Origin of the sequence: Algoriphagus sediminis (assembly GCF_030403435.1) — a bacterium.
Lineage (GTDB): Bacteria > Bacteroidota > Bacteroidia > Cytophagales > Cyclobacteriaceae > Algoriphagus > Algoriphagus sediminis.
In genome coordinates this window covers 288,358-346,028 of sequence record NZ_JAUEPH010000001.1, presented here as the reverse complement: position 1 = coordinate 346,028, position 57,671 = coordinate 288,358, and the positions used below count along the sequence as shown (strand labels likewise).

The following is a 57,671-nucleotide window of genomic DNA, read 5'->3' as shown; positions in this document are numbered from 1 at the left end:
CCCGAAAAATAAAATGGAATTCGCTGGTGTTAGGTATTTATCATTAACGGTCCCAAACCATTTTGGGAAAGACTGATCGAGCGCCAGAGCATAGGTGACCCGGGAGGCGCTAAACATGGCTCCGATCAGATTCGCGATTACGGAGGTAGTGACGCCCACCATCAGGAAAATAGCCCCGGGTTCCCCGAAAAGAGCAGCGGAAGCGTCCAATAGGGGAGTTTTTGTGGAGGCCAGATCGGGAACTGCAGCCTGAGAAACGAGTTGTATAGCCATATACAGAAAGACCACCACGGCGAGACCCAGAATTAAACCCAAAGGCATATCCCGTTCCGGGTTTTTAGCTTCTCCTGCAGGAACCACCGCGCCTTCGAATCCCACAAAGGCATAAATCAAGAGTAGGGTAGCTGCTCCTATATCCGAACCCATAGGAAGGGCTGAATCAAAACTTGGGATCACTTCAGGGCCCAGCATGATCACCCCGCTAAAAACGAGTCCGATCAGAACTGTGAACTTGATCAGGGTAAAGAGCCCCATGGATTTCATAGACTCCGAACTTCCTATGATATTAACCAGTGTCAGAATACCTATAATCAGTACAAGGGTCAGCAATCTTCCATTTCCTGCAGCGAGTGCAGGAAAGAAATAACCAATGCTATCCGTAAGGAGGACGGAGTTGGCAGAAAAGGAAATCAGTCGAGCCAGGTAATACAACCATCCTCCCTGAAAGCCAATAAAAGGCCCAAAGGCAGCGGTACCATACTTGGTGGGACCACCAGTTCCCTTAAAGTAACTACCCACTTCCGCAAAACTTAAAATCACCGGTAGCATCAGCAAGGCACAGATCACATAGATAAAGACACTATATTCTCCGGCCAAAGCAGCTGCCCCTGAGGGCAATCCGAAAATTCCGGCACCGATAAATCCATTGACTACGAGCATCCAGACTCCCCAGAGTCCAAGGTTTCTGGGAAGTTTTTCTTTGATTTCTTGAGGTAATGATTTGGGCAAGGGATGAATCTGGCTTGGGTGAATAAACGTGGAAGATAAGCCAAAAAACAGAAAGAAGACAAGCCGTTCGTCATTCCGGATGGAGTATTTCCCTAAAGAAAGCTATGGGAACAGATTTGGTGGGATGTCTTTTTGGAGAGCTGAACTACTACCCCTATTTTCGTCAAAAATCTGATTTCATTTTTCTATAAATTTTATGGCTTCAGGACTGATAGCACTTTTGGATGATGTGGCCACGTTGATGGACGATGTGTCCGTGATGAGTAAAGTGGCGGCTAAGAAAACCGCTGGCCTTTTGGGTGATGACCTGGCAGTGAATGCTGAGAAAGCTTCCGGCTTTGTGGCGGATCGGGAACTTCCGGTTCTTTGGGCCATTACCAAGGGCTCCTTGCTGAATAAGCTTATTATTCTCCCCCTTGCTTTTGTTCTTAGCGCATTCGTTCCTTCTGTGATCACCATGCTCTTGATTTTGGGAGGGTTTTATCTGGCTTATGAAGGAGCTGAAAAGATTTATGAGTATTTCTTTCCTCATACTCCTCTAAAGCAAAAAGACCATCTGATAGAATTGAGTGAGGAGCAATTGAAAAAGCTGGAAAAGAAAAAGATCAAGTCAGCGATTTTAACTGATTTTATCCTGTCGGTCGAGATTATTATCATAGCCTTAGGGACAGTCACCGAATCTGATTTGACCACACAAATCATTGTGGTTTCCGTCATTGCCCTAGTGGCCACAGTTGGGGTTTATGGACTGGTGGCACTTATCGTCCGTATGGATGAGTTTGGCCTGAGCTTAGTCAATCTAAATGAGCAAGATGATAGCTTCTCAGATAAGGTTGGTCGCTTTCTGATCAATGCTCTTCCTATGGTGATCAAGGGTCTGACCATTGTTGGGACCATTGCCTTGCTGCTCGTTTCCGGTGGGATTTTCAGCCATAATATTGACTTTTTCCATCATCTTTTGGAAAGCTGGCCAGCGATTTTACGGGACATGCTGATTGGTCTTGTGATGGGTTTTATCACGCTGTTTGTGATCAGTGGGGTGAAAAAGCTGTTTGGTAAAAAGAAAGCAGCCTAGGGCGTTTATTCTTCCTTTCGTTCCCCAACGAAGGTTCCGTTAGCCATTCCGGCAAGGTCTACTTTTCCCACGATCTTACCCTCTTCCAGCTTGCCAATGTACTTGATTGGATTTCCTTGCACACTGAAAGCGATATTGACAGAGCCGTCTTCTTCTATGGCTCCTTCTATTGGGGCTTCGCCCAAAGCTCCTTTGTAGGTTCCTGTGAGCCTGCCGGAGTCATCTTGTTCAATGATAAAAACCGGATTTCCTCCACCCATATCGGTTTGAACATTGAAAATCCAGGTGCCTGAAATGTCTTCCTGTGCCAAAGATGTGAAGCTAAAAAGGGCCAAAAGGCTGAGTAATAAGGTCGTCTTTTTCATAGTAAACTTGAGTTTAATTATTTGGTGGTTTCTTCTCCCATTTCAGTAAAAACTCGATCTATGGGTTCCCAAAGCTCGATTTTGTTTCCGTCTGCATCCATGATATGCACAAACTTTCCGTAGCTGTAGGTTTCTATTTCATCGCAAATGGTAACTCCATTTGCTTTTAAGTTTTCCACTAGTTTCTCGATGTGCTGAACCCGGTAGTTAATCATGAATTCCTTTTCGGAAGGATCGAAATAATCGCTGTCTTTGGAAAAAGGACTCCAGCTTAAGTAATTAAGCTCATCTGGTCGATGGGCATTTCGGAACTCGAAAGCCGATCCCCATTGATTCACGGCAAGTCCCAGATTTTCACTGTACCACTTTTTGGTGGCTTCAGGGTCTTTAGTTTTAAAAAAGACACCACCTATTCCGGTTACTTTTGGTTTTGAATCTTCCATAGCGTTTAGGGTTAAATCATTTTTGCGATAAGCTCTTTCATTAATTTATATCCCACCATAGCTGTCATGTCATTCAGATCTCTTTTGGGATTGTATTCCACTAAATCCGCCCCGATGGGTTTATGAGGGAGTCGGAGAATAAAATCTATGAGTTGTCGGGTGCTCAAACCTCCGGGTTCATGATGAGAGACTCCCGGAGCAAATGCCGGGTCCAGTACGTCGATGTCCAAAGAAATATAAAGAGGATCGGACAGCTCCCGGAGAAAAGCGTCATTTAGATCTCTCATTTCTATTTGCTTAACCCCGTATTTTTTGGCTTGCTCAATTTGATGTGTATTCAGCGTCCTTATTCCCACCTGGGTAAGGGAGGTAATTTTCCCTGTTTCCATAAGCCTTGCAAAAGGAGAGGCATGAGAAAATGTATTGTCATCAAAGTTTTCATATAAATCTCCATGCGCATCGAAATGCAAAATGTGGAGATTGGTATATCGCTCGGCATGAGCTTCGATGATTGGAAAGCTGACGGAGTGGTCTCCACCAATGCTCAGGAGGGGGTCGCCAGTTTCGATAAGAGCCTTGACCTGAGATTTGATATACTCGTAGACTTTCCTCGGTTCGATACTTGGAAAATCCAGATCCCCAAGATCAGTATAGGTTTGACCAGGAATGATCTCTGTGCCATTCTCGCTAAACCTATTGGCTGAACCTTCAGAATCCATTACCCTAATTCTGTCCGGTGCATATCCGGGTCCTCTTAAGAATGAGGAATTTAAATCGTAGGGTACGCCTAAAACTTTGATCATAAAAAGCTATTTGATAGGTATCCAGATTTCTTCTTCTGATTCGGCAGAACCTGGTTTGTATTTTTCACCCAGGATTTCAAAATGTGGCCGTTCATCCAATTGGAAAGGACAATTTTGTATCCAGGGTCCATAGATATATTGAAAAATGGAGGGATCACCCGGCATTCCCTGATAATAAAATACCGCGTATTTGCCTTCCTCTAAGTTAAATGTCTCCAAACCTTCCATTGAGGTTTCTTTTTCTACCTCCACGGCAGCCCATTTGGTAAATTGTTTTGTGGGGGAAAAGCTTTGATAGTAATCAGAAGGATAGACCTGAAGGGAATAGCGAAGCTGGTCTTTTCGATTAAGTATGCCCTTTATTTCCGGACCAAAGCTTTGCCAGAGTTCTCTAGTCTTGTTATCAGCCATACTCATCTCCAGATGCTTCCCGATCAGGAGTTTTTTCTCGATGGTTTTAATTTCTGGTTTTGGGTAATTCATGGCTTAGCGATATTCAGGATTATCAAAATTCCATCGAGTACCCTCATTCCAATCCTTGCTTGAGTTACCCAAATTTGGATATCCATTGTTTGACTTTAAGATGGAAGCCAGATGCATGAGATTATAAGTCATGAAGGTGGTATTTCGATTGGTAAAATCACTGTCTAGACCTACCGGGGTATCCAGCTTTTTCCCATCCCATTCGGTATCGCCATAACTCGGTCCCGGACCAATTTCACCCAGCCAGCCAGAATCCGCCTGTGGGGGGATGCTATATCCTACATGCTGGAGTGCATAAAGAATGCCCATGGCGCAATGTTTTGCTCCATCTTCATTTCCAGTGATCAGGCATCCTCCGACCTTTCCATAAAAAAGGTATTGCCCCTTATCATTGGTCTTTCCACTCATGGAGTAAAGCCTTTCAATTAGCTTTGTGGCAACGGAAGATTTTTCGCCTAGCCAGATAGGAGTGCCTATGATTAGAATATCTGAGGCAAAAATCCGCTTAAATATTTCCGGCCACTCATCCCTAAACCAGCCATGTTCAATCATATCTGGATAAACACCCGGAGGAACCTCATGATCGACTAATCTAATCTCATCTACCTCTACCCCTTCTCTTTTCATGATGCCTTTGGAAAGAGACATAAGAGTTTCTGTATGGCTGGGATCAGGTGACTTTTTCAATGTGCAGTTGATGTACATTGCTTTTAGTCCTTGGAATCTGGGGTTCATATAGTTGGCTTTTGGGTTAAATAAAAATTAGCGAATGCTTAAGCTTGAATAAAGAAGAATATAAGATTTTACCCTGAGAATGTGTAGGGCTTTAGCTTAAAAGACTTCCCTCAAACCAAATGCGCATTCAGGATTTCTCCATCGGAGACCCGCTTCAGGGCTGTGCGCATCCTTCCATCTTCACCCAATTCAATGACCCTATAGCTGGGGGAGGGATTACCCCAACTCCCTCCAAAATGCCCACTCCAGAAATAGGGTTTTTTACGATTCCACATGATCCCATCTACATCGTGATCATGTCCATGGAATGTGGCTTTAACATTATCATATTCAGAGATGGTGCTAAGAAAATCCTCACAAGCGATTCCATGTCGGGTCCAGTCATTTTGGGAAATATGGATAAATACCAGAATCGATTCCAGGGAACTGTATTGATATAACTTTGCTTGAAGATAGTCCAAATTCGCACAGAGGTAATCTCCGGCCTCGTTGGAGCAATTCAGAAGGATTACTCCAAACTTTTCATCATGAATAAATCCGGTGTCCTGATCCTGACCCCAAATGGCTTTCCATCGCATCGGGTCTACCCGATCATGATTTCCCTTGTTCACGTAATAGGGCATTTTTATGGAATCATAAACTTCTTTGACTTGCATCATAAACTGGGGCTCATCATGAATCAGGTCTCCATTGAACACGATGAAGTCAGTTGCCTTTTCTTTCCAGATGGCCTTCACCAGATCAGAATGACTCTTTTCATAGTCCGTGTCTGGTTGACCATAATGGCCATCTGAAGCCGTGATGATTTTATATTGCCCAGCAAAGTCATCATCTAACTGTCGATATTCTTTGGCTGTGAGGGTGGCAAATGAGTTTGCCGCAAAAAGTGAACCTCCAATAGCTCCAAGGCTCTTAATAAAGGGACGTCTTTTCATTTGATCTTTTATTATTTTCCTCCAAAATATAATTAACCTAACTATTCAAAACCATGCGGGGTCTTTTTATGAAAATCCGTTTTGGACTGAATTAAAGTACCCAGCTCCAACAATTTTTCTTCATCAAAAAGATTACCCAAAAGAGTTAGGCTGGTCGGGTGATTCGCAGAGTCCAAGCCGGTGGGAATGGCCAAGGCAGGATGGCCCGTGAGGTTGGTTACCATGAGCTGTTTAAAATTTCTTGTTGGGGTAAGAAGAACATCAAAACCCGAAATGGTCTGATGAAAATCTTCAATCAACAATCTTCGGTGTCTATTGGCCTGAAGATATTCCACAGCTGGAATAAATCGAGATTGCCGAAGCGAATTGGCTCGGGAGCTTTCTCCCTGTTCCACCAAAGAGGCACTCGATCCTGATAAGACCAATTCATCGAAAAAAGCTCCTGCCTCTGCTCTTAAAATTACGTCAAAAGCTCTGGGATAAATGGTTTTGGGTAATTCTACCTCTGTTAATTCATACCCTAATGCTCTAATTTCATCAAGTATTTCCAGATTATTGTCTCTTGAACTGGAGGAGTCTTCCTCAAAAAACTCCTTGAAGTATCCAATCTTCAGGTTTTCATTTTGCTTGGTGTTGTCATAGGAAAAAGGAGCTGGAATGGTCATCATATCCTTTGCATCCTTACCATACATCGCTTCGAAAATGAGGGCACAATCCTCTGCCGATCGAGCCATTGGTCCGATTTTATCCATGCTCCAGGATAAGGTCATGGCTCCATATCTGCTCACTCGCCCGTAGGTAGGACGAAGTCCTGTGATTCCATTTCTATTAGAAGGTGAGGTAATGGACCCTAAAGTCTCTGTGCCAATCGCAAACGGCACCAAGCCAGCGGCCGTTGCCGAACCTGAGCCCGCTGAGGAACCACTTGCTCCCTGGTTCAAGTCCCAGGGGTTTTTAGTCTTTCCTCCAAACCAGACATCTCCTCTCGCCAGCGAGCCGGAAACTAGCTTCGATACTAATACTGCACCTGCTTTATCCAGTTTTTCGATTACGGTGGCATTTTCATCAAAGTACTGATTTTTATAGGCTTCTGATCCCCAGGTGGTTGGGTAATCCTTTACCGCTAGCAAGTCTTTGGCACCGTAGGGGATTCCATGTAGAGGGCCCCGGTAATTTCCATTAGCCAGTTCTTCGTCCATTTTTCTGGCCTGCACCATTGCCCTTTCTTTAGTAATTGTAATTATGGCCTGAAGTTTTGGGTCAAACTTCCTGATTCTTTCCAGAAAGAATTCTGTAAGTTCCACTGATGAGATTTGCTTTGTCTTAATCAAGACGGACAAGTCCGCAACAGAATAAAAGGCCAGCTCATTTTTATCCTCCGGCATCCTAATATCCTCATTAAACTCAAACTCAAAAACAGAAGGAGATTCGCTGAATTCAAATCCCATGGGTAGGGGATCAAAGGTCATTGCTGGAATAACTTCAAAACCCAGAGGAGATAATCTCATTGAATCGTAACCCTGAAGGTTTGAGTTCAGGTATTCCTGCATGGTGGAAATTTGGGATGGGGTGAATTCCATTCCAAAAATATTCTGCGCATGCCTTATGTCAGATTTTGTGATTCTTTGTTTGCCACAGGCAAAGTTTAAAAGGATAAAAATTAACGATAGGATACCGAGTTTCTTCATGTAGCAGAGTAGTTGAAAAGTCTATTCATCATCGGGAATAGCCATGGTGTGATTGGATAGAAGATAGCATTTGCCCTCCACCTCCGTATAAGTTCGCATGAAATTATACTTTGTCGGTTTTGGGCCTCGATCTACCATAGTGTAACCATTCACTACCGCAGTATTTCCAAATATGAAAACCTTCACTTCATCCGAAATTCGAGAACGGGTATTATCGGAGCCGTTTGCCAGTTGGGCAGCTGCCCTTTTTAAAACATCACTTTTGGAATCAATAAGAGAGGCATGATTATGCACCCATACAAAGTCCTTCGCCAATAAACCGTTTAAGAAAGCCGTGTCTGCCTTCAAAAGTGCTTGTTCCCAGTCCAGGTCAGTCTGAAGCAAATTCTTTTCGGTAAGACAATTTGATTGAGCAAAGAGATAACCATTGCTGAAGAGGAGGAGGGTGATGAAAAATAACTTCATTTCGAAATAACTTAAATCCAATATAGAAGATAAAACCTTCAAATGAATAGGTTTCCCTTCACTGAAAGTAGGGGAGCCTATTTTAGGCTTGCCAGGGCAGTCTCAATATCCTCCAAGAAAATTTGATCAACCTGGGGACCGTAGGGATCAAAAAAGCTCAAACCATTCTCATACTTTTCTTTGGCTATCTCCAGATTTGATAAAGCATCCGCGGTTCTTCCCTGTGCCAGATAGACTCTTGCGAGATAAAATCTATTTTCTGCTAGATCATTTTCTTCCTGCTGGAGAAGTAGATATTTTTCTGCTTTCGCAAAGGACTTTTGTTCAAGATAAAGAACCCCAAGATGAACATAGAAGTATGGTCCATGAATGAATTCCGGATCATCAAGGCATGATTCAAAAATGGAAATGGCTTTGGCCTGCTGGCCAATCTGCTTATAACATAAAGCCCGAGTAGTTTGAAGATGGTAGTAGCCATTTTGTCCAAAACCTATATCGTAATCCGCCAGACTATCCAACCTCTCTATGTCTTCAATGGCCCCTTTATAATCTCTGAAAAATTGGAATCTACACCATCCGCGATAAAAGAGATGTGACTCAGGATCAAGCTCCACTGCTTTATCCATTAACTTTTTCCACTCTATAAAATTACCTGCCTTCAGATAGGCTGTGGATTTATATTTATAAGCATCCGAGAAGGTGGAATCTATGGCCAAAGCTTTATCAAGGGCATTTTGATATTCATAGCTAAATTGATAGTGGCCTGCCCTTTTTTCTGCTTCTTTACAAGCTTCGTACTTTAGGCTATCTCCCATGTATTTGTAAGCCTCACAGTTTACCTGAGCAAAAGTTCCAATCGAAATGAAGAAAGCTAAAAGGAATGTGAAAAGGGTTTTCATGGTAGAATTTCGAGGATTTTACCCTTATCCATTTTAAAAATAAGGTATTGATAATAGTCTATGGGGGTTTCAGTATTTGGTAGGATTTTCCATCCATCCATAGACTTTGTGATATCGAGGAGCTGATTTATAATCTGAGGGTCAAACTCCATTTCATTGTAATTTTCATCCGAGCTAAGTACCCGGAACCTTCCGGTTTCTCCTTTACAATTCACGATGAAACGAATCCTGATCCAACCACTTTGATCATTATCCACAGGAGTATAATTCTCCTCAAACATTCTGTAAATCTCAGGTCTTTCTCCCTCGTATTGGGTCCCGAAACCTAAATTAAAATACTGTTTGGTAGTGAGGTCTGAATAGCAAACTTCAAAAGAGGGGTTATCTAAATCTGGATTAGCTTGGATGTCATCCACCCAGCGATAAGGTTTTTCTTTTTTAGCTGCAATTGAAATGATTTTTTCCTCTTCCACTTTATTGCCTTGACAGCTAAGGAGAGTGAGAACCATCAAGATAGCCGCTTTTACACTTTTATTCATGAGTTGCTTTTAGCTTTAAGAAGCGAATTGGAATAAAGGTTTCTCACATTGAGCTTTTTAGATTCCAGTTTATGTTCATAAATCCAGTCCAGAAAGCTTTTCATTTTTTGTTCTGAAATCAATCCCCAATTGGACTTGTCTCCAAAATGAGGAGCAGTGATTTCAAGGCATTTTGCCAAATCCATATCTCTGTCTCTAGGGGGTAAATATTTTCTAAGAATTTGGATGGACTCCTCTGGATTACTTACAGAATGGAGAAAGCCTTTTTTACACCCCTGAATAAACCTTCGATAGGCATCCTCTCGATTTCGAAGGTTTTGTTCATCGGTAACCAAAATCGGTGAGTAGGAATAAGGGATGTCATAATCTGCTAATCTGAAGCTGCGTAAACTCACTCCCTTTTGCTCAGCTTCCACACCTTCCCAATTCAGAAATATCCAGGTTGAATCGAACTGCCCTTTGGTCACAGTTTCCCAGATTCCAAGTTTTTTCGGATAATGGAGTTCAAGTGCACCCATTCCACCATCTTTTATTATCATCTGACGAACGATCTCATCCTCATATCGTGCCTGATAGGAAGCATAACTTTTGCCATCCAAGTCTTTGGGAGACTGAATACCCGAATCACTGGAAACCACAATGGCGCTCAAATCTTCCTGAAGGATTGCACTGACGCCAATGAGTTTAAAAGTTTTTTTCTTGGTCTGGTAGCTTATGATGCTCTCGGTAGGACAGAGGGCAAAATCGGCAATACCCAACTCAACCTTCTTCGCGGGGGTAATGGCATAATTATCAAAAGAAGGATCGGAGATATGAACTTCTAAATCAAGTTCTGCGAAAAAGGCTTTATCCCGGGCTATGAAAAATCCGATGTGATTAATGTTTGGTGTCCAGTCCAAAGCTAGATTGATTCTATCCATGGTAAAAAGTTGATTTTGGGTTTCTTAATTATAATGTATCAGCGTCGGTTAGACTGTCAATTTTATGAATCTACGTTTCAGAATTGCTCAATGTTACTTTGAAGTAAACCAGGGAATAAAACAGTATTCAGTACATAGTATTAGGGTTAGCCGATTGCTTGGGGATTTTTTGGATGGAATCCCAGTGTTCACAAATCTTTCCGTTTGAATCAAATCTAAAAAAATCCATGGTGATGTATTCCTCATTTTTGGGCCAAATCTGATGAGTATGTAAAGCCACCAGATCGCATTCAGCTACGGCTCGTACAAATTCAATGCTTTTATCAGGATACTCCCTTTGCATTCGATCGAAATAATCGATGAAACCCTGTAATCCGTCCGCTACATCTGGATTATGCTGGATATATTCATCGCCAACATATTTTTCCACTGCCTCCGCTGGATTACCTTCAAATGCTAATTTATAAAAGGCAATTGCATTTTGTTTGTTCTTTTCGATTGACATCAGCTATTCATCTAATTCCTTAAGAATATTTTGCCGGAGGGATTCATTTCGGTTTTCAAGATTCTTGTAAAAATTTAATATGAATTCCCGGTTCAGTTTTATTTTCCAGAGGTAAGTCTTTATTAGGTTTTTTTCCTTGGAAGTAAGGTTTAGAGGGGTTTTGATTCCTGAGAGTTTTCCCTCAGAATTAAAAGAAAAATGGGGAGATAGAATGGAATTAATCTGGTGAAAGAAACTTTGAAAGAATTGCATTTCAAGATACTCCTCTTCCAGCTTTTTCAGGGAACTGTAATCATATTCATACAGCGAAATTATTTCTAGACGGAGGTTATCATTTTTGATTAACTCTAAGCCTTTTGACTTCAAAGTCTCATATCCCGCTACGTTTTGGATACTGATAAAATCTCTTAATAAGTAGTGAAAATAAATCCCTGTAGAGTCAGGATTTTCAACTTTATCCTCTAGTAAATCCAGAAAGAAAACCGCCGCTTTTATTCCATTTTCGTGTCCGGCCATATTGAGTCTGGTGTCCGATAGGTCGGCTTCCAATCCATTAGCTATTTCTTTTAATATTTTGGTTTCTGATTGGTTTTCCTGATTAGCGAGTCTCCAATTTTCTAAAGCAAATGCGGATATGACGGCGATAAAAATCGAAAGAAACTCTAGACCATATTTTCTCCAGCTTTTCTTTTTCCTGATGCTGGAGGATTTTTTATTTTCCCTTTCTTCCATCAGGCTAAATTACAATTTTCGCAACCTGATTAAAGTATATTTTTTCCTCAATTATTTCTAAACAAAAAATCCCCAGAATTGATCTCCGGGGATTTAATTTTAAGGTATGGGATTTTAACTGTGCTTTTCAACCCATTTTCGGGCATTTATAAATGCTTCCAACCAAGGAGTGAAATCATCAGAACGATCTGCAGGATAGTGCGGCCAGTTCCAGGGTTTTAGGCTTCGCTCGATATGAGGCATCATTGCCAGGTGTCTTCCATCCTTAGATGCAATTCCGGCGGTAGCATAATCGGATCCATTTGGATTTCCAGGGTAAGCCTCGTAACTGTAATTCATAGCAAAATTATAGTTTGACTTATCTCCGGGTAAAGAGAATTTTCCTTCTCCATGTGCTATCCAAACACCCAATCTCTGTCCAGAAAGATTTCCTAGCATCACAGAGTTATTTTCTGGAATGGTCACATTGACAAAAGCAGATTCAAACTTATGACTTTCATTATGAAGCATAGCCGGCTTCTCTGAAAGCTCAGGTGTGATTAAACCAAGTTCTGTCATCAACTGGCATCCGTTACAAACACCAAGGCTAAGAGTGTCTTCTCGAGCATAAAAGTTATCTAAAGCCTGCTTGGCTTTTTGATTGTAAAGGAAGGCACCTGCCCAGCCTTTGGCGGATCCGAGAACATCTGAGTTTGAGAAACCTCCCACAAAAACGATCATCTGAACATCCTCAAGGTTTTCCCTGCCTGAAATCAGATCAGTCATGTGAACATCCTTCACATCAAAACCTGCCAACCACAAGGCATAAGCCATTTCCCTGTCGCCATTTACTCCTTTCTCTCTTATGATTGCAGCTTTGGCTTTAGCCTCTGTTTTTCTAAAAGGATCGATTTCTGAACTCGCTAAATCTCCTTTCCAGCCTTTGGCAAAATAAAAGGATAGAGGTTGTTTTTTGTAGTTTTCGAATCGCTCCTTGGCAAGCACTTCTCCACTTTGCTTTCGGTCTAAAAGATAGCTGGACTTGAACCAAATATCTCTCATTTCTTCCACATCAAGTGAGAGATCCAGACCTTCAAAATCAATTCTTCCTGAATCAGTAACCGTCGCTAATTCCACATAATCAATAGCTGATTCTGCCAGTAATTCTTCAACAGCATGATCATCAGCTACCTGGATCAAAACTCCCGGATTTTCCGCAAATAGGGCCTTGGAAATATCACTCTCTCCAATTCTTTCGAGGTTCACTGAAAGACCCACTCCTTTGGAAGGAAAGCACATTTCTAACATTGCGGTAATCAATCCGCCAGCTGAAATATCATGCCCAGCAAGTACCCATGTTTGATCGATCAAATCTTGAATTTCTTCGAATGCTTCGGCAAAATAAATAGGGTCTTGAACGGTTGGTGGTTCATTCCCCACCTTATTTAAGACCTGGTAAAAACTTGAACCAGCGAGCTTAAATTCATCTCGGGACATATCAATGTACAGAATACGACTACCATAGGCGGGTTTCAGGGCTGTTTGAACTGTCTTTTTCACATCGGAGCACTCACCTACAGTGGAAATGATTACTGTTCCTGGGGAATAGACCGTTTTGCCATCTGGGTATTTTTGAGCCATTGACAATGAGTCCTTACCAGTTGGGATATTTACTCCCAATTCGATGGCAAATCTGGAAACCTCCTCCACAGCTCGATAAAGCCTGTCATTTTCGCCAGGATTTTTGGCTGGCCACATCCAGTTAGCGGACAATGAAATTCCAGCTAGTCCATCCTGAATGTGCGCAAAAACTAAATTGGTCAAAGCTTCGGCTATCGCAAGTCTGCTGCCCGCTTCAGGATTAGCCAAAGCGGCCACAGGAGCATGACCTATAGAAGTGGCTATCCCTTTTTCACCAGTAAAATCTAAAGCCATTACAGCAACGTCATTCAGAGGCAGCTGTATCTCTCCCACAGTTTGTTGGGTTGCTACCCGTCCAGTTACAGATCTATCCACTTTGTTGGTTAACCAATCCTTACAAGCCACAGCTTCAAGCTGAAGGACTTCTTTGATATAAGATTTGATTTGATTTCCATCGTATTCTGCATCCGAAAAATTGGGTTTTAGTGCTTTATCCTCCAGAATGGTTTTTGGCGAGGAGCCAAACATGTAAGCGAGATTCCAGTCTACAGGCTTTTCACCTGTTTTCTGGTTTTCGAATTTAAAGTGCATGTCCCCTGTGGTTTCTCCCACCACATAAAATGGAGCTCTTTCCCTTTCGGAGATCGTCTTAAGCTTGTCAATATCCTCTTCACCCACTACCAATCCCATTCTTTCCTGAGACTCATTACCCACTATTTCCTTTGCAGAAAGAGTGGGGTCCCCGACAGGTAGCTGGTCAATATGAATCGTACCTCCGGTAGTTTCTACCAGTTCAGAAAGACAATTTAAATGGCCACCCGCACCGTGATCGTGGATGGAGACGATTGGGTTGTTTTTGTTTTCGGCCATAGCCCGAATCACATTCGCTACTCTCTTTTGCATTTCCGGGTTAGAACGCTGAACTGCATTCAATTCCAGAGCATTGGAAAGCTCACCTGTGTTCAGGGAAGAAACTGCAGAGCCACCCATCCCGATTCTATAATTATCACCACCCATGATGATAATTTTATCTCCTGGTTTAGGGTTTTTCTTCTTTGTGTATTTAGCGTTGGTATAGCCAACACCCCCTGCCAGCATAATCACTTTGTCAAAGCCATGATGTTTGCCTTCTTCCTCATGCTCGAAAGTCAAAACTGACCCACAGATTAGTGGCTGACCAAACTTATTCCCAAAGTCTGAAGCTCCATTAGATGCTTTGATCAGAATATCCATTGGTGTTTGGTAAAGCCACTTTCTGGGCTTCAGATTCTTTTCCCAGCTTCTGCCTTCCTCGGTTCTGGCATAAGAAGTCATATAGATGGCTGTTCCAGCCAAAGGAATTGAGGCTGTACCTCCTGCCATTCTATCTCTGATTTCTCCACCCCCTCCAGTTGCCGCTCCATTAAATGGCTCCACTGTGGTGGGGAAGTTATGAGTTTCTGCCTTAAGGGAGATTACTGTGTCAATTTCATCGGTTTCGAAAAAATCTGCCTTATCCTGTGTTTTTGGAGCAAATTGCTGGGCTTTTGGTCCTTCTACGAACGCCACGTTATCTTTATAAGCAGAAGCGATCCGATTGGGGTTAAGTTTTGAAGTCTCCTTAATCATCTGAAAAAGGGTGCTGGGCTTTTCCTCTCCATCGATGATAAATGTTCCATTGAAGATTTTGTGACGACAATGCTCGGAATTGACCTGGGAAAATCCAAAAACTTCTGAATCAGTAAGCGGTCTCCCCAATTGCTTTGAAACATCGATTAAATAGTCAACTTCTTCCTGGCTCAGTGCGAGACCTTCCTTTTCATTATAGCTTGCTATGTCCTCGATATTTTTGATTGGCTCAGGATCAAGGTCAATTTTGAAGACTTCCTGATCTAGTCCTTCGTAAGCCTTTTGAAGCATGGGGTCGATTTCTTCACCTTCTTGAATGGGAAGAAATTCTTCAATTCTTAGGATTCCTTCTAATCCCATATTTCTGGTTATTTCCACTGCATTAGTGGACCAGGGAGTAATCATTTCTTTTCTGGGGCCAGAAAACTTTCCACCTACAGCTTCTGCTTTGATTTGCTGGGCCCCACCAAAGAGCCAAATAAGTTTTTCGAGGTCTTCCGGGGAAAATTCATTACCGGATTCTACAGCAAAAATTCGTTTTTCTAGGGATTCAAAGAAGAAAATCATGTGCCAGTTTTGATAAGTCGCAAAGGTAAGGATTTGTACCCTGAGATGGAAGAGCTAAAAAGAGGGATTTAAGCTATCTGTTTCCTGGTCATTTTCTAAGGTCTTCCGCCACGGCTTCAATCAAATCACCATGGCCAACAGGAAGAATTTTTAATTCTAGTTGTTGAATTTTCTTTGAGAATTTTTCTACGTTTGACAGGGTGATCATAGCGTCAAATTCCCCAATGAATAAATCAAAAGGCGTTTTTTTGGCTCTGGCTTCGCGGATGATTTTACCTATGTTCAATTGGATTCTGCCGAATACCTTCCACACAAAATAGACCTGTGCCCGTTTGGATCGGCTCTGCATTTGTGTGGTTACGAATTTGTAAATGCTTTTATCAAGTACTCCAACTTTTTTTAGGCCTTTGGTGATTGCAAAAACTCTTTGTGGTTTGAAAACCACTCTTTTGAGAGCAGGACTGAAAAAATCTGGATAACTGGACGTGTTGTACCACTTTCCTGTTTTAATTCCGTCAGGTCCAAGAAGTATCATTCTTTCGACCCGATTGGGAATTAATTCATAGGTGAGCAAGGAGAGCTTACCACCCATGCTAAAGCCAATTAGATTAAAACTTTTGGCCTCCAATTCCATCAATAGACTTTCGATTAAGATTTTCCACTTTTCCTTATCCAGAAGTACCTCGGAATTTTGCCAAATGGACCTGCCGTGGTAAAACATATCTATATAAATAAAGGAGTCTTTTTCTTTTCTGATTTTGTCCAAAGGAAGCATGTCTTTATGGGTTTGACCGAAACCATGGAAAATTAAGGTGATGTTTGGTCCTGAACCTTTCCTTAAGTAGTGAAGCTTACCCCAAGGGCTTGAATGAAAACTCATTTTCTAAAGTTAATTGAGTAGAAATTACTTCGCAATCGATTGCGAAGCAAAATTAAATTTTGGGAAATATGATATTTTAAAATATGAAAACTGCATTTCGAATAATTTTAATGTTAAGTCAATATAAAATTTCTGTAAAAAACTGAGGAAACTTTGAACTCTTCTTTAGTTTCCATAGTTTTGGCCTCGAAATTAGCGGAGATATGCGAGATAAAATATTGGAAACAGCCACGGATATGTTCACCCGATTAGGGGTTAGAAACGTGACCATGGATGATATTGCCAGGCAGGTAGGTATTTCGAAGAAGACTATTTATCAGGATTTCCAGGATAAAAAGGATTTGGTGAATTCAGCCTTCAAGAGGATGTTGGACCAAGATCACGAGCATCTTGAGAATATTCTGGACGGGGAAGATGGAGTGATTGAAAATCTGGTTTATACCTCCAAGGCTATGAGGGAAAGACTTACGAATATGAATCCCATGGTCATCCTTGAAATCCAAAAGTATTTTCCGCAAACCTGGGCAATCTTCCAAGATTTCAAAGAAAATGTAATTCGAAAAGATATTGTAAATGTTCTTGAGAAGGGGAAGAAGCTAGGTTATTTCAGGCCAGAAATTGATAGTGATATTCTCTCCAGAGTTCGAGTAAATCAAATCAATAGTGTATTTGAGTCTCGGGAATTTATGGAAGGAGATAAAAATATCGCAGATATTCAGCTTGAGATGATGGATCATTTTCTCCACGGAATATTTACCGAGAAAGGAAGGAAAGCCTACAAAAACCAAAAAGAGAACAACCCAACTACCACCGCTCTATGAAAAACCTTTTGACAACTTTAATTACACTTTTGATAGCAGGGGGAATTGCTTCTGCTCAAACAGATGTACTTCAGCTTAACCTGATGGAAAGTCTGGAATATGCCTTGGAGAATAATGTGGATGCAAAAAATGCCAAGCTTGAATTATTGGTATCCAAAGCAACTGTAAAAGAAACCATGGCTGATGGTCTTCCACAGATAAATGGCTCCTTTAATCTCAATTACAACCCGGAGATTCCTGTAGTTTTCTTACCTAATGAGCCGCCATTTGGAGACCCAAGTATTCCTAGTGATGTTATTCCTGCCAGATTTGGTGTGAATTATTCCTCCGGTCTGGGCGTGACGGTAAGTCAGATGATCTTCGACGGGTCTTTCTTTGTTGGTTTGAGAGCGGCAAAAACTCTAAATGAACTAACTCAGTTTGATCTCGAGAAAACTGAAAATGATGTAATCGAGGCCGTGAAAAAGGCTTACTATGGTGTTTTGGTGAACCAAAGACGGATTGAGCTTGCAGAGGCTAATTTGAATAGGTTGGATGATCTTCTGGCGGAGACCAAAGCATTAAATGAGGCTGGATTCTCGGAAAAAATAGATGTGACCAGAATTCAGGTTCAAAGGAATAATACATCTTCCAGTTTAGCTAGAGCCCAAACGGCCTATGAAATCAGCAAGCAACTCTTAAAACTTAATATGGGTCTTCCTAAGGAATATGACATTGAAATCACTGAGACCCTTCAAGAATTAAATCCAGAGGAAGAGCTAAACACGCTTTTGGCCATGGAAGGTATGAGACGTGTGGAGGAAGATCAGCTACAGAAAAATCTTGAGCTGACCAGGCTTGACTTTAAGAATAATCACGCCCAGTACATGCCGAAGATTACATTCAATGGTAATTATCAGAGAAGTGGTGCAGGTAATTCACTCAGTGGTACATATAATTCAATTAATTGGTTCAGCAGTTCTTTGCTAGGTGTGACCATGAGTATTCCGATTTTTGATGGCCTTGCGAAAAGCGCTAGAATCCAGAAAAATCGAATTCAAATGCAGCAACTTGAGAACCAGCAATTCTTTTTACAGGATAACATCGCATTAGAGATTTATCAGGCTAAACAAAACCTTCGAAATGATATAGAAATCCTTCGAGTTCAAAATGAAAACATGAAGCTGGCTCAGGAGGTTTTCGATATAGCACAGATCAAGTACAATGAAGGTGTAGGAAGCAATCTTGAGTTAGTAGATGCTGACGCAGCGCTAAAAGATGCCGAAATAAACTATTTATCATCACTTTATGACGGCTTGATCGCTAAGGTAGACCTAGAAAGAGCTTTGGGAATACTTCAAACCGACTTAAACTTTTAACCAACCAACAATTGAAATTGACTTTCATATCCAAGAATATAAATATTATGAAAACGACCTTAAAAACCTTACCTATTTTAGCTCTGACAGGCTTAATTTATGCCTGCGGAGGCGCGGCTGAGGAGAGCCCAGTCGAAACCAAGGTTGCTGAACTGGCTGAACTTAGAAACCAGGCCAGTGAACTGCAGATGCAGATTCAAGAGCTGGAAAAAGAGATTTCCACTTTAGACCCTGATTTTGCTCAAGCTAACAAGAAGTCAATTCTGATCACTACCGCTGAAGTTAAGCAAGGGAAATTCCAGCATTTCGTTGAGCTTACAGGATCGGTACTTTCCAAGAAAAACGTAAGTATAAGCTCCGAAAGTCAGGGAACGATTCTGGAAATTCCAGTAACTGAAGGGATGCGAGTGAATCGTGGCCAACTATTGGCAAGGATTGACTCCGAGGTCATTCAGAAAAACATTGATGAATTAGAAACAACCTTGGATTTGGCGACCACTCTATACGAGAAGCAGGCAAGACTTTGGGAGCAAGAGATCGGGACTGAAATTCAATATTTGGAAGCTAAGAACAGAAAAGAAAGTCTGGAAAGAAGCCTAGCTTCTCTTGAGACTCAGCTATCAAAAACAATGATTCGGGCACCTTTTACTGGGACGATCGAGACAGTGAACGTAAGACTCGGAGAATTGGTACAGCCAGGAGCCCCAATGTTCCAATTCATCGGGGAAAGTGATCTTTACATTGAGGCTGATGTGTCAGAAACCTACATAGGGGTAATCGATAAGGGTGACTCTGTGAATGTGTATTTCCCAAATTTAGATAAGAAAATAGCCACTAAAGTTTCATCGGTAGGAGCGGTAATCAATCCGAATAACAGGACCTTTAAAGTAGAGGTGTTTTTGCCAAATATGGCAAACATTAAGCCCAATATGATCTCAGTGCTTGAGGTTAGGGATTATGAAAACGAGGACGCAATAGTAGTTCCAAGTCATTTGATCCTAAGCGACAATCGGGGTGATTATGTCTACGCCGTAGAAGATGGAATAGCAAAGAAGAAATACGTAGATCGTGGTCAAACGTATGATATGGAGACAGAGATTCTGTCAGGTTTGAATGCTGGTGAAGTTCTTGTTGACAAAGGCTTTAGGGAAGTAGGAGACAATTTTAACGTAAACATAGCCCAACTATAAAATGGCTAACACAAACAGTAAAACGGTCAGAGAATTTGGATTATCCAGCCTTAGTGTAGACAATGCTACCTCGGTTGTAATTCTGACTTTGATTATTTCAGTTCTTGGTCTGAGCGCATATCGGACCATGCCAAAGGAAAGTTTTCCTGAGATAGTGATCCCAACAGTTTATGTCGGGACTCCTTATCCGGGTAATTCTCCTGTGGATATGGAGAATCTGATTACCAGGCCAATCGAAAAAGAGTTAAAGTCGCTGAATGACATCAAGGACATTAATTCCACATCCGTTCAGGATTTTTCTTCTATAGTCGTAGAATTCAATCCAGGGATTGAAATCACCAAAGCGCTCCAGGATGTGAAAGATGCGGTGGACAAAGCAAAAAGTGAGCTTCCTACTGACTTGGATCAAGATCCGAATGTTTTGGAGATCAATACCTCCGATTTCCCAATTATGAACGTGAATATTTCCGGAGATTACTCTGAAGCCGAATTGAAGAAGTTTGGAGAGTATCTTGAGGATGAAATTGAAAAGCTCGGAGAAATTTCCAGTGCGGATCTGGCGGGAACGGTAGAACGAGAGATTCAGATTAATGCTAATCCATACAAGATGGAAGCTGTAGGTGTGAGTTTTAATGATATTGCTCAGGCCATCCAGCAGGAAAATGTGACCATCTCAGGTGGAAATATCAGAACAGGAGATTTCCAAAGGACCGTAAGGGTGGACGGAGAATTTTCTGATCCTATGCAGTTGAAAAACATAATTGTAAAAACTGACAATCAGAAGATAGTATACCTGCGAGATGTAGCCGAGGTCTTGGACACCTATAAGGATAGATCCACTTACGCCAGAAGTAAGAACCTTCCAGTAGTTACCATTAATGTGGTGAAAAGATCTGGGGAAAACCTTCTTAATGCCGCTGATAAAATCAAAGAACTAATTGATGAGACTAAGGCGAATAGATTTCCTCCAGATTTGGAGATTACTATCACAAATGATCAATCCAAGCAGACAAGACTTCAGGTAAGTGACCTTGAGAACTCGATCATCTTTGGGGTGATCCTAGTGGTATTGGTATTGATGTTTTTCCTTGGATTTAGGAATGCGCTTTTCGTGGGTATCGCTATACCGCTTTCCATGTTTATATCTTTCCTGATCTTAAATTCCTTCGGGATCACATTGAATCTGATGGTGTTATTTTCCCTGATTTTAGCATTGGGGATGTTGGTGGATAATGGAATTGTGGTGGTAGAAAATATCTACCGGCTCATGTCTGAGGGTAAGCCTGCTATCCAAGCCGCTAAAGAAGGAGTAGGAGAGGTGGCATGGCCAATCATTACTTCGACCATGACTACTCTTGCCGCTTTCTTACCGTTGGCATTCTGGAATGACATCATTGGGGAGTTTATGAAATTCCTTCCTATCACTTTGATCATCGTGTTATCCTCCTCATTATTTGTGGCTTTGGTCATCAACCCAGTATTGACTTCATTATTCATGAAGGTAGAGGATGTAATGAAGGAAAAGCCAAAAAGGAAGGGCTTGATCGTGGCCGGTATTCTATTGGTGCTTTCTATCATTTTCTATCTTTTGGGAGTGACTGCAATGGGCACCTTGATGGCCGTGGCATCAGTGTTGACTTTGTTTAATCTCTTTGTTTTGAGGAAGGCTATTAAGTGGTTCCAAACAGTTTTCCTTGTGAACCTTGAAAATGTCTATGAGTCTACACTAAAATTTGCCCTTTCAGGATTTAGACCTTATGTCTTCTTCGGTGGAACATTCGTTCTGTTGATCGCTGCTGTGATGATCTTCTTTGTTCGGTCGCCAAAGGTTCTATTTTTCCCTGATAATCAACCTCAGCTTGTAAATGTCTTTGTCGAGTTTCCAATTGGAACCGATATCGAAGCTACAAATGAATTTGTGGATGAAATGGAAGATGAAGTGATGGTTGCTTTGGCAGATTATGAGGATATCATTGAATCTGTGATCACCCAGGTGGGTGAAGGAACTGGAGACCCTACTGAAGGTCCATCCAATCAGGCTACACCGCATAAGGCTAAGATGACAATCGGCTTTGTGGATTATATAGATCGACAGGGTATCAATACAAACCTAGCGATGGAGGAGATCCGGAACCTAGTGGAAAAATATCCTGGAGTCCTGATCACTGTCGATAAGCAAAGAAATGGTCCTCCGGTGGGTAAAGCCATCAATCTTGAATTTGTGGGAGAGGATTATGAACAGCTGATCGCTTATGTAAACCAAACCAGGGACTTTATCGAGCTGCAGAATATAGCTGGTATTGAAGAGTTGAAAACTGACCTTTCTTTAGGTAACCCTGAATTGATTATCAATGTGGACAGAGACAAAGCAAGGAGATTTGGGCTTTCCACCTCCAGTATTGCTACTGACTTGAGAACATCACTTTTTGGTTTGGAAGTGTCCAAATACAAAGAGGGAGAAGACGATTATCCTATCCAACTACGTTTGGATGAGAATTATCGATATGATGTTAGCACTTTAGTAAATAAGAAAATAGGCTTTAGAGATAAGTTTGGCACAAAAAGAGAAGTGCCAATTTCAGCCGTGGCTGATATTGAATATGGTTCGACCTATGGTTCAGTTAAAAGAAAAGATCTGGAAAAGGCCATTACCATGTACTCTAATGTTCTTGACGGATATAATGCCACTGAAATCAATCAGCAGATTCAGTCTGTCTTGGCTAATTATGATGTTCCAGATGGAATTTCTGTGAAGTTTACCGGAGAGCAAGAAGAGCAGGCGAAGTCTATGGAATTCTTGGTCAGAGCGTTGATGATTGCCATCTCTTTAATTTTCTTGATCATAGTAGCCCAGTTTAACTCAGTGACCACACCTTTCATCATTATGGCTTCTGTAGTCTTAAGTACAATAGGTGTATTTCTGGGCTTGACAATATTTAATATGGAGTTCGTGGTAATCATGACAGGAATTGGAATTATTTCTCTAGCAGGGGTTGTGGTGAATAATGCTATTGTATTGATTGATTACACAAACTTGGTAAGAGCAAGAAAGCGGGAAGAGCTTGGTTTAGAAGATGGTGAGTCTCTAAGCTTTGAGGATTTGACAATGAGTATTGTAGAGTCTGGGAAAACTCGTTTGAGACCAGTATTGCTAACAGCTATTACAACAGTATTGGGATTGATCCCGCTTGCGATAGGGATGAATATAAATTTTGGAAGTTTGCTCTCTTCATTTGACCCTCAATTTTACATAGGAGGAGACAATGCAGATTTCTGGGGACCAATGGCTTGGACTGTCATTTTCGGGCTAACCTTTGCAACCTTCCTTACGTTAGTGATTGTACCGGTTATGTATTTACTCACGGATCGGATGAACTTAAAAATCCGAAAGTTGAGAGCATAATCGAATTAAGGTTGGTGGTTTTTTTTATTAACCTCCGAGGCACTGCTTCGGAGGTTTTTATTTGCCTGATTTTCGCATTCAATGAAAGATTCTCTAATTTCAAATTCCCAAATTTTAACAGAGATGGAAGAATTGAATTGGTATGTGATGTACACAGCCTCCCGATCTGAGAAGAAGGTTGCTAATAGGCTTAAGGAACGTGGATGGGAAGTTTATCTACCGATTGTGGAGGAATTAAGGCAGTGGTCTGACCGAAAGAAAAAAGTCCAGAAGGCCCTATTCAATGGTTATGTTTTTGTCAAAACCAGAAGGAATCAACTTTGGGAATGCCTACAGGTTCCGGGTGCTGTAAAATTCGTACACTTTTCAGGTGAGCACGCGACGATTGATGAGAAGGTAATCGATGTAATCAAAAGGGTAGTAGCCACAGGAGTAGATGTAGAGACAGATGGTTCTGATATCGAACCTGGCGAAAAGGTAAAAGTAATCGCTGGGCCATTGCAGCACATGACTGGGGAATGCATCGAGAAGGGAAATAAGGACTACTTTGTAATCAGGGTGCCAGGAATTGATCAAAACATGTTGATCAATGTTCCAAGGAAATATCTGGAGGTGATTAAAACGAAAACCAGTGCCTGATTATCTCGTGAGGGACTTTGGAATAAAGTATCTCCTATAGACAATCTGAGCACTGAAAAGGTGATCCCCCCATCTGTTTGACCCGATATTTCCATCGATATTATCGGTAAACGTAAATAGAGCGGTCCCTTCTCCGGCGATATCAGAGTAAGGACCTATTTTGAAACTTAAACCTGCTCTAACTGGTACATATCCAGTTGTGATTGATTCATCGGTAGGCCGTTCTTCCTCACTAAAAGATTTTTTCTGCTCGGTCATGGTGTACATTATTCCCAGACCTGCACCACCATATAAATTTACTTTGCTTCTATAGATGTGATTGTCAAACGAAACCAAATTAAAGGTTGGCATGACATCAAAGAAAATAGAAGATCCCTTGACAGTAAAAGACGATCCATTGAAGAACCATTGATCTCTGATTGCGGTAGGAGGGTTTCCTCCGTTTTCTATCCACTGCACTCCAAGGCTTGCCCTTAAGTCGATTACCGGGGTCATTCTTTTAAGCACAGAAGCGGTGACAGAAGGTTTTATGGCAAAATTGAAATCCCTGTATTGACCACCATTATCGATGTAAGCGAAGGAGGGGCCTACACCGAAGGAAACTATATGGTCTCTGGAAACTCTTTCTTTGTAAAAGTTTTGGCCAAAGGAATTTAATGCGCTGATGCACAATAAACTACAAAATAGAATTCCGGTAATTTTTTTCATGGGAGAGCCTTGAAAGGTCTTTCTTTTGCGGAGCTATGAAAGCACAAGAAATATGCCAGCAAAAGTAATTCACTTTTCCATTAAAACTTGGATTTACTCCAATTATTGTATTTCAATCCTCCTCAAAAGCTTTTTGGATTTCTTCCTCTGTGGACTTGAGTTTTTTCCTACACTCCTTCACTAGACTGGATGCTTCCTTTACAAGTTTCGAAAGTTCATCCACTCCCTTTTCCCCAGATTCCAATTGAGATTGTATCTCCTGAAGTCTGGCCAAGGCCTCTGCATAGCTATGTTTACTCATGATTTTCTACTTTTTTGATCTCACTTTCAATGGTCTTTGAAAGGGTATAAGTTTTGATTGAATCCCCTTGTTTGAGGTCCAATTTATCGATGGGTATGCCATCTTTTTCTGTTCTCGAAAAACCTCTTTTCATCACGGAGATCGGATCCAGGTTCATTAAAGATTTCTCTATTTGGGTAAGTTCCAAAGCTCTCAAATTCAATGAGTTTCTGGAAATTAATTCAATCCGATTTTGAATGGAATCAATTTTTTGCAAAGAATTTTGAAGGATAACTTTTGATTGGTGCTGTATGCTCCTAAGTCGAGCTTCCAGTTGGCTGTTCTCAAGCTGAAAGTGACTTCTTGTCAATCTCTCAATTTGTATAAACGCCAGCCTGAGATTTTCATCAAATTCCCTGAAGCTGCTTAAAACAAACTCAGCTACAGCAGTCGGGGTCTTTAAAGGTGTATGGGAAACTAAGTCCGCTATGGTTTCGTCTCTTTCATGACCAATACCGGTGAGAACCGGAAGTCGCATGGTTGCTATACGCTTTGCCAGTACATATTCATCAAAGCAATCCAGGTCTAATTGTGCGCCCCCTCCTCTAATCAAAACGACCGCATCAAACCCTAAATTCTCATTTGCCATTTCTGCTGCATCCAAAGCATCAATGATACTTTTTGCCGCATTGGTTCCCTGAAGGGTTGCCTGAAAAAGTTTATGATAAATTTTATACCCTGAGTTGTTTGTCTCCAGCTGTCTCACAAAATCCTGATATCCCGCTGCGGTACTACTGCTGACGATGGCGACTTTTTGAAGGACCTGAGAAAGAGGAATACTAGAATTTAAATTAATAAGCCCCTCCTTGGTCAGTCTGTCGATCGTCTCTTGTTTGATTCGGGCTCTTTCTCCTAGAGAAAATGAAGCATCGATATCCTTGACATTGGCGCTTAGGCCATAGATAGGATGAAAGATAACAGCCACCTTAGCCAGCACTTTCATTCCTGTTTTTAGTTCGGAACCAGTGGTTTGTTCGAACCGATAGCTTATTTCTCGATAGCTAAAAGCCCAGATATTCGATCGGATTTTAGCCAGAATTGAGTTTCCTGATTTTTCTACAAGCTCAAAGTATGCATGACCCTGTCCAGCTACCCGAAAGTCAGTTAATTCTCCCACCACCCAATAAGTGGGCTCAAGGTTGCCTTCAAGAGTGGATTTAATCTTGAGGTTTAACTGAGATACGGTGATCGCTTGCTGCAAAACTACAGTTGGGCTTTAATTTTCTTATCTAATTCTTCTGATGCACGGAGTAAAGGCAATCTGACCTGATCCCCGCAAATCCCCTTGTGCTTTAGAAGATTCTTGATTCCTACAGGATTACTCTCTAAATACATCAGGTCATTAAATTTCTCAACTTCTGAAAGTCCTTGCTCTGCCTCTAGATCTGACCCGTGACACATTTTCTTGAAAGCTCCCGGAATCGCATTGGCCAGAACAGAAATAATTCCATCCCCACCTAACTCAAGGATGGCCACCGTAAGCGCATCATCTCCAGAAATCAGTAAAAAATCATCAGGTTTTCTCAATGCTATTTCTCTGCATTGATCCAATTTGCCGCTTGCTTCTTTCATTCCAATGATTTTTGGATGTTTGGCTAAGGCCAAAGTAGTCTCTGCCTCCATATTAGACATAGTTCTGCCTGGAATATTGTACACAATAATCGGGAGGGGGCTATGATCGGCTATTTTTTCAAAATGGGCTTTAATACCCGCCTGAGTAGGTTTATTATAGTAAGGACTTACAGAAAGTATGGCGTCAACACCCTGCAGATTAGTCTCTTGAATCTCGTCAATTACGGCCTGGGTGCTGTTTCCTCCTATTCCATAAACGATTGGAAGATTTTTTTCATTGAACTCTTTGGCTTTAGCCAAAACTTCAGCTTTCTCAGACCTTGAAAGAGTAGGAGCCTCACCCGTAGTTCCCATTACTACCAGATAATCGGCACCGCCATTGCTTGCATGCTGGATTAATCTTTTCAGACCCTCAAAGTCTATCGAAAGATCATCATTGAATGGGGTGACTAATGCTACTCCTGTTCCTTGCAATTTTTTCATTCTTCTTAATTCAATTTAAACTGAAATGGTTTCTTGCTTTCATTGTTTCCCCACCATGGCTAAAAATTCAGATTCTGAAATCATGGGTACTCCAAGTTTTTCTGCCTTTTCTTTTTTACTGGGCCCCATGTCAGCACCCTCAATAATAAAATCAAGGTTTTTCGAAACACTACTCACATATTGACCACCGTGTGATTGAACAAACTCCTTGATTCCGTCGCGTGAAAAGTTCTCCAGTTTTCCACTTGCGAGAATTTTCTTTCCTGCGAGCTGTTCACCAAGTTTTTGATTATCCTCTTCGGAAACTTTAAAATTTAATCCATAGGACTTTAGTGCCTCAATGGCATCTAGATTATCCTGATCAGCGAAGAACTCTCTGAGGCTTTTCACCAGAGTTTCACCCACTCCATTTATCTCAAGCAATTTTTCTTCCGAGGCGTCTTTTAGCGTATCTAAATCCCCAAAATAGTTAGCCAGTATCTTGGCCGTATTTTCACCAATATTTCGAATACCGAGTGCGAATAAGACTTTGTCAAATGGCTGGGCTTTTGAAACCTCGATTCCATCAATCATATTCTTGATCACACCTTCCTGGAAAGTATTGGCTTTTAACTTTTTTATTTTTTCCCGTACGCTTTCGCTGAGTTCTAAGTCCAACTTCAGCATTATCCCATGAACTGTCCCCTTGGTTTTACTGATTTCTGTGAGTTCTTCCAGGGAAACTCTTCTTCCAAGCAACAAATCAAGAACCAGAGCAACGGGTAAATAATCCTCAAGTTTTGGGAATTCTGGGTGGTCCTGAAGATGTGCCTGGAGATATTCAATCATCCCGGTGTTGCTCGGAACTTTCTTCTTCCAATTCCTGATGGCCTGCTTGAAAAGCTTCAGAGTTTCATCGAATGGTACTTCGGTATTTTCTGCTAGAAAATCTTGTATTTGCTTTAAAGAAATAACATCAGTTAGAGCGTAGAGGGCTTTTTCTACACTGATATATAATAAACCCTCTCCCTCTTTTTCATACTGATCCTGAGACATTTCAAGGCCCAATAGACTTTCTTTTTTGTCTACCAAAGAATATAAATCAGAGTAGTTTTTAATAAAGCCCCTTTCCAAAAGCGCCCTGATTCTTTCTGACCCCATGGAGTCAATGTCCATAGCCCTTTTGCTCACAAAGTGCTCAATTCTTCCCAAAACCTGTGGAGGACATCCTTTGGTGTTTGGACAAAAATGCTTGGCTTCCCCTTCCCTGCGAACCAGCTCAGTACCACATTCGGGACAGTGAGTAATATATTGAATGGGTTTTACAAATTCCTTTCTTTTGGAAAGGTCTACACCAGTGATTTTAGGGATTATTTCACCGCCCTTCTCCACATGGACAAAATCACCTTCTCTGAGATCCAACCTTAAAATTTCATTCGCATTATGAAGCGATGCTCTTTTCACTGTGGTCCCAGCCAGTGAAACCGGAGAAAGGTTGGCTACGGGCGTGATGGCTCCAGTCCTCCCCACTTGGTAGGTCACGGATAAAAGCTCGGTTATAGCACTTTCAGCTTTGTATTTGTAAGCGATGGCCCATCTTGGAATTTTGGCAGTAAACCCAAGCTCTTCCCTCTGGTCATAGTTGTCGACCTTAAGCACTACCCCGTCGGTTTCTAAAGGAAGTGAAAACCGTTTTTGCTCCCATTCATTTATGTATTGAATTGCCTGGTCAATAGAAGCTACTTTCTTGTAAGTTTTGGAAACATTGAATCCCCATTTCTCAATTAAATGGATTGCTGCCTCATGGCTTTCTACGCCTATTTCATCTCCTAGTAATTGATAGAAATAGCAGTTTAATCTACGCTTGGCTACCACTGCGCTATCCTGCATTTTTAAGGTTCCGGAAGCCGTGTTTCTCGGATTAGCCAAAAGAGCCTCACCAGCAGCAGCCTTCTCTGCATTGATCTTTTCAAACTCTGAAACTGGCAGGAATATTTCTCCTCGTACTTCAAATTTCGAAGGAACATCAGGATGGTGGATTTTCAGGGGGATGTTCCGAATGGTTTTTACATTCTCGGTCACATTGTCGCCCTTGTATCCATCTCCGCGCGTCACTGCCCGAACCAATTCTCCATTCTCGTATACCAGTGAGATAGCCACTCCGTCAAATTTAAGCTCACAAAAGTATTCGTAACCTTTGCTGCCTAAGCCTTTTTCAACCCTTTCGTCAAAGGCCTGAAGTTCCTCAAAAGAATACGTATTCCCCAGGGAAAGCATGCGGGTTTCATGAACCACAGTTTCGAATTCCTTGGTGATAGTTCCTCCAACCCTTTGAGAGGGACTATCAGCTTTTAATAATTCCGGGAATTTTTCCTCTAGCCCAATCAACTCTTCCAGAAGCTGATCAAATTCATAATCGGAGATTTCTGTTTTGCTTTCTTGATAATAAAGCTGGTTGTGGTGGTTGATTTGCTTCGAAAGCTCCTCTATTCTGGATTGGGCTTCTTTTTTGGTCATTCTAATGGTTTTAGGAGGGTAAAAATACAATTTGACTACGCAATGAGCAATCAATCAAACCTTCAAAAACACCGCTCTTGGATTATTCGATTCTCCCCCTCAGGATTGTCTATATTTGCCATCAAATTTTCAGCATGAGCACCCACAGCAGCAACGAAACCAAGGTCCTGTCCAAGGCATATGATCTTTTTTTGAAAAAGGGGTATAAGCATACCACCATGGATGACATTGCTATGGCTTTAGGGATGAGTAAAAAAACCTTATACAAATATTATCCTGGGAAATTGGAGCTTTTAGAAGCTTCCTTCGAGATGCTTAAGACCAAAATGACATCAAAAGTAGAGGCGATAAAGGATAATAAATACATTCCATTTCCCTTGAAGCTGAAATCGACTTTGACCACCATAGCATCTTATCTTGCTCCAATTAATCCCGAATTATTTGCTGATCTACGAGAGTTTGCTCCAGAGCTTTGGTCGGAACTCAGAGATTACATAAATGAGTCTGCTTATGTTCGATTTCATGAATTGATTTTGCAGGGTGTGGAGGAAGGTTTTGTGAACCCAAAGCTTAATGTGAGCCTGATTGTAATGCTTTATGCTTCAGCGGTTCAGTCTTTGATCGACCCAAATTTTCAAGCTCAATTCCCTGAGCTGATCGTGAAAAATATGACTTTGTCTCCAGCAGAGATTTACGATCAGGCCGTCTCGATAATTTATCAGGGAGTTTTGACGGAAGAGGCGAGGGAGGAATTTGTGAAGGGATAAGAATTCCTGTCTCCTTATTTTTCTATCTTTGCCGTCGAATTTTCAAAGTGATTCCTTTGTTTTAGCACCCCATGAGTAAAAAGAACTTTAAACGTTATACAGTTACTTCAGCCCTTCCATATGCCAATGGACCATTACACATCGGTCATCTGGCAGGATGCTATATCCCCTCGGATATTTATGTTCGATATTTGAGAAGCCGAGGTCGTGATGTGGCTTATATCTGTGGTTCTGATGAACATGGAGTAGCCATAACCATTAAGGCAAAGAAAGAGGGCTTGACTCCACAGCAGATCGTGGATCGATATAATGGGATGATGAAGAAAAGCTTTGAAGAATTCGGGATCAGCTTTGATAAATATTCCAGGACCTCTAATAAAGTTCATCATGAAACTGCTCAGGAGCTTTTCAAGGATTTGTATAACAAAGGTGAATTCATCGAGCAGGTTACCGAACAATACTATGATGAAGAAGCGGAACAGTTTTTAGCGGATCGTTACATAGAAGGAACTTGTCCCGTATGTGGAAACGAGAATGCTTATGGCGACCAATGTGAGCGATGTGGGAGCTCTTTAAGCCCTACGGAGCTAATCAACCCAAAATCAAAATTAAGCGGTGCGACCCCTGTATTGAAAGAAACCAAGCACTGGTTTTTGGATTTGGCTCGGTATTCTGGGTTTTTGAAAAAATACATTCTTGAGGAGCATAAAGACGATTGGAAGAATAATGTTTTAGGCCAATGTCGGTCCTGGCTTGAGGCAGGCGATGGATTGCAGGCAAGATCCATGACCCGAGATATGGAATGGGGAATTCCTGTTCCTCTGGAAGGTGCGGAAGGCAAAGTTCTTTATGTTTGGTTTGATGCCCCAATCGGATATATCTCTGCCACTAAGGAATGGGCAGCCGAGACAGATAAGGATTGGGAATTATATTGGAAAGATGAGGAGACGAAACTAGTTCACTTTATCGGCAAGGATAATATAGTTTTTCACTGCATCATTTTCCCCGCGATTTTGAAAACTCATGGGGAATTTATCCTTCCGGATAATGTCCCTGCGAATGAATTCTTAAACCTGGAAGGGGATAAGATCTCCACTTCCAGAAACTGGGCAGTTTGGCTACATGAATACTTGGAGGAGTTTCCAGGTAAGCAGGATGTACTTCGATATGTGCTTACTGCCAATGCACCCGAGACGAAGGATAATGATTTTACTTGGAAGGATTTTCAGGCCAGAAATAACTCTGAGCTTGTGGCGATTTACGGTAATTTCATTAATCGGGCCATTGTACTTACTCATAAATACTTTGATGGGGCAGTACCTGCCAAAGCCGAATTGTCAAGCTATGATCAGGAAATTCTTGATGAGCTTAACTCCTTCCCTGCAAAAATCGCCGATTCACTAGAGCGATACAGGTTCCGTGAGGCATTAGCCACCATGATGGAGCTAGCAAGGTTAGGGAATAAATACCTCGCAGATACAGAACCCTGGAAAACCATCAAAACCGATGAGACCCGAACAGGAACCATTCTGAATATTGCCCTCAATATCGCGGCTAATTTGGCCATTCTTTCTGAGCCATTTCTTCCATTTACGTCAGCGAAGTTGAAGGAATCTTTTGGAATGGAAGGCCAAAAGTGGGAAAACGCAGGTAATGCCGATCTCCTCGAAGCTGGTGAATTAGTTCAAAAAACCGGTCTCTTATTCGAAAAAATTGAGGATGAGGTAGTCGAAAAGCAAATACAAAGACTTATGGATGCTAAAAAAGAAAATGAATTGGCAGATGCTAAGGCAGAGCCAATGAAGGATATCATTTCATTTGACGACTTTGTGAAGTTAGATATGCGGGTGGTTACTGTTTTGGAAGCAGAAAAGATGCCTAAGTCTAAAAAGCTAATAAAGCTTAAGGTAGATACTGGTCTTGGTACGCGTACAGTCTTAAGTGGTGTTGCTGAGCACTTTGAACCTGAGTTTCTGGTTGGAAAGCAAGTGACTATGCTGATCAATCTAGCTCCAAGGAAAATGATGGGAATTGACTCTGAGGGGATGATTTTGATGGCAGAGGACAAAGACGGAAAACTCAAGCTGATTCAACCACACGAAGGAACCGCTCCAGGTTCGACGGTTTCTTAATTGAGTTAAAATCTCCTGTAGAAAGTTTTTAATGTAAAGGCCTTTTTTTAATCATTCCACCTTTGGTGTCCTTGATCGGGTATTGAATCACAAAAGCTTTTGGGTCCATCTTGTCGATCTCTGATAGCAATCGGGTGACCTCAAGCCTTGTGATTACACAGAAAAGAACCTTCTTGTCCGGCAAGTGCTCATTGTTTTTACCAAACCCGGCATCAGACTTTAAAACGGTTACACCTCGGCCTAAATCGTGAGCAATCATAGCTTTGATTTCATCCGAGAGTTGTGACATAATCATGACCCCAAGGTATTCTTCCACACCATTTATGATAAAATCCACAGTTTTGGACGCGGAGAAATAGGTAAGCATGGAATACATGGCTGTTTCCAAATTCACAAAGAGGGCCGCGACTAAAAAGAGTACTACATTAAAGACGGTAATAAAATCACCCACGGTCAGACTACTTCTTCGGCTGACAGAAATGGCCAGAACTTCAGTTCCATCGATCACTGCACCACCCCGAATAGAAAAACCAATTCCACTTCCCAGAAAAAAACCTCCAAATACTGCGATTAAAAGCTTATCCGACGTAATTGCAGGAATTTCAATCCAATGCACTAAGAATGCCAGAGCGAATATGGCCAGACTACTCTTTATGGCAAATGGAATAGAAAACTGCTTTGCCCCGAGCAAAATAAAGGGCAGATTCACCAAAATGATCAGGGTAGATAGATCCAATGGAGTGATAATCTGAAGAAGCAGGGAAACCCCCATCGCTCCCCCATCAAAGAAACCGTTGGGAAATAAAAACCCTTTCAGGCCTATACTGGCCATTACTACTCCAATGAAAATGAACAGGAAATCTTTTAACCTTTGCCGTGGCGATACACTATAAATCCAGTGAGATAAGGCTGAGACTCTTTTTGATGGTTCCATCGGGGTAAATTAATTGAAAAATGAAAAAGAAGGCTTCTTCCTTAGAAATTAATCGAAATTCAGTTAATACCGATGAACTCAGTTCCGCTATTCATAAAATATTCCTTTGTCTCCTTTCTTTTTTATAATTAAATTTTATACTAATTGACCGAACCTATTTAAGATTTTACCAAATGAAACTAGACAACTACGCTGCAGGGGACCATTGTGATGAAATGATCACAAGTGATGGCCACGTCAGACCTCACTACGAGGAATTTTTCAAACGTTTGGAGAAAACTCCACAAAAGAAGATGAAAAATCTTCAGCATTCCGCTAATCAAACCCAAAGATCCATGGGGATGACTTTTAATGTCTACCATGATAATGAGGGCCTTGAAAAAATATTACACTTAGATATAATCCCACGAATAATTCCAAATTCTGAATGGAAGAACCTCGAAGCCGGACTCAAACAGAGGACTAAAGCTTTGAATATGTTCCTACAGGATATATACAATGAGAGAAGTATTCTGAAAGATGGGATCATTCCAAGTGAGCTAATCCTGAAAAGTAAGGATTATCTGGAACCATGTATCGGGCTCACTCCACCAAAAGGGGTTTGGTGCCATATCACAGGAACTGATTTGATTAAAAATAGGGATGGTGAGTATTATATCCTTGAGGATAATTTAAGATGCCCTTCAGGTGTTTCTTATATGCTGGAAAGCAGAGAAATCATAAAGAGGGTTCATCCAGAACTTTTCCAGGATCAGGGAGTAATGCCGGTTGCTGATTACCCCACTAAGCTCTTGAATATGCTTCAATTCCTTAGTGATAAGACCAAACCTGTGGTAGGGGTTTTAACCCCAGGGATTTACAACTCGGCTTATTTCGAGCATTCTTACCTAGCTCTTCAAATGGGTGTGGAACTGGTGTCTGGTGTGGATCTTTTGGTCGAAGACCAAAAAGTGTACATGCAAACGACCAAGGGACTGCGACAAATTGATGTGTTGTATCGAAGGATTGATGATACCTTTTTGGATCCATTGACCTTTAATCCGCAATCCATGCTGGGAGTACCCGGTATTTTTGATGCATACAAGGCTGGAAATATTGCTCTTGCAAATGCACCTGGGACTGGAGTTGCTGATGATAAAGCTGTCTATGCCTATGTCCCACAAATAATTAAATACTACCTGAATGAGGAACCTATCCTTAATAACGTACCCACCTACCTATGCCGAGAGAATGATCAGAGGGAGTATGTTCTTGAAAATATTCATGAGCTGGTAGTGAAAGAAACCAATGCTGCTGGAGGATATGGCATGCTTATCGGACCGAAAGCAACCGAAGAAGAGCATGATAAATTCAGAGAGTTAATAAAAAATAATCCTAAAAATTACATTGCCCAGCCTACGCTTTCCTTGTCGACTGTTCCTACTCTCTGTGAAGATGGGATAGAAGGAAGACATGTGGACCTACGTCCGTACATTTTATATGGGAACGGCATTGAAGTGATTCCTGGAGCCTTGACCAGAGTAGCCTTAAAGAAGGGCTCTTTGGTAGTGAACAGCTCTCAGGGTGGAGGAAGTAAGGATACTTGGGTTTTATATTAAAAAGAGATTTATGCTTAGTAGAGTTGCAAATAGTATTTATTGGCTAGGACGATATCTGGAGCGCGCAGAAAATTATGCCCGCTTCATAGATGTGAATTTTAATCTGATGCAGGATTTGCCTGTTGGTATGAAGGAGCAATGGATGCCCCTGGTAGCAGCAACAGGTGATCTGGACGTCTATGAGGCCTCAAATGATGGCTATTCGAGTGAACAGGTGCTTTTCTTCCTGGGCTTTGATGAAAATAATCCCAATTCAATGTTTTCTGCGATAAGAAATGCTCGGGAAAACGCCAGAATAATACGGGAGAATTTGAGTAAAGAGACTTGGGAAAAGACCAATGAACTTTATCATTTTATGCAGTCCGGACAAAAAAAGAAAATCTGGACTAAGGAAGATCCCCGGAAATTCTTTCTAAAGATTAAGAATCAGATTCTGCTGATTTATGGTCTTGCGGACAGCAGTGTGGCTAGAGTGGAAGGATGGTATTTTAGCCGTCTGGGTCAGTTTCTGGAAAGGGCCGATAAGACTTCACGAATTCTGGATGTGAAGTATCATATTTTACTCCCAAACGAGGAAGAAGTGGGTAGTCCGATTGATTTTCTACACTGGATGGCTCTTTTGAAGTCAGTGACCGCTTTCAATACTTATCGCAGAGTGTACGGAAATATCAATCCCTCAAGCGTAGTGGAGTTTTTGACTTTGAACAAGTACTTTCCTAGATCAATTTATTTCTGCATACGTGAAGCGGAGAAATGTTTACACAAAATATCGGGCAATGATGAAGAAGGATTTAAAAATTCTGCAGAAAAAGCCATTGGTAGCCTTAAGTCAAAACTAGAGTTTGCCGAGGTGGACGAGATAATCTCCTATGGGCTTCATGAATATCTGGATGATTTGCAGATTAAAATCAATGGTATTTCAAATAAAATAGATAGCAACTTCTTCACAATAAGAGATAACTTTGCGCAGCACTCAACACCTCAATAATGACGTTTTGCCTAGGTATCAAAACTAAGAATGGAATCGTAGGACTTTCCGATACCCGTATCACCACAGGGACGGAAACGACCTCAGCGAAGAAGGTATTCACTGTAAATCGTGAAAAGCATTCCTTCTTCATAATGACTTCAGGTTTAAGGTCCGTTCGGGATAAAGCGATCACCTATTTTACCGAAGTCATCGAAAATAAGGACGAGTCATTTACGAAGCTTTACCATGCCGTGAATGAATTTGGTAAGCAGATAAGAGCCGTGGCAGATGAAGATAAAGATCATCTGACAGAATCTGGTCTGGATTTTAATCTGTTTTCTATCATTGGTGGTCAGCTAGAGGATGACAAAGAGCCCAAATTGTATCTTCTTTATCCGCAGGGAAACTGGATAGAGGTAATGCAGGGTACTCCTTTTGTCATTATCGGGAATTCAGGCTTTGGAAACCCAGTGCTCAAAAGATCTCTTTCTTATGAGAATTCTCTTGAATACGCACTGAAATGTGCTTTTCTTTCCTTCGACGCCACTAGGATTTCGGTGAATGATGTGGATTTCCCTATTGATACAGTGGTTCTTTCGAATGACAGCTATCATATTTCCGAGAGGCGATTTTCCAGGGAGGAGTTAGAGCATATCTCGAATTTTTGGAATGAAAGACTGAAAAGTGCGATTAGGGATTTACCCGCGGATATCCTAAGTAATTCGCTGGATCAACAGGTGATACCCTGGCCAGACGCTTAATCCGAATGCTCAAACTTAAAATATCGCATCTTACTGAATATCAATATGATAATAAGATTAGTTTAGGTCTTCATGATCTCTTTTTGATCCCACAAATTCAACCAAACCAAAGGTTGATTGATTGGGGATTGGAAATGAATCCAACACCTGATTCTAGTTCTGTCCGCACAGATTTGTTTGGAAATCAATATTCTCAGATCTGGTTTAAAGAGCCTCTTGATTTCCTCTCTATTAAGAATGAAATCGTGCTCATATCCAGTGAATTCAATCCCTTTAATTTTCTTATTGACCCTGAATTCGAAGTGGAGCCAAAAGACGACTCACTTCCTGCTTTCCAATATTCGAATGAAGAAAAAGATTATCTGAATTTCTTTATTAGGAAGGAGGGAGGTCAGGTTTTTGAATCCGACTTGGTTGAGATTTTTTCAGGTTCTTCAAATTTGCTAGACTTTCTGGTGAAATTGACATCTAGTATTTACTCTTGCTGGAAGCATCAAATCCGTATGGAACAGGATCTTTGGTCACCGGAATTTACTTATTCAAAAAAGGAGGGTTCATGCCGTGATCTGGCTTGGATGCAGATGCATATGCTAGGAAGCATAGGCTTGGCAACCAGGTTTGTGAGTGGGTACGCCTTTAATCCCGAAATTGAATCGGGACATGAATTGCATGCCTGGATTGAGGTTTACATCCCAGGTGCTTCGTGGATTGGCTTGGATCCTAGTTTGGGATTATTGGTTGGGCATAATTATGTCCCACTAGCTCATCATCCAGATCCTCAAAAAACACTTCCCGTTCAGGGTAAATTTTTTGGAGAAGGCAAAAGTGAATTGTTCACTGAGGTGAAAATCAATGAAGTGAAAGATTAATCCGCAAACACTCCAGTTTCCGGCTTTTCGAAAAGCGATTTATCAAAAGCCTCATCTAAAATTAAGGCATCCGAAAAGCTCACCTGATACCTTACTCTTTTGGTGGAATCATCCTGGTAGGTGTAACCCGTCAACAAACGAGGAAAGGAAAGTCCGCCTGCATCTCTGTAATCATCATATTTGAGCGCACTAAAGGCAGGGTCTGGATTGCCATAATAAGTTACGGTATAAAGTAGATACTCTATTCGATTACTTTCTGGATTGATAAGCATGTAATATTGATCATTTGGACTATCTCCTTTATCAGCTTCAAAGCTCGCGGCAAAAGTTTCGTAAGAAGTACCATTGACGGTTTTATTTTCAACTTTGGTCACCGTGACTCCTGGGTCTGTAAAAACATAAGGAATAGCGAAAAAGTAGAAATACAGATTATGGTAAAACCTTACTGAGTTACCTCCGAATGATTCCCTGTTCGGGCTGATCCAAGCTTGCTCACCGTCAAAACCTATCTGAAAATTATCCGCATCAATTCTGGTTTCTCTTGTTTCAAGATTAATGAAGTGAGTCTCCTTGGTTAGGTTAGTTTCATGAATCATTTGATAGCTAAAAGCTTTGCCTTGATAAAACTTTTCCCAATCACCATGAGCTTCAAGAACCTTTTCAAAACCGGGATCAAGATCGGGTAAGGGTTTCTTTGATTCCGAACAGGCTGTAAACAAAAAGAGGGTGAAAAGAATGAGGAGATAGTTCTTCATTTCAGATTTTTCCTGAAAGATACAAGGACTGGAAAAACTGTACACAACAAATGTCCAGGATCTCTTAATTAAAATTGATCTAAAGAAAAATTATTTTTAGATTTAATCTAAATAATGAAAAGCTTCATTTATTTTTGTGACTTTCAAATGGCTTAATCTCAATTATGTCTTCAAAGAATTCACTCTGGAAATCCATTAGAAATGTGTTTAATCAAATCCACCTTTACGCGGGTTTGATCTGTGGGATTATTGTTATTGCAGTTTGTCTGAGTGGTACCATTTACGTCTACAATACAGAAATTAAGGAAACGTTTGATTCTGAGCTGTATTTTGTAGAAGCGCATGGAAAAAAGCTTTCTCCGGACGAGATTAGAGCCACCCTTGAGGTGAATTTGGGTAAAGAAGTAACACAGGTTTTATGGACTTCAGCTGAAAACAGAAGCGTTCAGTTCACGCTAAAAGGTGCAGATGAAGAGGGTAGAGGTACCACTTATTACATTGATCCTTACACTTCCGAAATTCTAGGAGATAATTCAGAGAGAACAGTGACCCAGGAATTTATGAGCAGTATGTTCAGTCTTCATCGCTGGCTACTTTTGGATAGAATTGAAGAACCAATTTTCGAAAGCATGAGTAATAGGGAATTGGGTCGGTTTATTAATGGTATTGCCACTTCACTTTTTCTTTTAGGTGTTTTGACCGGAATAGTAATCTGGTTCCCAAATAAGGTGAAAAACTGGAGACAAGGATTAAAAATTAAGTGGACAGGGAATTGGAAAAGGATCAATCACGACCTACATAATACGCTTGCCTTTTATTCGCTTGCCTTGTTATTTATCATGTCCGCAACGGGTTTATTTTGGTCTTTTCAGTGGTATAGAGAAGGCTGGCAAAAAACCTGGAATACTTATCAAACTCAGGAAGAGAGGGAAGCAGAGAAAAATAAGCCTAAACCAGTTTTTACTGCCGCTCAAACTCATTCTCTAGATCATATTTTAGCGGCTTCTTCAGAAGCGGTTGGTTACAAAGGCAACACTAATATTTACATTAATAAAGATGTAGCTGAACCTATTTCAGTGAGGAAATACAAGACTGGATTTTTTGCACCTGCAGGATCAGATAATCTTGTTCTTTCACCGGAAGATTTATCTGTTGTTGAAGCAAATCTATTTTCAGACCTGCCTACAAGACAGCGGATCGGTAGATCTGTAAAATACCTTCATACTGGTGAGATTTTTGGTCAGGCGACTAAATTCATATGGTTCATAGCCTGTTTGATAGCTACTTCTCTTCCCATTTCAGGCACCCTGATCTGGTGGAATAAGCGAAGCAAAAAATCAAAAAGACATAGAACCAATCCGGTCAAAAAGAAGAATAGGGAACTGGAAATGGCTTGACCCGTCTTGTAAGTTTAAATAGATGCTTCGAAATCTTTCCGTTTTGAATTTTTGAGCATAATTTGCCTTGGTGAGGTACATATTATTTTTCGTATTGATCTGTTTTTCCTTAGAGCTTTTGGCTCAAACTGGTTATAGGGACGAAATGGGAAGAACTGTCAGCCGAGAATATTTTGAAAAGCAAATTCTCGAAGGACCGTATTTTGGTATACCCTATGAGGAAGGCGGTAAAATATTGGTAAACCGAATGCCTTTCGGCAAGGTAGAACCAGGAAAATTTTTTGAAGCTTCAGAAAACTCGGAGGCTTTTGATTTGGGAAAAACTCTTATCGTAATTTTCTACCCGGGTAAGGACGAATGCAATTCCTCCGGAGTTGGGGATAATGCCGATTCCTTTGAAAAAGAGCATCGTTCTTTAATGAAATGGGCTGAAAAGTATAATGCCACCGCACCGGTTTACCTCTATTCAAACCCTTCTGGTTTGGAGAAATATGAAAATCCTGGAATTTGGAAGCAGGACCCTAATGGAGTATTTGCTGATGAGTTTTTTAAATTTCCTTACCCATGTGGCAGTTTCGTGGTGATCCACCCAAGCGGAAACTATCGAGCTATTTTGGGGGGATATCCCTTAAGTCAGGTTCAAACCGCCTTGAAAAAGTTGGATCGTGAGTATAATTGATATTTCTTAGTGAGTAGGAACGGAATGTGTTCCGTTCTCTTTGAAGCATTATTTCAAATGAAAAATATCAAACCAATTTATTGGGTTTTTCTGATCGCCCTTTTGGGCTCCTTACTTTATTTTCACACCCGAGATTTCGGATACAGTGCGGATGACGGAATTTATTCTCACTTTAACAGGGTTACAAAGCAAGGTCTCAACAACTGGCAAGAGCTTTTTGAGTACGGCTCGATGAATTTCATTCAAATCAACCCGGTCAATACAAGTATTTACCGACCCTTGACTTTACTTACTTTTGCCATTGAAAATGAGCTGACTGGTGAGTTTTCTGCTCCGGTAGGGCATAAGGTCAATATTGTCCTATATGCACTCGTTTTGGTGGTCATTGGGCTTCTTTTGGTTCATTTGTTTGAATTAAAGAAGTTGCCGATTTGGCTGGCACTTTTGGTTCTGCTTCTATATGCGGTCCACCCAATTCACACGGAGGTAGTGGCATCGGTAAAAAGTAGAGACACGCTACTATGTTCTCTTTTTGCTTTTTCCGCAATTTTGATTTGGTCGAAAGCTGGTCCTAAGCCTAGCGTTTTAATCCAGATTCTGGCGGGAATACTGTTTTTCTTTTCCCTGATTTCCAAGGAAGAGTCTATACCTCTCATGGCTTTGGTAGCCGGAATAGGCTACTTTTTCTATAATAAATCTCTGATGGATTCCATCAAAGGAGTGGTTCCCTTTTTGATTGCAGTGGTAGTTTATATGGGCATTCGTGCAGTGGTTCTCGATGAGGCAAGCACGGTTTATAACTCCATGATCAATAGCGTTTTATACGATGCTGAAGGAGGTGAATTGATCGCGACTAACCTGTACATCTACCTTCAATACATAAAACTTCTCTTTTTCCCGCACCCACTTTCCTGGGATTACTCTTTCAGCCAATTAACTGTTCAGACTTTTTCAAATCCAATGGTTTGGTTGAGTCTAATCTTTTTTGCCGGCCTCATCTATTTTGCTGTGAAGCTTGGTAAAAAGCGTGATTTACTGAGTTTTGGAATTATTCTCTATCTGGCTACATTCTCCATTTTTGCCAATCTAAGCAAGTCCTTGATAATCGGCTCAAATCTCGGAGAACGATTTCAGTTTGTGCCCTCCCTGGCTTTTTGCTTTTTGGTTTGTTATGGTATATACCTTTTAGCTGGGAAATACGCCCAGGCAAAGCTTCCTCTAATTTTCGGGATAATTTTCGTTCCGGTAATTCTCGCCTTTTCTTGGAAGACCGTAGACCGTGCCAAGGTTTGGGAGAGTAATTATACTTTATCGAAATCAGGCGTAGAGACATCCCCAAAAAGCTGGAGAACTCATATGTTTTATGGAGATGAGCTCAGACAGTTGGGAGCTCAAATCAGGAGAACTAATCCGGATTCTGCTGAGATTTATTTCAAAGAAGCAGTGGCCGAACTAGACAATGGCTATGAAATTATAGCAGGAAGGGTAGGAGTTTCTCAATTCTTAGGGTCTCTTGCAGAATCCTATTTAGGGCTGGGTGATTCTACCAAAGCCATCAGCATTTTAGAACAGAGCACCAGAGAAAACCCAAGCTCATCCTTCGCCTTTGTAAAGTTGGGCTATGTAGAAATGAGCCGGAACAACATCCCAAAAGCTGAAGAATGGTTTATAAAGGGCCTAAGGGCTCCAGATCCAAATCACTTTGCTCTTTACAAAGCTCTTGGAACTCTTTATGACAAACAGAATGAAAACTTGAAGGCGATTGCTTCATTTAAAAAGTCCCTTGAATATGGACCTGATCGTGAGGTCAGTAGAGCTTTGGGATTTCTATATTTTCAAGAAGGGGATGAACAAACCGCCAGGCAGTATTTCCCGGAGGATGAAGAAATTGATATGGAGGAAGTGAGGTTCGTGAAGGATATGAAACTTGCTAACCTGGCCTTTAAGGAGGAAGATTATACCACTGCCTTCGAAGGTTATGAGTCTATAGTTCCGCGTTTTGAAGAATATGGTGGTGAGGAGAAATATCCTTCCTTTTACGGTGCTTTCGGTGAAACGCTAATTGAAGTTGGGGATACGCTCAGGTCGAAAGAATATCTTTTGAAGGCTTATAATTTAGGGGGGTATCAAGGCGTGGTCTGTACCAATCTCGGAGTGATATCCTATTTCTACGATAAGGATTATGAAAAGGCCGAGGACTACTTTGCGGAGGCAATTGACATTGGGGTCTCAGATTTATATTCCTCCCTGGTAAATCTTGGCTCCACTCAAATTGTGAATGGGAAAGAAGAAGATGCAAGAGAAACTTTTGAGAAGGCTTTTGAAGTCAGGCCTACGGTGACTGTAGTCAGGAATCTTTATTTGCTAAACGCAAATCTCGGGGACCCTGAAAAGGCGGAGTACTATTTGAGTTTGCTCCAGCAAAATCAATGATCCTCTAATCCAGTTTAAAAGACTGACCTATTTTCAGAATTTGGTATTTAGTGTGATGAACTTGGGCATACTTAGCAAAGGAATCCGGGTCTTCGGTGTTGAATTCAAACATGTGAAAGTGATGTGGAATTACAATTCCCGAATTCACAACCTTCCCGAATTTTGCAGCTTCTTCAGCACTCATATTACCGGCTACCATCCTTTCAGGTCTATTTCCATTGATCGGTAAAAAAAGTACATCCGGAGCAAAAGCCTTCACTTTCTCTTCAAGTCCTTCATACCATAATGTATCCCCAGAATGGTAAAGGGTATATGGTCCGATGTTTAAGATAAAGCCGAGGAATTTATTATTTCCAAATTCATCCTTCTCCAGCTCATTATGGGCTGAAGCCAAAGCTGTTATTTTCACCTCCTCAGAGAAGGATATTTCAGTGCCATCTGTCATACCCAGGGCAAAATTTGGTGCACAATCAACTCTTTCTGAAACAAACGATCTATTGGCCTCAGGTATGATGAATTTGATGTCTTTTTTTTGTCTTAAAATTGGTTTTAAGGTTTCTGCATCCAAGTGATCGGTATGATAATGCGAGGAAGTGACCACATCTATGAAATCTAATTTCTCTGGATCTATCGCCTTCTCACTCATCCGAACATGAGGTTTTTCCGTGTTCTCATACTTTTTGGTGAGACTGTCAGAGAGATAAGGATCAAAAAGCACATGAATACCATTCCACTGGACTAAAAAGCCACTTTGGCCAAGCCACCAAACCCGAAGTCCGGAGTGGTTGTTTTTTGTTTTCAGAATATCTTGAAAGAGTTCTTCATCTTTTTGGTAGGCTTTGATCATATCAATATCCTGAATTAGATGGGGTATCGGAGGAGTTCCCTGGAGCCATGCCTAATCGTTTTTTGGCCTCCTCCAAAATGGCTATCGTGGCAGAAGCGCCTAATCTTGTGCAGCCCAAATCCATTACTTTGATTAATCCATCCAGATTTCGAATCCCGCCGGCGGCTTTAATTTGAACCTCTGAACCAGCATATTTTCTCATCAGTTTCAAGTCCTTCTCTGTCGCACCTGCATAGGAATATTTACCATCTGAACCTTTCACAAAACCATATCCCGTACTGGTTTTAATGAATGCTACACCTAAATCTGAGCATATTTCACAAAGCCTAATTTTAAACTTGTCTTCGGGAAGAAAATCATTTTCAAAAATCACCTTAAGAATGGCACCATTCTTTTTACATTCTTCATTTATGGCCTGAATTTCATGTTTAACGTAATCCCAGTCTTCTCCTAAAGCTTTCCCAGCATTCACCACCATGTCTATCTCGGTAGCTCCATCTTCGCATGCCTTTCTGGTTTCTAAAACCTTTATTTCTGTGGTGCTGTTGCCATGTGGAAACCCGATCACTGAGCAAACTGCCACTCCAGAACCCTTGAGGATTTTGGCTGTTTCTTTAACGAAGTAAGGCTTGATACAAACTGCTGCCACATCATAATCGATAGCGGTTTTGCAGCCCTCAATTAGCTCCTTATCCGTCATGGTCGGATGAAGAAGGGAGTGATCAATCATCTTCGCCAGTTGTTTATAAGAATATTTCATATTCATTTCATTTTCTCATTTCTGCCGCTCCCTTACACATAGCAGAGAGTTTCTTTTTGGCTGCCCAACGAGCTGTTTGGCTCAGTCCACAATCCGGTGCCACAGCTAGTTTTTCCGCTGGCACATATTTCAGGCAAGCTTTAATTCTTTCCACCACATCTTCCGGGGTCTCGATGTAGTAATTTTTGACATCTATAATTCCAACGGCCACATCCATTTTCTCCGCAAAATGTGCAAGAAGTTCAATTTCGTCGAATTCCCGATTCGCCATTTCAACATGAATTTCGTCAACATCGAAATCTAAAAAATCAGGGAGCATGGGATAAAGCTTACGATATCCTACAGGCCTTCCTTTAAAGTTTCCAAAGCAAAGGTGGGTGGAAAGCCGACTCTTACCAACGGCTGCGGCCACAGTTCGATTAAAAATATCTACAAATCGCTTAGTGTCCTCCTTATAGGCATAGCATGACATGGAGGGCTCATCGACAGTGATTTCTTGGCAACCTGCCTCTACCAAAGCTGCAATTTCATCATGTACAAAAGGTAGAAGTGCTTCCGTGACATCGAAACGATCTTTATAAATTTTGCCATCTGGAATCATCCTTCCAGCTAAAGTATAGGGTCCGGGAATCGAAGCTTTTAGCGTGGGACCCTCCGGAGCAAGCCTCACAAGTCGTTTGAATTCTTCTACGGCACCGAGGCCATTTGGTGCAGTCAGGGGTTCCACTATGGAGTGCTTGCCTCTTTGGTCATGAGCAGGTGGTCCGAATTTTCTTGTTTCGTCGTGGTTTGGTTGTAAACCTTTCAAAAATCCATAGAATGAAAGGTTAAAGTCCAGTCTGGTTTGTTCTCCATCTGTTATTACGTCTAATCCAGCATCAACTTGATCTTTTATGGCAATGGAAACCGCATCATCGATCATTTCTTCAATATCGGCTTTGCCAAATTGATCCATGTTTTGGGATCCAAATTCTAACCAGCCAGGAAAGGGGTAGGAGCCAATGACTGTGGTTCTGATGGGTATGGGTTGCATATATATTTTATTTTCAATTAATGAATCTCCTTGATTTCTCCTGTTTCTTTATCCTTGACAATCGTCACCAGATCACCATTTGGTAGCTTTTCTTTTTTAATAAACCAATGTTCAGCATCGTATTCTTGATACACCGAAGGTTTTTGGACTCCGGTTTTACCCTTCCAAATGTCAAGCTTTACTTTTTCCCACTTTTTAGATTTCGCAGAGGCATAGGCGGCATCCATTACGGCATTGACTATGTATCCATCATAAAAAGTTTCTTGGGGTTCTCGGGAATTTTCAAAAGCTTCAAGTTGATCCAAGAACATATTGACATATCCTAGTTCAGCTGCTTCATCACCCACAGGAAATTGCCAGCCGGCATCCGTTTCTGACTTTTCTACTACATAGCCTGCCTCACTTTCTCCGGTGGTAAACATTTCAAATCCTGTCCGAAGCCATGAATTCACCCATATAGTCCCCTCTGTTCCCATCACCTCATCACGTAGATCCATCCCACCTCTAAAGGTCCAGCTCACTTCAAATTGCCCAATAGCCCCATTTTCATATTTCACCAGGCCGATGGCGTGGTCTTCAGCTTCTATTGGTTTTACCTGAGTATCCGCCCAGCACATCACTTCAATGGGCTTGATATCCTTCCCAATAAAGTTTCGGCCAATCTCGATGCAATGACATCCCATGTCCACGATCGCTCCTCCTCCTGCGGCCTCCAGATCCCAAAACCAATCTGCATGGGGCCCTGGATGAGTTTCTCTTGATTTGGTCCAAAGAACTCTGCCGATTGATCCGTCTCTTACCGATTTCAATGATTTCAGAAACTTTGGTGTGTAGCAAAGGTCCTCCAAATAGCCAGTGAAAATCCCGGCTTTTTCACAGGCTTCAATCATTCGTAATGCTTCGCCTGCGTTTCTTCCTAGAGGTTTGGTACACAAAACAGCTTTGCCGTGTGCAGCACACTTTAAAACAGCTTCCTCGTGTAGATAATTTGGCAGAGCGACAATTACGATATCCGAGTCCGGGTGGGATATAGCAGCTTCCATGTCCGTGAAACCATTTGAAATATTGTAATCCTGTGTGAACCTATCTACCGTCTCCTGAGACCTTGAATAAACCACGGTGACTTCATCTTTCAGCCTCCTTCCTGTTAAGGAATCGGCATAAAACCTTCCTATAAAGCCACCCCCGAGAATACAAATTTTAGCCATATCTATTTTTGGTTATTGGGTTTTGGATTTGAAACGTAGGATTCTATTCCGTTTTTCTCATAGAGTTTTGCCATGCGGTGGCCATGCTCGTCGTATGCCGCTTGGAAGAGTTCGCTTGCCTTCTCTTTTCCCACGACAGCTCCTGCGGTGAGGACTTTCGGTGGAAAACCAGCTTCTGTTAAAAGAGCGGCAGTTTCTGCTTTGAGACTATTTATGATCATGGATGAACCTATGGTAGATCCCGGAGACACGGGTGTCTCTAGACCGGATATTTTTATCATGGCATCTCCTACTGGGGCGCCGGAGTCTAAAACCAGATCGCAAAAGTCACTTAATTTCTTCCCATCCGCTCTTTTGCTAGCCGAGGCTTCTGAGTGATTTTTTGAGATAATACCCACGGTCTTGATTCCCTGACTCTGAAAGATTTCTGCTATTTCTATTGGAACCACATTGCACCCCGAAGAAGAAATTACCAATGCAGAATCCAGGCTTGATAGATCAAAATTTCTTAGAATTTGAGCCGCAAAGCCTGGAACATTCTCCAGAAACATGGCTTGTCTTTGTCCATTTGCACCGACTACTAAATTGTGGAATGTCAGAGAGAGTTCTACAATGGGATTAAAACCTGGGAAAGATCCATATCGAGGCCACATTTCTTCGACCATAATGCGACTATGACCACTCCCAAAAACATGGACTAAGCGACCCTTTTTAATGCTTTCAGCAAACCATGCAGCCCCTTGTTTAATCTTTTTTTCCTGTTCAGATACCCGCTTGATCAGACCTGAACACTTGTTTAGATATTCTTGAGTATAGCTCATTTCATTTGGTTCAAAGTGAATGCCGCAGCTCCGATTGCGCCAGAATAGTCCCTGAATTTAGCTTTCATGATTTTAGTTTTTTTGCCGTTGGGTCGGAATTCGTAAGTATCTATGAATTGATTCAAAGGATGAAATAAATCATCCTCTGCCTTGGTCAGGCCTCCGGCCAAAACGATTGCCTCAGGGCTGAAAGCATTGATTAAGGAGCAGATACTTAAGGAAAGGTTTCTGATCATATCCAACCAGAGCCATTGGGCAAAATAATCATCAGTCTTTCTGGCCTCAAGCAAGGCATAGGTGTTCTTATATTTTCCATGACTCCTTTCCTCCACCGAATAGTTTCCAATAGCATATTCCAGACTACCAGGCATACCCAAAATACTCTGCTGAGTTTGATTCGATTGGATGGTGGAGTGACCTATATGTCCGGCCCTTTGGGCTAAACCTTGATAAAGCTTTCCATCAATCATAATGGCCCCTCCTACACCTGTTCCCAAAGTAATTAGCAAGAAGTTTTTAATACCCTTGGCCACACCAAATTTAGACTCTGCCATCAGGGCAGCATGAGCATCATTCAAAACATATGTCGGCGACCCAAGAAATTTAGACCAATCGAAACCTTCAAGACCTGGAAGCCTTCCGGGTAAAAAGTCGATAGCAGTGTTTTTCTCATTGGCTAAACCTGGGGCAGATATGCCTATAGTTGGATTGGAATGGCTTTTTTTCTTTAATTCGGAATAAACCTTTCTAATATTTTCCTGCCAAAAGTCAGTTGACAGGCTGTGAGTCTTCGCTCTTGCTTTTTCCAGAATTCTTCCGGATTCATCTATCAAAACACCTTTGATATTTGTTCCTCCAATGTCAATTCCGATGGCTGCTTTCATGGATTTTGTCCTTCACTTAAATGCCACCCTCCATCGATATGAAGAACTTGGCCAGTTGTAAACTTTGAAGCATCAGATAGAAGAAAAATAGCCGCTTCGGTAAGATCATCAGGCCGTCCTACCCGGCCACCATCCAAAGGCATTTTGGATCTCGAGAAAGCCATAATCTCATCATTTGTCATGGCTCTCTGAGACATAGGACTTTCTACTAATGCTGGGGCAAGTACGTTGAGACGTATATTTTTCTCCGCATAAAATGCTGCACTACTAATTGTCATTCCCTCAATGGCAGCTTTTGCAGCTGCATATGCATGGGTGACGAAGTATTTTGGAGAAGGAGAAAATGCCAAGATGGAACCAAGATTAAGAATGGAACCCCCATGCTCGAGCTCAACCAAAGTCTTCAAAGCAGCCTGGTTTGATAGCATTAATGAAGTGAGATTAAGTTCTAGAGTTTGATTCCAGGCTTCTAAGGTCATTTGATGAAGTGGCCCATCCCCAAATCTTCTTCCACTTCCACCTGCTACATGGTACAAGCCATGAAAATCACCATATCTTTCAATACATCTGTTTATTCCACTTTGCGCAGTCTCAGGCATTCTGGCATCTGCAAAAATCACTTCAACTGAAGGACTGCTTAATTCATCTAAAGTGGAGTGAGCACTTTCCTTTAATCCTATCAAAATTAGCTTCGCTCCCTCCTTAATAAATGCTTGGGCGGCGGCCAGACCTATTCCGGAGGTGCCTCCGATAATGACAAGGGCTTTATTTGCTAATCTCATGAAAAGTTGAAGGCTTAGGCTTGGGTTCAAAAGTTAAACTAATGAACAATTTAGCAGAATAACACTGCCTTGCAACTTGATTTTATTTGAGTTGCAGTCAATTGAATTACCAGTTCAAAATTAATGGGTATAAAATTCACCTTTCTGTAAGATTTGCCCTTCGTGGCCATTGAAAAATATGGGGATAGACTGGTTTTTATCTCGCCTTACTACGAAGTGTAGGTGGGGACCGGTAGCATATCCTGTTGCTCCTGAATAACCTAAAAGCTGACCTTTTTCCACCTTATCACCAGGGGAAACTACCGCTCCTTGGTACTGAAGATGAACATAAGATGCCAAGGTTCCGTCAGCATGTAGGATCACTACCTCATTGGCAGCTGCACTTAATTCAGGCCCTCCTTGCTTAGAAAACCAATCAATTACTTTGACAACCATGCCTTCTCTGGCAGCATGAATAGCCTCGCCTTCGTCCAGCTGAAAATCAATTGCATGATAAGATTCCGAAGTGTTATGGGTAGCTTTTCCTCCCCAGGTTTGACCGATCAGGTAGCTTTTGCCTTCAGCAAAGGGGAATTCATATAAATAATCCTCGTCAATATTTATGACATCTGGATGACCCATATGATAGCCGATTTGATAATCCAATTTTATCGTTCCTGATTTTCTTCCTGTGATGAATTTCGGCTGTTTTACGAGTACCGTTTCACCATTCGCTGGTACAAGAAAAGACTCAGTTCCTTTTCCTTTAATGGTCAAAATGACTTCTAGGGGAGCAAAGATTTTGTTTTTCGCCACCAAAAAAGCAGTGTCTTCGGTATCTCGCCACTTCAGTTCCAGGTCATCCTCAAAGGCAAGTGGGCTATCTTTTGCCTTTTGGGCAAAACCTTCTGAAAATAGTAAGAAATAAAAGCAGAGTAGGAAAAGCAGGTGTGGCCTCATGAGAAAGTGCTGGATGCATTTACTACGATCTAGCAGTCTAATTATTGTCTTTTATATATGCCAAGAAAAATGGTCTGAAGTAGGTCGTCGTCTGCCGTAAAAATATCCCATTTCTGGGAAACGTTTCCATTATCGAGAAGAGTCCAGGTAATTTGATTGTATTGGCCATTATTTGGTTGAGAACTCATTTTTAAAAGTCCACTTTCTTCGATTTTGCCTTTGAGCTTTAGGATTCCACCTTGATTATCAAGCCATAGCTGATTCCAGGTGGAGTCAGCCGCATCAAAATAATTAAGGCTAGTGCCATTCGATCCTGATGCACCAGTCCAGTTTTCCTGCAATGCACACCCACCTTCAATGATTTGAATTCGGTTTTCTCCTATTTTGTTATCCAGGGTGTCAAAGACATGCCATTCGCCGACCCAAAAGTCAAAATGTCGCTTTTCGGGTGAAGAACAAGGTGAGGTATTTTGAGCATATGAAACCCCCAAAGTCAGAAATAAAGCGAAAGCAAGAATGTTTTTCATAGTTAGGCGGGTTAATTTCGTTGAGAATTTGGGATAAGTTTATTGGGGTACTTGGTAGGTGAAGCCTAACCTGTCAAGACCTTGCTGTATCTCCGGGTTTTTCATGAATAGTTTCCATCCCAAACCGGATCGATAATTTTCTATCATGCTTACCATTGGACCTTGATCTATGGCAAGGTATTTTTCAGGAAAGAAATCATGCTCGGGGCTCATGGCGTCATAAAACCCATATGGCCCAAGTACTTTTTCCCCGAAGTTTTTATACAGATTCCTAATCACTTTTAATGATTCCTTCGGAGTATAAACTATGGAAGAAACAGCTGCAGTTGGAGAAATTACCCCAGTGTCATTGCCTGGCCGATGTGCATCATAAAAATTTATGGAATAAGAGGCAGTCAATCCCCAAAGATTTTCTCCATAACCTTTAAACCCATTGGGGTTATCTATGCACCAGGCACGATTGATCAGGGTTTGATTGGTGTTTTCCAACCAGTAATCAGCGTAGTCATCTTTAAGGTTATTAGGATTTAGGCTGAGGAAAGAATAGTGTGCCCAAAATAAAGGCCCGCCCATGAGTTCCGCTCCATTATGCTTAAGCTGTAGTCGGTAACCAAAAGCTCCAGAATCATTGGCTTTGATCCCACCGGCGCGTGCCCAACCCTTGTGATAAGCGAGAGGTGAAATCGGATGGGTAGGCGAGGAGGCGGCTAAGACATAAACGATTAAGGCCTCATTGTAACCTTCGAGAGCAAAGTTCATTTCCCAGCCATAGTTAGGGGACCAATGCCAATAAAGAACATCTTTACCATTGGTGTGAAAATCCCACTCCATTTCTCTCCAAAGTCTGTTTATCCTTAAGGCAAGTTCTTTTTCTCCATCATTTCCATTTTCAAAATAGGCCTTCACCACGAGTAAACCTTGGATCAGAAAAGCTGATTCTACCAGGTCTGCGCCATCATCTTTTTGGCTGAAGGGTTTCACTTTACCAGTTTTTCCATCCAACCAATGTGGCCAGATTCCATGCCATCGGTCGGCCTTTTCAAGAAAGCTCACCATTCTCGAAAATCTCTGAAACCCTTCTTCCCGGCTAATCCATCCACGTTCAATCCCTCCTAAAATTCCAATCAAACCCATTCCTGTACCTCCTGTGGTGACGATGTGTTCATCGTTGTCAGGATAAATCCCATCCATATGGATTCTCTCAGGAGCCATTCCAGAATTGGGTTCGGCACCCTCCCAGAAATAAAGAAAGGTCTTGTAGGCGATAAGATCCAGAAGCTCCTCGTCAGATAGAGATTCTTGAGGTTGATTTGAATTGGAGAATTCCTGACTTTCGACACAAGAATTGAAACCAAAGAATAAGAATGCGAGGGTTAACCATTTCATGAAAGGACCGGGATTTTTCTAGGGGTTAATATACATCTTATTCACTTGGTTGAATTGCCGGAGAATATGTGGAATGGAAAAAGAACTTAATTTTGAAAACTGCTCAGGCACGATCAAAAGAATGTATTTGATCACTTGTAATTTAAATTAATGGACCTGCACGAAATATGGAAAGAAGAGATTTAAGGGATAGAAAGGATGTGGATTTTTTAGTTCGAAGATTTTATTCTCAAGTGAGGGAACATGATCGGCTGGGGCCGGTATTCGATCATGTGGTCGAGGATTGGGAGCATCATCTTGAGCACCTATCAGATTTTTGGGAAATGATTCTTTTCCAAACAGGTCCTGGAAAAGCCAAGTTCAACCCCACTAAGGTTCATCGTGAAGTGGATCAAAAAGTGGGTAATGAAATAGATCAGGCTCATTTCGGGAATTGGTTGGAACTTTGGTTCTCGACTATCACCAGATACTTTGAAGGAGAAAACGCAGACTTTGCTATAGAACATGCCCGACGGATGGCACACATGTTATTTATGCGCATTTGGGAGGCAAGAGAAAATTCTCCGAAGAATTAATATTTTTTTATCTTTCTAAAAGCATTGGCCTCAATGCCCTGATTGATTTTTTTAAACCCACGCGAATGGAAAAATATCTGTCCATCATTAATAAGAGAACTTTTATTGCCTTAGGAATCGCAGCTGTAGCTGTATTCCTGACGGTCAATTTTAATTTTGAGTATAATTTTGACCTGACTATGATCAGTATTGCGATTATTTTTCCGCTGGTTTTCACCATTCGCAGTGCATTCAAAAGACGAGAAAAAGCCTTGGAGTTTCTTTCCAGGTTTAGGTCTGGGTTAATAACAACCGATGCCAGCATCCAGAGTAATTCGAAGTTAAATGGTCAAGAGAGGATAATGATACGAGGCCATATTTTAGAGATATCCAGATTAATGACCCTTTACTTAGGTCCAGAAACATTAGGTTTTGAATCTGTTAGAAAGGAAGCCTCAAGAGTTACGGCGTTTGTCAATGAACGGAAAGAAAAATTTAAAGCTGGCCCAACCTTAAAAATTTATGGTCTTTTCAGGGATGTCTATCAGGGAATAGAGAATGCAGGGGCGATAAAGGAACACCGGACTCCCACAAGTATTAGGGCTTATTGTCTGATTTTTATTTACTTATATCCGGTTATTTATTCTCCTTCTTTGTATTATAGGTTAAGTTCTGGAATTGGGGATTGGGATATCTGGGTGCTTTATTTTTTGTGTCTGTTTTCCACCTTTATTTTGATATCCCTTTTTAATGTTCAAGAGCAACTTGAGAATCCATTTGATCAAGATGGTCTTGATGATATTCACCTGGATAGCTTTCGAGTTAACGAGGATGACTTGGTGGAGATAAAAAACGAATGAAATTTAAAATGATAGAGATATGATAAGTTGTATAAAGAGAATTTTGTCCGGAATAGCCTTTTGTCTATTTATTTTTTCAGGGATAAAAGCTCAAGACATGGCTCCCCTTTTTGCATCGCAGGAGCCTTTGGAAATGAAAATGTCTTTTTCCATCAAAGACCTTCGAAAAAACACCAATGATTCCACCTACATGGATACTTCGGTGGAATTTAAAACTGAAGATGGTGATTGGGAGCAAGTGGATGCTGAAATTCGGACCAGGGGAAACTTTAGATTGGATAACTGCTACTACCCACCAATGCGGCTGAAGGTGAAGAAACGAGATAGAGAAGGAACGCCCTTCAGTGGGCAGAAAGGATTAAAGGTCGTTTTCCCCTGTTCAAAAAATAAAAATGCATTGGACTTTGTCGGTAAAGAGTTTCTAGCTTATAAGCTGGCTGAAGAGGTTACTCCGTATTACTTTCCTACTCGACTGATCAAAATAACTTTTGTAAACGGGGATGATCGAAAGCAGGAAGAACAAGAGCTGATAGGATTTATCATAGAAGATGACGATCTGGTGGCAGAGCGTTTTGGAGGATCGATATATGATGAAAAAAGGATTGGACCTAGTTTTATGGCGGACACGGCTTCTGTTCGTCATGATATGTTCCAATACATGATTGGTAATACTGATTGGTCCAGCCTCTTCACGCATAACCAAAAGATAATGAGAATAGGAGAAACGACCTTCGTACCCTTGGCTTATGATTTTGACATGACAGGTCTGGTAAACCCTCCCTATGCTCTGGTGAGTGATTTGGTGGAAATAGAGAAAATTACAGATCGGCTTTACCGTGGATTCTGTAGGGACCCAGAGTTAATGCAGCATGTTAGGCAAGAGTTTTTAGCTAAAAAAGATGTTATCATGTCTTTGGCTGAAAAACAGTTGTATTTGGATGATTCGGATGTAAGGAATATCAATTCTTTCCTAAAGGACTTTTTTAGGGTCTTGGAGTCAGATAATTTTTTCAAAAGCGAGGTATTGGATAAGTGTAGGTCCTACTAATATTTATCTCTTCAATTAGGCCAGGGCCAAAGCAAAAAGAGAAGCTTTCAATTTCTTATGGAAATTTGATTCGGTAAAGTACCATGGGGTTTAAATGAGGCGATTCCGATAATTCGGGATGATCAAAGTGCTTCCAATATTGCATTCCGATTTTTTCCATCACACGAATGGAAGCATGGTTGTTCGGGCTTGCCATCGATACGATTTCATTTAGCCCTAAGCTTTTACCGTAATCAAGGCAGGCTTGAGCACCTTCCGTGCTTAAGCCCTGATTCCAAAAATCTCGTCTGATTCTCCACCCTATATCGGTACAGGGTGTAAAATCGGTTTGGAAATCTTTATAACCAAGCCCAATAATCCCGACAAATTCATTGGTAGACAGTAGGTTCACACAAAAGTAGCAATAGCCATGATCCTTGTACATTTTGTTCATTTGGATCATTTTTTTTTCCGAAGCTTCCTTGTCCATCAGCCCTGCAAAAAATTTCATGGTTTCAGAGTCAGAATTCATGGCTGTGAATGGTTCCAGGTCATGATTCTCCCAGAGCTTGAATCCAAGTCTTTCTGTACTAAAAAGATAATTATTCTTCGCTGGGGTCATTGTACTGCAGTAGCTCAATCTAATTCAGCTTTACCTTTGCCAATAGGCACCATTAGGTAGACAAAGAAAGACCTATTCTTAAAATTAGCGTCGACCTTATAGATATCGACAAAGCCTTGATAATATTTAATACCAAAGCTCATTCCTAGGCCTTTCTGTAGCTGATATCCTAGATTTCCTGTGACTCCTACATCAAAGCGGCTCCATGCATCTCGATTGTCTTGCCTGATTTTTGCTTCGATTCCATCGTTATCTGAGTTGAACTCAATCCATGCTCGGTTTCTTAGATTAATTTGAGGGCCTGCAGCTAAAAAGAAGCGATTATCAAATTTATACTTGGCCAGAATGGGCACTGCAAAATATCGTACCACCTGACTGTAGGTTCCTTCGTCCGCATAAGTTCTAGCATCTAGGACGGTTAGGTCATTATCGGTTAATTTATTTACTCCCATGGCACTCTTCACAAGCACACCGGTATTTAAAAACCACTGGTTCTTAACTCGGATGTCAAAGTAAAAACCGAGGTTAAACTGGCTTAAAGCACTGTTGGTCTCCAGCCCTGACATGCTAGACCAGTTAAAACCTCCCTCCAATCCAAACTCCAAACCATCAGAATTTAGTTTATCTCCAAGAAGTAAGGAGATTAAAACCTGAGAATTGGCTTGGTAGCTAAATAAAGCTAGGATGAATGCGATAAGGAGCTTTTTCACCTTATTCTTTTAACTCAACAATAACTTCTATTTCCACAGCGATATTATTTGGTAAGGCGGCTACACCTACGGCGGACCTAGCATGTTTTCCATCATCACCAAAAACTTCAACCATCAGGTCAGAGAATCCATTGATAACTTTCGGGTGATCGGTGAAATCGGGTGCTGAATTTACCATTCCCAATACTTTCACGAATTGCTTAATTCTGTTCAAGTCTCCGCCACAAGCGGCCTTAAGCACGGCCAAAATTTCTACCCCAGTCTCTCTGGCAGCTTGATATCCTTCTTCCAACGTGAGATCACTTCCGACTTTGCCAAAGACATCTGGTCCATTTCCGGCAAGATAAATCACGTTCCCGACTTGTCGCCATTTCACATAAGTACCCATGGGCTCTCCAACTTCTGGAAGATTCAAGCCCAATTCCTTTATTCTGTCTTCAGGAGTTTGTGCATGTGAAACGAGTGTGGAAGAAAAGATTAACGCAAAGAGAAAGTAAAGTCGTAAGTATTTCATTAGGATGAGATATAATTCAGTTCTAAGCTAAGATTTTCTGGTTAATTTGAGGACCAAACTTTGAGATCATGCAGCAGACTTTCGAAATTCTTCCATACTCAAGAGAATTACAAAAGCATTTTGAAGAAATCAACTTACCCTGGGTAGAAGGTTTTTTTTCGGTTGAACCGGTTGATCAAGCCCAATTTGATGATCCGGAAAATGTCATTATCAAAAAAGGAGGATCAATCATTTTTGCTAAGCACAATGAAAAAATAGTTGGAACCGTTGCTCTATCGAAAGTGGATCATGAGACTTTTGAAATGATCAAGATGGGAGTGAGGCCAGAAGCCCAAGGATTAGGGATTGGAAGGGCCCTGGGAGAAGCAATCATCCAAAAAGCGAAAGAAATGGGTGGAAAAAAGCTCATCCTTTACAGCAACTCTAAACTTGGCACTGCCTTAAGGCTTTATGAAAAATTGGGATTTAGGAATGTAATTCCTGAAGAAGGCAAATATTGCCGCTGTGATGTAAAAATGGAAATGGCTTTACTTTAATTATTACCAGAATCGGAAGGCCTTCTCGTTCACTCTATTTCGGAAAATGAAATTGTCCCAAATGTCTCTTGGGAAGTATATTTCTACTCCAAGGTTTACTGTCAGGTAGCCATCAAATCTTTCATCCAAACCTGAGCCTCTTCGGATTCTACCTCCATTTTGAAGAATTTTATCGACATCAGGTTCCCCAAATTCATCAATGAATCTTGGGTTTCTAACTGCTAATCGAAGCCGATCCGGATTCTCTCCAGAAACATAATCTTCCACCAAATCCAGATAAAACTCACTGATATTGTATGCTGAAATATCATCCATGTAATCTGTAAAGGTCCAGCGGTAGCTAGCTTCCAAGGTTAGATCCATGTAAACATTTAACTTGTACTTAAAGCCTGCACCAGTAGGGATGACGACAATGTATTTTTCGTATGGATTATTCTCAAGTTGGTAAGGTCTCAGATCTACCCATTCGTCCCTGAGACGGGTCTCAGGATTATTAGTGGACATTCCTAAACCTGCGAAAATGTAAAAATTCCATAGTTCCCTTGTTATATTATTCACCTTCACTGGTTTGAAGTAATATTCTATGGTGCCATTTATCTCCCAGTTAGTTGCTCTAAAATGTAAATCTCGAGGTTCACGATTACTTCTTGGATCTGCAGGTGGATCCTGACCTGACATTTTTATATAAGAAAAATTTCCTTTTGCCCGCAGATTCGTCCCAAAGGTATAGCTGAAAGCCATGTTAGCATTCCAGTCTGGTTGGATTCCTTCCTGATATTTCCAAAAAGAATAGAGCTCACCAAAATACTGAGTTGGACCTGCACTAACAGAAATAGACCAGGGTTCAACGTAACGAAACCTATAGAAACTCTGCGAGTAAGCTGAAATTGAGGAAAAGAATAAAATAAGGAAAAGAAGCTTTTTCATGCTGAGGTTCACAGAGGTGAACTCCTGATATTTTAATAATATGTGGAAAAATAGCCTATTTATCCCATTTTTCAAATCCTGATTTCAAATGCAGATCTCGCTGAGGATAAGGAATTTCTATCCCTTCTTCGGCAAATCTCCTGAAAATCTCAAAGTACA

At 41.3% G+C, this 57,671-nt stretch carries 57 protein-coding genes (2 of these 57 only partly in view); 19 read left to right on the top strand and 38 right to left on the bottom strand.

Annotated elements, in window-relative coordinates; translation table 11 throughout:
* Positions 1-1,008 carry the 5' portion of an APC family permease gene (locus tag QVH07_RS01570; RefSeq protein WP_289998369.1) on the bottom strand. The gene continues 297 nt to the left of window position 1, outside the view, so 1,008 of the gene's 1,305 nt are visible here — the first part of the coding sequence; its start codon is at positions 1,006-1,008; its stop codon lies off the left edge, out of view.
* A 196-nt stretch (positions 1,009-1,204) separates the two neighbouring features.
* On the opposite strand from QVH07_RS01570, the gene QVH07_RS01565 reads away from it, so the two are divergent.
* Positions 1,205-2,083 carry a DUF808 domain-containing protein gene (locus QVH07_RS01565; RefSeq protein ID WP_289998368.1) on the top strand — a complete coding sequence of 293 codons (879 nt, stop codon included), beginning with the start codon at positions 1,205-1,207 and terminating at the stop codon, positions 2,081-2,083.
* 5 nt (positions 2,084-2,088) lie between these two features.
* On the opposite strand, the gene QVH07_RS01560 is transcribed toward QVH07_RS01565, so the two are convergent.
* From QVH07_RS01560 to QVH07_RS01490, 15 genes are all read right to left on the bottom strand, one after another.
* Positions 2,089-2,448 carry a hypothetical protein gene (locus QVH07_RS01560; protein WP_289998367.1) on the bottom strand — a complete coding sequence of 120 codons (360 nt, stop codon included), beginning with the start codon at positions 2,446-2,448 and terminating at the stop codon, positions 2,089-2,091.
* 17 nt (positions 2,449-2,465) lie between these two features.
* Complete coding sequence (locus QVH07_RS01555; RefSeq protein WP_289998366.1) at positions 2,466-2,891, bottom strand: VOC family protein; 426 nt, start codon at positions 2,889-2,891, stop codon at positions 2,466-2,468.
* Positions 2,892-2,902: 11 nt separating this feature from the next.
* Entirely contained in the window at positions 2,903-3,694 is a 792-nt protein-coding gene (gene speB, locus QVH07_RS01550) for an agmatinase (RefSeq protein ID WP_289998365.1), read from the bottom strand.
* 6 nt (positions 3,695-3,700) lie between these two features.
* Complete coding sequence (locus tag QVH07_RS01545) at positions 3,701-4,177, bottom strand: GyrI-like domain-containing protein (protein ID WP_289998364.1); 477 nt, start codon at positions 4,175-4,177, stop codon at positions 3,701-3,703.
* Positions 4,178-4,180: 3 nt separating this feature from the next.
* Complete coding sequence (locus QVH07_RS01540; protein WP_289998363.1) at positions 4,181-4,912, bottom strand: flavodoxin family protein; 732 nt, start codon at positions 4,910-4,912, stop codon at positions 4,181-4,183.
* A 110-nt stretch (positions 4,913-5,022) separates the two neighbouring features.
* A complete protein-coding gene (locus QVH07_RS01535) occupies positions 5,023-5,847 on the bottom strand; it encodes a metallophosphoesterase family protein (protein WP_289998362.1) in 825 nt (274 codons plus the stop codon).
* A 41-nt stretch (positions 5,848-5,888) separates the two neighbouring features.
* Positions 5,889-7,535: an amidase gene (locus QVH07_RS01530; RefSeq protein WP_289998361.1), complete on the bottom strand. Its 1,647-nt coding sequence runs from the start codon at positions 7,533-7,535 to the stop codon at positions 5,889-5,891.
* Between the two features lie 21 nt (positions 7,536-7,556).
* Complete coding sequence (locus QVH07_RS01525; RefSeq protein WP_289998360.1) at positions 7,557-8,000, bottom strand: nuclear transport factor 2 family protein; 444 nt, start codon at positions 7,998-8,000, stop codon at positions 7,557-7,559.
* Between the two features lie 77 nt (positions 8,001-8,077).
* The gene (locus tag QVH07_RS01520) at positions 8,078-8,899 is read right to left on the bottom strand and encodes a tetratricopeptide repeat protein (protein WP_289998359.1); all 822 of its coding nucleotides are present in this window, start codon (positions 8,897-8,899) and stop codon (positions 8,078-8,080) included.
* Complete coding sequence (locus QVH07_RS01515; RefSeq protein WP_289998358.1) at positions 8,896-9,438, bottom strand: hypothetical protein; 543 nt, start codon at positions 9,436-9,438, stop codon at positions 8,896-8,898. The genes QVH07_RS01520 and QVH07_RS01515 overlap by 4 nt, the downstream gene beginning before the upstream one ends.
* Positions 9,435-10,358, bottom strand: coding sequence for an ABC transporter substrate-binding protein (locus tag QVH07_RS01510; RefSeq protein WP_289998357.1), 924 nt, complete (start codon positions 10,356-10,358; stop codon positions 9,435-9,437). The genes QVH07_RS01515 and QVH07_RS01510 overlap by 4 nt, the downstream gene beginning before the upstream one ends.
* Positions 10,359-10,485: 127 nt before the next feature.
* Positions 10,486-10,863, bottom strand: a complete 378-nt coding sequence (locus QVH07_RS01505) for a nuclear transport factor 2 family protein (RefSeq protein ID WP_289998356.1) — start codon at positions 10,861-10,863, stop codon at positions 10,486-10,488.
* 3 nt (positions 10,864-10,866) lie between these two features.
* Entirely contained in the window at positions 10,867-11,595 is a 729-nt protein-coding gene (locus QVH07_RS01500) for a hypothetical protein (protein ID WP_289998355.1), read from the bottom strand.
* A 114-nt stretch (positions 11,596-11,709) separates the two neighbouring features.
* Complete coding sequence (gene purL / locus QVH07_RS01495; protein ID WP_289998354.1) at positions 11,710-15,390, bottom strand: phosphoribosylformylglycinamidine synthase; 3,681 nt, start codon at positions 15,388-15,390, stop codon at positions 11,710-11,712.
* Positions 15,391-15,478: 88 nt separating this feature from the next.
* Positions 15,479-16,270 (bottom strand): alpha/beta fold hydrolase, encoded by a 792-nt coding sequence (locus QVH07_RS01490; protein WP_289998353.1) that lies wholly within the window; start codon positions 16,268-16,270, stop codon positions 15,479-15,481.
* A gap of 203 nt (positions 16,271-16,473) precedes the next feature.
* Between QVH07_RS01490 and QVH07_RS01485 the strand changes: the two genes are divergently transcribed.
* The 5 genes from QVH07_RS01485 (at position 16,474) to QVH07_RS01465 (ending at position 23,681) form a co-directional block, all read left to right on the top strand.
* Entirely contained in the window at positions 16,474-17,091 is a 618-nt protein-coding gene (locus QVH07_RS01485) for a TetR/AcrR family transcriptional regulator (RefSeq protein WP_289998352.1), read from the top strand.
* Positions 17,088-18,449, top strand: a complete 1,362-nt coding sequence (locus QVH07_RS01480; RefSeq protein ID WP_289998351.1) for a TolC family protein — start codon at positions 17,088-17,090, stop codon at positions 18,447-18,449. The genes QVH07_RS01485 and QVH07_RS01480 overlap by 4 nt, the downstream gene beginning before the upstream one ends.
* Before the next feature lie 47 nt (positions 18,450-18,496).
* Positions 18,497-19,639, top strand: coding sequence for an efflux RND transporter periplasmic adaptor subunit (locus tag QVH07_RS01475; RefSeq protein ID WP_289998350.1), 1,143 nt, complete (start codon positions 18,497-18,499; stop codon positions 19,637-19,639).
* Position 19,640: 1 nt separating this feature from the next.
* On the top strand, positions 19,641-23,042 hold the full coding sequence (locus tag QVH07_RS01470) for an efflux RND transporter permease subunit (protein WP_289998349.1): 3,402 nt from the start codon (positions 19,641-19,643) through the stop codon (positions 23,040-23,042).
* Positions 23,043-23,165: 123 nt separating this feature from the next.
* Entirely contained in the window at positions 23,166-23,681 is a 516-nt protein-coding gene (locus QVH07_RS01465; RefSeq protein ID WP_289998348.1) for a UpxY family transcription antiterminator, read from the top strand.
* Here QVH07_RS01465 and QVH07_RS01460 read toward each other — a convergent pair whose 3' ends face one another.
* The 5 genes from QVH07_RS01460 to ligA all read right to left on the bottom strand — a co-directional run bounded on the left by QVH07_RS01460 (position 23,682) and on the right by ligA (position 29,280).
* On the bottom strand, positions 23,682-24,389 hold the full coding sequence (locus tag QVH07_RS01460) for a hypothetical protein (protein ID WP_289998347.1): 708 nt from the start codon (positions 24,387-24,389) through the stop codon (positions 23,682-23,684).
* A 112-nt stretch (positions 24,390-24,501) separates the two neighbouring features.
* Complete coding sequence (xseB, locus tag QVH07_RS01455; RefSeq protein WP_289998346.1) at positions 24,502-24,690, bottom strand: exodeoxyribonuclease VII small subunit; 189 nt, start codon at positions 24,688-24,690, stop codon at positions 24,502-24,504.
* Positions 24,683-25,930: an exodeoxyribonuclease VII large subunit gene (xseA, locus tag QVH07_RS01450; protein WP_289998345.1), complete on the bottom strand. Its 1,248-nt coding sequence runs from the start codon at positions 25,928-25,930 to the stop codon at positions 24,683-24,685. The genes xseB and xseA overlap by 8 nt, the downstream gene beginning before the upstream one ends.
* A gap of 2 nt (positions 25,931-25,932) precedes the next feature.
* On the bottom strand, positions 25,933-26,784 hold the full coding sequence (gene dapA, locus QVH07_RS01445) for a 4-hydroxy-tetrahydrodipicolinate synthase (protein WP_289998344.1): 852 nt from the start codon (positions 26,782-26,784) through the stop codon (positions 25,933-25,935).
* Positions 26,785-26,823: 39 nt separating this feature from the next.
* Positions 26,824-29,280, bottom strand: a complete 2,457-nt coding sequence (ligA, locus tag QVH07_RS01440; protein WP_289998343.1) for an NAD-dependent DNA ligase LigA — start codon at positions 29,278-29,280, stop codon at positions 26,824-26,826.
* A 134-nt stretch (positions 29,281-29,414) separates the two neighbouring features.
* On the opposite strand from ligA, the gene QVH07_RS01435 reads away from it, so the two are divergent.
* A complete protein-coding gene (locus tag QVH07_RS01435) occupies positions 29,415-30,047 on the top strand; it encodes a TetR/AcrR family transcriptional regulator (protein ID WP_289998342.1) in 633 nt (210 codons plus the stop codon).
* Between the two features lie 71 nt (positions 30,048-30,118).
* The gene (metG, locus tag QVH07_RS01430; RefSeq protein WP_289998341.1) at positions 30,119-32,179 is read left to right on the top strand and encodes a methionine--tRNA ligase; all 2,061 of its coding nucleotides are present in this window, start codon (positions 30,119-30,121) and stop codon (positions 32,177-32,179) included.
* Between the two features lie 28 nt (positions 32,180-32,207).
* Here the strand turns inward: metG and QVH07_RS01425 are convergent, their stop codons facing one another.
* Positions 32,208-33,113: a YitT family protein gene (locus QVH07_RS01425; protein WP_289998340.1), complete on the bottom strand. Its 906-nt coding sequence runs from the start codon at positions 33,111-33,113 to the stop codon at positions 32,208-32,210.
* Positions 33,114-33,286: 173 nt separating this feature from the next.
* Here QVH07_RS01425 and QVH07_RS01420 point away from each other — a divergent pair, with 173 nt between their 5' ends.
* The 4 genes from QVH07_RS01420 to QVH07_RS01405 are packed head-to-tail and all read left to right on the top strand — an operon-like array spanning position 33,287 to position 37,311.
* Positions 33,287-34,711, top strand: coding sequence for a circularly permuted type 2 ATP-grasp protein (locus QVH07_RS01420; RefSeq protein WP_289998339.1), 1,425 nt, complete (start codon positions 33,287-33,289; stop codon positions 34,709-34,711).
* Between the two features lie 10 nt (positions 34,712-34,721).
* Positions 34,722-35,699 (top strand): alpha-E domain-containing protein, encoded by a 978-nt coding sequence (locus QVH07_RS01415; RefSeq protein ID WP_289998338.1) that lies wholly within the window; start codon positions 34,722-34,724, stop codon positions 35,697-35,699.
* Positions 35,699-36,442 carry a proteasome-type protease gene (locus QVH07_RS01410; RefSeq protein ID WP_289998337.1) on the top strand — a complete coding sequence of 248 codons (744 nt, stop codon included), beginning with the start codon at positions 35,699-35,701 and terminating at the stop codon, positions 36,440-36,442. The genes QVH07_RS01415 and QVH07_RS01410 overlap by 1 nt, the downstream gene beginning before the upstream one ends.
* Positions 36,443-36,447: 5 nt before the next feature.
* Positions 36,448-37,311: a transglutaminase family protein gene (locus tag QVH07_RS01405; RefSeq protein ID WP_289998336.1), complete on the top strand. Its 864-nt coding sequence runs from the start codon at positions 36,448-36,450 to the stop codon at positions 37,309-37,311.
* Here QVH07_RS01405 and QVH07_RS01400 read toward each other — a convergent pair.
* Positions 37,308-38,066, bottom strand: a complete 759-nt coding sequence (locus QVH07_RS01400; RefSeq protein ID WP_289998335.1) for a DUF6503 family protein — start codon at positions 38,064-38,066, stop codon at positions 37,308-37,310. The two genes, QVH07_RS01405 and QVH07_RS01400, sit on opposite strands and share 4 nt — an antisense overlap.
* A gap of 164 nt (positions 38,067-38,230) precedes the next feature.
* On the opposite strand from QVH07_RS01400, the gene QVH07_RS01395 reads away from it, so the two are divergent.
* The 3 genes from QVH07_RS01395 to QVH07_RS01385 all read left to right on the top strand — a co-directional run bounded on the left by QVH07_RS01395 (position 38,231) and on the right by QVH07_RS01385 (position 42,575).
* Positions 38,231-39,463: a PepSY-associated TM helix domain-containing protein gene (locus QVH07_RS01395; protein ID WP_289998334.1), complete on the top strand. Its 1,233-nt coding sequence runs from the start codon at positions 38,231-38,233 to the stop codon at positions 39,461-39,463.
* 70 nt (positions 39,464-39,533) lie between these two features.
* Positions 39,534-40,142, top strand: coding sequence for a hypothetical protein (locus QVH07_RS01390; RefSeq protein ID WP_289998333.1), 609 nt, complete (start codon positions 39,534-39,536; stop codon positions 40,140-40,142).
* A 57-nt stretch (positions 40,143-40,199) separates the two neighbouring features.
* Positions 40,200-42,575 (top strand): tetratricopeptide repeat protein, encoded by a 2,376-nt coding sequence (locus QVH07_RS01385; RefSeq protein ID WP_289998332.1) that lies wholly within the window; start codon positions 40,200-40,202, stop codon positions 42,573-42,575.
* A gap of 4 nt (positions 42,576-42,579) precedes the next feature.
* Here the strand turns inward: QVH07_RS01385 and QVH07_RS01380 are convergent, their stop codons facing one another.
* From QVH07_RS01380 to QVH07_RS01335, 10 genes are all read right to left on the bottom strand, one after another.
* Entirely contained in the window at positions 42,580-43,422 is an 843-nt protein-coding gene (locus tag QVH07_RS01380) for an MBL fold metallo-hydrolase (RefSeq protein WP_289998331.1), read from the bottom strand.
* Position 43,423: 1 nt separating this feature from the next.
* Complete coding sequence (deoC, locus tag QVH07_RS01375; protein ID WP_289998330.1) at positions 43,424-44,182, bottom strand: deoxyribose-phosphate aldolase; 759 nt, start codon at positions 44,180-44,182, stop codon at positions 43,424-43,426.
* Positions 44,183-44,189: 7 nt separating this feature from the next.
* Complete coding sequence (locus QVH07_RS01370) at positions 44,190-45,215, bottom strand: cobalamin-independent methionine synthase II family protein (RefSeq protein ID WP_289998329.1); 1,026 nt, start codon at positions 45,213-45,215, stop codon at positions 44,190-44,192.
* Between the two features lie 17 nt (positions 45,216-45,232).
* Positions 45,233-46,423 carry a Gfo/Idh/MocA family protein gene (locus QVH07_RS01365; RefSeq protein WP_289998328.1) on the bottom strand — a complete coding sequence of 397 codons (1,191 nt, stop codon included), beginning with the start codon at positions 46,421-46,423 and terminating at the stop codon, positions 45,233-45,235.
* A 2-nt stretch (positions 46,424-46,425) separates the two neighbouring features.
* Positions 46,426-47,244 (bottom strand): SIS domain-containing protein, encoded by an 819-nt coding sequence (locus QVH07_RS01360; RefSeq protein ID WP_289998327.1) that lies wholly within the window; start codon positions 47,242-47,244, stop codon positions 46,426-46,428.
* Complete coding sequence (locus tag QVH07_RS01355) at positions 47,241-48,128, bottom strand: ROK family protein (protein ID WP_289998326.1); 888 nt, start codon at positions 48,126-48,128, stop codon at positions 47,241-47,243. Before QVH07_RS01355 ends, QVH07_RS01360 begins: the two co-directional genes overlap by 4 nt.
* On the bottom strand, positions 48,125-48,910 hold the full coding sequence (locus QVH07_RS01350; protein WP_289998325.1) for an SDR family NAD(P)-dependent oxidoreductase: 786 nt from the start codon (positions 48,908-48,910) through the stop codon (positions 48,125-48,127). Before QVH07_RS01350 ends, QVH07_RS01355 begins: the two co-directional genes overlap by 4 nt.
* Before the next feature lie 120 nt (positions 48,911-49,030).
* Positions 49,031-49,849 (bottom strand): M23 family metallopeptidase, encoded by an 819-nt coding sequence (locus QVH07_RS01345; protein WP_289998324.1) that lies wholly within the window; start codon positions 49,847-49,849, stop codon positions 49,031-49,033.
* Between the two features lie 41 nt (positions 49,850-49,890).
* Positions 49,891-50,376, bottom strand: a complete 486-nt coding sequence (locus QVH07_RS01340) for a hypothetical protein (RefSeq protein ID WP_289998323.1) — start codon at positions 50,374-50,376, stop codon at positions 49,891-49,893.
* A gap of 39 nt (positions 50,377-50,415) precedes the next feature.
* Positions 50,416-51,762, bottom strand: coding sequence for a glucoamylase family protein (locus tag QVH07_RS01335; RefSeq protein ID WP_289998322.1), 1,347 nt, complete (start codon positions 51,760-51,762; stop codon positions 50,416-50,418).
* A 167-nt stretch (positions 51,763-51,929) separates the two neighbouring features.
* Here QVH07_RS01335 and QVH07_RS01330 point away from each other — a divergent pair, with 167 nt between their 5' ends.
* The 3 genes from QVH07_RS01330 to QVH07_RS01320 all read left to right on the top strand — a co-directional run bounded on the left by QVH07_RS01330 (position 51,930) and on the right by QVH07_RS01320 (position 54,224).
* On the top strand, positions 51,930-52,337 hold the full coding sequence (locus tag QVH07_RS01330) for a group III truncated hemoglobin (protein WP_289998321.1): 408 nt from the start codon (positions 51,930-51,932) through the stop codon (positions 52,335-52,337).
* A gap of 65 nt (positions 52,338-52,402) precedes the next feature.
* Complete coding sequence (locus QVH07_RS01325; RefSeq protein WP_289998320.1) at positions 52,403-53,176, top strand: hypothetical protein; 774 nt, start codon at positions 52,403-52,405, stop codon at positions 53,174-53,176.
* A gap of 97 nt (positions 53,177-53,273) precedes the next feature.
* Positions 53,274-54,224: a hypothetical protein gene (locus QVH07_RS01320; RefSeq protein ID WP_289998319.1), complete on the top strand. Its 951-nt coding sequence runs from the start codon at positions 53,274-53,276 to the stop codon at positions 54,222-54,224.
* Positions 54,225-54,279: 55 nt separating this feature from the next.
* On the opposite strand, the gene QVH07_RS01315 is transcribed toward QVH07_RS01320, so the two are convergent.
* The 3 genes from QVH07_RS01315 to QVH07_RS01305 are packed head-to-tail and all read right to left on the bottom strand — an operon-like array spanning position 54,280 to position 56,049.
* Entirely contained in the window at positions 54,280-54,825 is a 546-nt protein-coding gene (locus QVH07_RS01315; protein ID WP_289998318.1) for a GNAT family N-acetyltransferase, read from the bottom strand.
* A 14-nt stretch (positions 54,826-54,839) separates the two neighbouring features.
* Positions 54,840-55,535: a porin family protein gene (locus tag QVH07_RS01310; protein ID WP_289998317.1), complete on the bottom strand. Its 696-nt coding sequence runs from the start codon at positions 55,533-55,535 to the stop codon at positions 54,840-54,842.
* A 1-nt stretch (position 55,536) separates the two neighbouring features.
* A complete protein-coding gene (locus tag QVH07_RS01305) occupies positions 55,537-56,049 on the bottom strand; it encodes a RidA family protein (RefSeq protein WP_289998316.1) in 513 nt (170 codons plus the stop codon).
* Between the two features lie 68 nt (positions 56,050-56,117).
* Here QVH07_RS01305 and QVH07_RS01300 point away from each other — a divergent pair, with 68 nt between their 5' ends.
* Positions 56,118-56,585, top strand: coding sequence for a GNAT family N-acetyltransferase (locus QVH07_RS01300; RefSeq protein WP_289998315.1), 468 nt, complete (start codon positions 56,118-56,120; stop codon positions 56,583-56,585).
* A gap of 3 nt (positions 56,586-56,588) precedes the next feature.
* On the opposite strand, the gene QVH07_RS01295 is transcribed toward QVH07_RS01300, so the two are convergent.
* Positions 56,589-57,512 carry a DUF6089 family protein gene (locus QVH07_RS01295; RefSeq protein ID WP_289998314.1) on the bottom strand — a complete coding sequence of 308 codons (924 nt, stop codon included), beginning with the start codon at positions 57,510-57,512 and terminating at the stop codon, positions 56,589-56,591.
* Between the two features lie 55 nt (positions 57,513-57,567).
* Positions 57,568-57,671 carry the end of a mechanosensitive ion channel family protein gene (locus QVH07_RS01290; protein ID WP_289998313.1) on the bottom strand. It continues 799 nt past the right edge of the window, so 104 of the gene's 903 nt are visible here — the last part of the coding sequence; its start codon lies beyond the right edge, outside the window — the gene reads right to left on this strand; the stop codon is at positions 57,568-57,570.

Excerpts from the sequence above, each read along its gene's own strand:
- QVH07_RS01565 (WP_289998368.1), top strand. The coding sequence starts at position 1,205 with ATGGCTTCAGGACTGATAGCACTTTTGGATGATGTGGCCACGTTGATG.
- QVH07_RS01560 (WP_289998367.1), bottom strand. The coding sequence starts at position 2,448 with ATGAAAAAGACGACCTTATTACTCAGCCTTTTGGCCCTTTTTAGCTTC.
- QVH07_RS01555 (WP_289998366.1), bottom strand. The coding sequence starts at position 2,891 with ATGGAAGATTCAAAACCAAAAGTAACCGGAATAGGTGGTGTCTTTTTT.
- speB (WP_289998365.1), bottom strand. The coding sequence starts at position 3,694 with ATGATCAAAGTTTTAGGCGTACCCTACGATTTAAATTCCTCATTCTTA.
- QVH07_RS01545 (WP_289998364.1), bottom strand. The coding sequence starts at position 4,177 with ATGAATTACCCAAAACCAGAAATTAAAACCATCGAGAAAAAACTCCTG.
- QVH07_RS01540 (WP_289998363.1), bottom strand. The coding sequence starts at position 4,912 with ATGAACCCCAGATTCCAAGGACTAAAAGCAATGTACATCAACTGCACA.
- QVH07_RS01535 (WP_289998362.1), bottom strand. The coding sequence starts at position 5,847 with ATGAAAAGACGTCCCTTTATTAAGAGCCTTGGAGCTATTGGAGGTTCA.
- QVH07_RS01530 (WP_289998361.1), bottom strand. The coding sequence starts at position 7,535 with ATGAAGAAACTCGGTATCCTATCGTTAATTTTTATCCTTTTAAACTTT.
- QVH07_RS01525 (WP_289998360.1), bottom strand. The coding sequence starts at position 8,000 with ATGAAGTTATTTTTCATCACCCTCCTCCTCTTCAGCAATGGTTATCTC.
- QVH07_RS01520 (WP_289998359.1), bottom strand. The coding sequence starts at position 8,899 with ATGAAAACCCTTTTCACATTCCTTTTAGCTTTCTTCATTTCGATTGGA.
- QVH07_RS01515 (WP_289998358.1), bottom strand. The coding sequence starts at position 9,438 with ATGAATAAAAGTGTAAAAGCGGCTATCTTGATGGTTCTCACTCTCCTT.
- QVH07_RS01510 (WP_289998357.1), bottom strand. The coding sequence starts at position 10,358 with ATGGATAGAATCAATCTAGCTTTGGACTGGACACCAAACATTAATCAC.
- QVH07_RS01505 (WP_289998356.1), bottom strand. The coding sequence starts at position 10,863 with ATGTCAATCGAAAAGAACAAACAAAATGCAATTGCCTTTTATAAATTA.
- QVH07_RS01500 (WP_289998355.1), bottom strand. The coding sequence starts at position 11,595 with ATGGAAGAAAGGGAAAATAAAAAATCCTCCAGCATCAGGAAAAAGAAA.
- purL (WP_289998354.1), bottom strand. The coding sequence starts at position 15,390 with ATGATTTTCTTCTTTGAATCCCTAGAAAAACGAATTTTTGCTGTAGAA.
- QVH07_RS01490 (WP_289998353.1), bottom strand. The coding sequence starts at position 16,270 with ATGAGTTTTCATTCAAGCCCTTGGGGTAAGCTTCACTACTTAAGGAAA.
- QVH07_RS01485 (WP_289998352.1), top strand. The coding sequence starts at position 16,474 with ATGCGAGATAAAATATTGGAAACAGCCACGGATATGTTCACCCGATTA.
- QVH07_RS01480 (WP_289998351.1), top strand. The coding sequence starts at position 17,088 with ATGAAAAACCTTTTGACAACTTTAATTACACTTTTGATAGCAGGGGGA.
- QVH07_RS01475 (WP_289998350.1), top strand. The coding sequence starts at position 18,497 with ATGAAAACGACCTTAAAAACCTTACCTATTTTAGCTCTGACAGGCTTA.
- QVH07_RS01470 (WP_289998349.1), top strand. The coding sequence starts at position 19,641 with ATGGCTAACACAAACAGTAAAACGGTCAGAGAATTTGGATTATCCAGC.
- QVH07_RS01465 (WP_289998348.1), top strand. The coding sequence starts at position 23,166 with ATGGAAGAATTGAATTGGTATGTGATGTACACAGCCTCCCGATCTGAG.
- QVH07_RS01460 (WP_289998347.1), bottom strand. The coding sequence starts at position 24,389 with ATGAAAAAAATTACCGGAATTCTATTTTGTAGTTTATTGTGCATCAGC.
- xseB (WP_289998346.1), bottom strand. The coding sequence starts at position 24,690 with ATGAGTAAACATAGCTATGCAGAGGCCTTGGCCAGACTTCAGGAGATA.
- dapA (WP_289998344.1), bottom strand. The coding sequence starts at position 26,784 with ATGAAAAAATTGCAAGGAACAGGAGTAGCATTAGTCACCCCATTCAAT.
- ligA (WP_289998343.1), bottom strand. The coding sequence starts at position 29,280 with ATGACCAAAAAAGAAGCCCAATCCAGAATAGAGGAGCTTTCGAAGCAA.
- QVH07_RS01435 (WP_289998342.1), top strand. The coding sequence starts at position 29,415 with ATGAGCACCCACAGCAGCAACGAAACCAAGGTCCTGTCCAAGGCATAT.
- metG (WP_289998341.1), top strand. The coding sequence starts at position 30,119 with ATGAGTAAAAAGAACTTTAAACGTTATACAGTTACTTCAGCCCTTCCA.
- QVH07_RS01425 (WP_289998340.1), bottom strand. The coding sequence starts at position 33,113 with ATGGAACCATCAAAAAGAGTCTCAGCCTTATCTCACTGGATTTATAGT.
- QVH07_RS01420 (WP_289998339.1), top strand. The coding sequence starts at position 33,287 with ATGAAACTAGACAACTACGCTGCAGGGGACCATTGTGATGAAATGATC.
- QVH07_RS01415 (WP_289998338.1), top strand. The coding sequence starts at position 34,722 with ATGCTTAGTAGAGTTGCAAATAGTATTTATTGGCTAGGACGATATCTG.
- QVH07_RS01410 (WP_289998337.1), top strand. The coding sequence starts at position 35,699 with ATGACGTTTTGCCTAGGTATCAAAACTAAGAATGGAATCGTAGGACTT.
- QVH07_RS01405 (WP_289998336.1), top strand. The coding sequence starts at position 36,448 with ATGCTCAAACTTAAAATATCGCATCTTACTGAATATCAATATGATAAT.
- QVH07_RS01400 (WP_289998335.1), bottom strand. The coding sequence starts at position 38,066 with ATGAAGAACTATCTCCTCATTCTTTTCACCCTCTTTTTGTTTACAGCC.
- QVH07_RS01395 (WP_289998334.1), top strand. The coding sequence starts at position 38,231 with ATGTCTTCAAAGAATTCACTCTGGAAATCCATTAGAAATGTGTTTAAT.
- QVH07_RS01385 (WP_289998332.1), top strand. The coding sequence starts at position 40,200 with ATGAAAAATATCAAACCAATTTATTGGGTTTTTCTGATCGCCCTTTTG.
- QVH07_RS01380 (WP_289998331.1), bottom strand. The coding sequence starts at position 43,422 with ATGATCAAAGCCTACCAAAAAGATGAAGAACTCTTTCAAGATATTCTG.
- deoC (WP_289998330.1), bottom strand. The coding sequence starts at position 44,182 with ATGAAATATTCTTATAAACAACTGGCGAAGATGATTGATCACTCCCTT.
- QVH07_RS01370 (WP_289998329.1), bottom strand. The coding sequence starts at position 45,215 with ATGCAACCCATACCCATCAGAACCACAGTCATTGGCTCCTACCCCTTT.
- QVH07_RS01365 (WP_289998328.1), bottom strand. The coding sequence starts at position 46,423 with ATGGCTAAAATTTGTATTCTCGGGGGTGGCTTTATAGGAAGGTTTTAT.
- QVH07_RS01360 (WP_289998327.1), bottom strand. The coding sequence starts at position 47,244 with ATGAGCTATACTCAAGAATATCTAAACAAGTGTTCAGGTCTGATCAAG.
- QVH07_RS01355 (WP_289998326.1), bottom strand. The coding sequence starts at position 48,128 with ATGAAAGCAGCCATCGGAATTGACATTGGAGGAACAAATATCAAAGGT.
- QVH07_RS01350 (WP_289998325.1), bottom strand. The coding sequence starts at position 48,910 with ATGAGATTAGCAAATAAAGCCCTTGTCATTATCGGAGGCACCTCCGGA.
- QVH07_RS01345 (WP_289998324.1), bottom strand. The coding sequence starts at position 49,849 with ATGAGGCCACACCTGCTTTTCCTACTCTGCTTTTATTTCTTACTATTT.
- QVH07_RS01340 (WP_289998323.1), bottom strand. The coding sequence starts at position 50,376 with ATGAAAAACATTCTTGCTTTCGCTTTATTTCTGACTTTGGGGGTTTCA.
- QVH07_RS01335 (WP_289998322.1), bottom strand. The coding sequence starts at position 51,762 with ATGAAATGGTTAACCCTCGCATTCTTATTCTTTGGTTTCAATTCTTGT.
- QVH07_RS01330 (WP_289998321.1), top strand. The coding sequence starts at position 51,930 with ATGGAAAGAAGAGATTTAAGGGATAGAAAGGATGTGGATTTTTTAGTT.
- QVH07_RS01325 (WP_289998320.1), top strand. The coding sequence starts at position 52,403 with ATGGAAAAATATCTGTCCATCATTAATAAGAGAACTTTTATTGCCTTA.
- QVH07_RS01320 (WP_289998319.1), top strand. The coding sequence starts at position 53,274 with ATGGCTCCCCTTTTTGCATCGCAGGAGCCTTTGGAAATGAAAATGTCT.
- QVH07_RS01315 (WP_289998318.1), bottom strand. The coding sequence starts at position 54,825 with ATGACCCCAGCGAAGAATAATTATCTTTTTAGTACAGAAAGACTTGGA.
- QVH07_RS01305 (WP_289998316.1), bottom strand. The coding sequence starts at position 56,049 with ATGAAATACTTACGACTTTACTTTCTCTTTGCGTTAATCTTTTCTTCC.
- QVH07_RS01300 (WP_289998315.1), top strand. The coding sequence starts at position 56,118 with ATGCAGCAGACTTTCGAAATTCTTCCATACTCAAGAGAATTACAAAAG.
- QVH07_RS01295 (WP_289998314.1), bottom strand. The coding sequence starts at position 57,512 with ATGAAAAAGCTTCTTTTCCTTATTTTATTCTTTTCCTCAATTTCAGCT.